51 protein-coding genes (2 of these 51 running past the window's edge) are annotated in these 57,671 nt (G+C 46.2%); 26 read left to right on the top strand and 25 right to left on the bottom strand.

The features are described from left to right. The 4 genes in view from GV030_RS11140 to GV030_RS11125 are tightly spaced (at most 44 nt apart) and all read right to left on the bottom strand, a layout consistent with a single transcriptional unit that may run on beyond the window. A protein-coding gene (locus GV030_RS11140) for a RagB/SusD family nutrient uptake outer membrane protein (protein ID WP_159582385.1) crosses the window boundary here: on the bottom strand, positions 1-842 show its 5' portion. Its footprint begins 1,216 nt before the window's first position; the window shows 842 of its 2,058 coding nt (coding positions 1-842); its start codon is at positions 840-842; the stop codon falls past the left edge of the window. A gap of 44 nt (positions 843-886) precedes the next feature. Further along, entirely contained in the window at positions 887-4,117 is a 3,231-nt protein-coding gene (locus GV030_RS11135; protein ID WP_159582384.1) for a TonB-dependent receptor, read from the bottom strand. Between the two features lie 16 nt (positions 4,118-4,133). Then, positions 4,134-5,579, bottom strand: a complete 1,446-nt coding sequence (locus GV030_RS11130) for a glycoside hydrolase family 76 protein (protein ID WP_159582383.1) — start codon at positions 5,577-5,579, stop codon at positions 4,134-4,136. A 17-nt stretch (positions 5,580-5,596) separates the two neighbouring features. After that, the gene (locus GV030_RS11125) at positions 5,597-7,405 is read right to left on the bottom strand and encodes a carboxypeptidase-like regulatory domain-containing protein (RefSeq protein ID WP_159582382.1); all 1,809 of its coding nucleotides are present in this window, start codon (positions 7,403-7,405) and stop codon (positions 5,597-5,599) included. Between the two features lie 439 nt (positions 7,406-7,844). Here GV030_RS11125 and GV030_RS11120 point away from each other — a divergent pair, with 439 nt between their 5' ends. Continuing rightward, complete coding sequence (locus GV030_RS11120) at positions 7,845-10,325, top strand: kelch repeat-containing protein (protein ID WP_159582381.1); 2,481 nt, start codon at positions 7,845-7,847, stop codon at positions 10,323-10,325. Between the two features lie 62 nt (positions 10,326-10,387). Here the strand turns inward: GV030_RS11120 and GV030_RS11115 are convergent, their stop codons facing one another. The 11 genes from GV030_RS11115 to GV030_RS11065 all read right to left on the bottom strand — a co-directional run bounded on the left by GV030_RS11115 (position 10,388) and on the right by GV030_RS11065 (position 22,257). Continuing rightward, positions 10,388-11,170 carry an ABC transporter permease subunit gene (locus GV030_RS11115; RefSeq protein ID WP_159582380.1) on the bottom strand — a complete coding sequence of 261 codons (783 nt, stop codon included), beginning with the start codon at positions 11,168-11,170 and terminating at the stop codon, positions 10,388-10,390. Further along, the gene (locus GV030_RS11110) at positions 11,167-11,865 is read right to left on the bottom strand and encodes an ABC transporter ATP-binding protein (protein ID WP_159582379.1); all 699 of its coding nucleotides are present in this window, start codon (positions 11,863-11,865) and stop codon (positions 11,167-11,169) included. Before GV030_RS11110 ends, GV030_RS11115 begins: the two co-directional genes overlap by 4 nt. Then, a complete protein-coding gene (locus GV030_RS11105; RefSeq protein ID WP_159582378.1) occupies positions 11,862-13,097 on the bottom strand; it encodes a nitrous oxide reductase family maturation protein NosD in 1,236 nt (411 codons plus the stop codon). Before GV030_RS11105 ends, GV030_RS11110 begins: the two co-directional genes overlap by 4 nt. A 10-nt stretch (positions 13,098-13,107) precedes the next feature. Then, a complete protein-coding gene (locus GV030_RS11100) occupies positions 13,108-14,514 on the bottom strand; it encodes a nitrous oxide reductase accessory protein NosL (RefSeq protein ID WP_159582377.1) in 1,407 nt (468 codons plus the stop codon). Between the two features lie 6 nt (positions 14,515-14,520). Then, positions 14,521-15,588 (bottom strand): nitrous oxide reductase accessory protein NosL, encoded by a 1,068-nt coding sequence (locus GV030_RS11095; protein WP_159582376.1) that lies wholly within the window; start codon positions 15,586-15,588, stop codon positions 14,521-14,523. A gap of 88 nt (positions 15,589-15,676) precedes the next feature. Continuing rightward, positions 15,677-17,635 carry a Sec-dependent nitrous-oxide reductase gene (nosZ, locus tag GV030_RS11090; RefSeq protein WP_159582375.1) on the bottom strand — a complete coding sequence of 653 codons (1,959 nt, stop codon included), beginning with the start codon at positions 17,633-17,635 and terminating at the stop codon, positions 15,677-15,679. A gap of 14 nt (positions 17,636-17,649) precedes the next feature. Then, the gene (locus tag GV030_RS11085; RefSeq protein WP_159582374.1) at positions 17,650-18,225 is read right to left on the bottom strand and encodes a fasciclin domain-containing protein; all 576 of its coding nucleotides are present in this window, start codon (positions 18,223-18,225) and stop codon (positions 17,650-17,652) included. A gap of 18 nt (positions 18,226-18,243) precedes the next feature. After that, on the bottom strand, positions 18,244-18,714 hold the full coding sequence (locus GV030_RS11080) for a c-type cytochrome (protein ID WP_159582373.1): 471 nt from the start codon (positions 18,712-18,714) through the stop codon (positions 18,244-18,246). Positions 18,715-18,726: 12 nt separating this feature from the next. Then, on the bottom strand, positions 18,727-19,455 hold the full coding sequence (gene ric / locus GV030_RS11075; RefSeq protein WP_159582372.1) for an iron-sulfur cluster repair di-iron protein: 729 nt from the start codon (positions 19,453-19,455) through the stop codon (positions 18,727-18,729). Positions 19,456-19,499: 44 nt separating this feature from the next. After that, positions 19,500-19,925, bottom strand: coding sequence for an Rrf2 family transcriptional regulator (locus GV030_RS11070; protein WP_159582371.1), 426 nt, complete (start codon positions 19,923-19,925; stop codon positions 19,500-19,502). Positions 19,926-20,166: 241 nt separating this feature from the next. Then, a complete protein-coding gene (locus tag GV030_RS11065) occupies positions 20,167-22,257 on the bottom strand; it encodes a helix-turn-helix domain-containing protein (protein ID WP_159582370.1) in 2,091 nt (696 codons plus the stop codon). A gap of 215 nt (positions 22,258-22,472) precedes the next feature. Between GV030_RS11065 and GV030_RS11060 the strand changes: the two genes are divergently transcribed. The 8 genes from GV030_RS11060 (at position 22,473) to GV030_RS11025 (ending at position 29,001) form a co-directional block, all read left to right on the top strand. Beyond that, a complete protein-coding gene (locus GV030_RS11060) occupies positions 22,473-23,066 on the top strand; it encodes an ankyrin repeat domain-containing protein (RefSeq protein WP_159582369.1) in 594 nt (197 codons plus the stop codon). A 5-nt stretch (positions 23,067-23,071) separates the two neighbouring features. Then, positions 23,072-24,118: an acyltransferase family protein gene (locus tag GV030_RS11055; RefSeq protein WP_159582368.1), complete on the top strand. Its 1,047-nt coding sequence runs from the start codon at positions 23,072-23,074 to the stop codon at positions 24,116-24,118. Between the two features lie 55 nt (positions 24,119-24,173). Further along, positions 24,174-25,208 (top strand): serine hydrolase, encoded by a 1,035-nt coding sequence (locus GV030_RS11050; RefSeq protein ID WP_159582367.1) that lies wholly within the window; start codon positions 24,174-24,176, stop codon positions 25,206-25,208. Between the two features lie 136 nt (positions 25,209-25,344). After that, the gene (locus tag GV030_RS11045; protein ID WP_159582366.1) at positions 25,345-26,160 is read left to right on the top strand and encodes a DUF6503 family protein; all 816 of its coding nucleotides are present in this window, start codon (positions 25,345-25,347) and stop codon (positions 26,158-26,160) included. A 168-nt stretch (positions 26,161-26,328) separates the two neighbouring features. Next, entirely contained in the window at positions 26,329-26,706 is a 378-nt protein-coding gene (locus GV030_RS11040; RefSeq protein WP_159582365.1) for a RidA family protein, read from the top strand. Further along, the gene (locus GV030_RS11035; RefSeq protein ID WP_159582364.1) at positions 26,706-27,176 is read left to right on the top strand and encodes a hypothetical protein; all 471 of its coding nucleotides are present in this window, start codon (positions 26,706-26,708) and stop codon (positions 27,174-27,176) included. The genes GV030_RS11040 and GV030_RS11035 overlap by 1 nt, the downstream gene beginning before the upstream one ends. Before the next feature lie 70 nt (positions 27,177-27,246). Beyond that, positions 27,247-28,773 carry a glutamate--tRNA ligase gene (gene gltX, locus GV030_RS11030; RefSeq protein WP_159582363.1) on the top strand — a complete coding sequence of 509 codons (1,527 nt, stop codon included), beginning with the start codon at positions 27,247-27,249 and terminating at the stop codon, positions 28,771-28,773. Positions 28,774-28,794: 21 nt separating this feature from the next. Continuing rightward, a complete protein-coding gene (locus tag GV030_RS11025) occupies positions 28,795-29,001 on the top strand; it encodes a hypothetical protein (protein ID WP_159582362.1) in 207 nt (68 codons plus the stop codon). On the opposite strand, the gene GV030_RS11020 is transcribed toward GV030_RS11025, so the two are convergent. Beyond that, positions 28,998-29,570 (bottom strand): isoprenylcysteine carboxylmethyltransferase family protein, encoded by a 573-nt coding sequence (locus GV030_RS11020; protein ID WP_159582361.1) that lies wholly within the window; start codon positions 29,568-29,570, stop codon positions 28,998-29,000. The two genes, GV030_RS11025 and GV030_RS11020, sit on opposite strands and share 4 nt — an antisense overlap. A 52-nt stretch (positions 29,571-29,622) precedes the next feature. Between GV030_RS11020 and GV030_RS11015 the strand changes: the two genes are divergently transcribed. Both GV030_RS11015 and rfbD read left to right on the top strand, forming a co-directional pair. Continuing rightward, a complete protein-coding gene (locus tag GV030_RS11015) occupies positions 29,623-30,843 on the top strand; it encodes an NAD(P)-dependent oxidoreductase (RefSeq protein WP_159582360.1) in 1,221 nt (406 codons plus the stop codon). Next, positions 30,840-31,688 (top strand): dTDP-4-dehydrorhamnose reductase, encoded by an 849-nt coding sequence (gene rfbD / locus GV030_RS11010; RefSeq protein WP_159582359.1) that lies wholly within the window; start codon positions 30,840-30,842, stop codon positions 31,686-31,688. The genes GV030_RS11015 and rfbD overlap by 4 nt, the downstream gene beginning before the upstream one ends. Positions 31,689-31,741: 53 nt before the next feature. Here the strand turns inward: rfbD and GV030_RS11005 are convergent, their stop codons facing one another. After that, positions 31,742-32,848, bottom strand: a complete 1,107-nt coding sequence (locus GV030_RS11005; RefSeq protein ID WP_159582358.1) for a DUF2911 domain-containing protein — start codon at positions 32,846-32,848, stop codon at positions 31,742-31,744. 169 nt (positions 32,849-33,017) lie between these two features. Then, positions 33,018-34,697, bottom strand: coding sequence for a transcription termination factor Rho (rho, locus tag GV030_RS11000; protein ID WP_159582357.1), 1,680 nt, complete (start codon positions 34,695-34,697; stop codon positions 33,018-33,020). A gap of 249 nt (positions 34,698-34,946) precedes the next feature. Here rho and serS point away from each other — a divergent pair, with 249 nt between their 5' ends. After that, positions 34,947-36,230: a serine--tRNA ligase gene (gene serS / locus GV030_RS10995; protein WP_159582356.1), complete on the top strand. Its 1,284-nt coding sequence runs from the start codon at positions 34,947-34,949 to the stop codon at positions 36,228-36,230. A 19-nt stretch (positions 36,231-36,249) separates the two neighbouring features. Here the strand turns inward: serS and GV030_RS10990 are convergent, their stop codons facing one another. Next, a complete protein-coding gene (locus GV030_RS10990) occupies positions 36,250-38,538 on the bottom strand; it encodes a response regulator (protein WP_159582355.1) in 2,289 nt (762 codons plus the stop codon). A 182-nt stretch (positions 38,539-38,720) separates the two neighbouring features. Here GV030_RS10990 and GV030_RS10985 point away from each other — a divergent pair, with 182 nt between their 5' ends. Continuing rightward, positions 38,721-39,164 carry a GNAT family N-acetyltransferase gene (locus tag GV030_RS10985; protein ID WP_159582354.1) on the top strand — a complete coding sequence of 148 codons (444 nt, stop codon included), beginning with the start codon at positions 38,721-38,723 and terminating at the stop codon, positions 39,162-39,164. Here GV030_RS10985 and GV030_RS10980 read toward each other — a convergent pair. Further along, a complete protein-coding gene (locus GV030_RS10980; protein WP_159582353.1) occupies positions 39,161-39,466 on the bottom strand; it encodes a DUF4286 family protein in 306 nt (101 codons plus the stop codon). The two genes, GV030_RS10985 and GV030_RS10980, sit on opposite strands and share 4 nt — an antisense overlap. Before the next feature lie 55 nt (positions 39,467-39,521). Here GV030_RS10980 and GV030_RS10975 point away from each other — a divergent pair, with 55 nt between their 5' ends. The 9 genes from GV030_RS10975 to GV030_RS10935 all read left to right on the top strand — a co-directional run bounded on the left by GV030_RS10975 (position 39,522) and on the right by GV030_RS10935 (position 46,892). Next, a complete protein-coding gene (locus GV030_RS10975; RefSeq protein WP_159582352.1) occupies positions 39,522-40,157 on the top strand; it encodes a carotenoid biosynthesis protein in 636 nt (211 codons plus the stop codon). A 72-nt stretch (positions 40,158-40,229) separates the two neighbouring features. After that, positions 40,230-41,132: a MerR family transcriptional regulator gene (locus GV030_RS10970; RefSeq protein ID WP_159582351.1), complete on the top strand. Its 903-nt coding sequence runs from the start codon at positions 40,230-40,232 to the stop codon at positions 41,130-41,132. 236 nt (positions 41,133-41,368) lie between these two features. Continuing rightward, positions 41,369-41,881: an RNA polymerase sigma factor gene (locus tag GV030_RS10965; protein ID WP_159582350.1), complete on the top strand. Its 513-nt coding sequence runs from the start codon at positions 41,369-41,371 to the stop codon at positions 41,879-41,881. Next, on the top strand, positions 41,881-43,350 hold the full coding sequence (locus tag GV030_RS10960; protein WP_159582349.1) for an NAD(P)/FAD-dependent oxidoreductase: 1,470 nt from the start codon (positions 41,881-41,883) through the stop codon (positions 43,348-43,350). The genes GV030_RS10965 and GV030_RS10960 overlap by 1 nt, the downstream gene beginning before the upstream one ends. 7 nt (positions 43,351-43,357) lie before the next feature. After that, the gene (locus tag GV030_RS10955; protein WP_159583774.1) at positions 43,358-44,197 is read left to right on the top strand and encodes a phytoene/squalene synthase family protein; all 840 of its coding nucleotides are present in this window, start codon (positions 43,358-43,360) and stop codon (positions 44,195-44,197) included. Further along, complete coding sequence (locus GV030_RS10950) at positions 44,194-44,892, top strand: lycopene cyclase domain-containing protein (protein WP_159582348.1); 699 nt, start codon at positions 44,194-44,196, stop codon at positions 44,890-44,892. The genes GV030_RS10955 and GV030_RS10950 overlap by 4 nt, the downstream gene beginning before the upstream one ends. A gap of 21 nt (positions 44,893-44,913) precedes the next feature. Beyond that, positions 44,914-45,759, top strand: a complete 846-nt coding sequence (locus tag GV030_RS10945) for a 4-hydroxy-3-methylbut-2-enyl diphosphate reductase (protein WP_159582347.1) — start codon at positions 44,914-44,916, stop codon at positions 45,757-45,759. 2 nt (positions 45,760-45,761) lie between these two features. Continuing rightward, on the top strand, positions 45,762-46,238 hold the full coding sequence (locus tag GV030_RS10940) for a sterol desaturase family protein (RefSeq protein ID WP_159582346.1): 477 nt from the start codon (positions 45,762-45,764) through the stop codon (positions 46,236-46,238). Positions 46,239-46,385: 147 nt separating this feature from the next. Beyond that, positions 46,386-46,892: an NUMOD4 domain-containing protein gene (locus GV030_RS10935; RefSeq protein WP_159582345.1), complete on the top strand. Its 507-nt coding sequence runs from the start codon at positions 46,386-46,388 to the stop codon at positions 46,890-46,892. Between the two features lie 265 nt (positions 46,893-47,157). On the opposite strand, the gene rpmA is transcribed toward GV030_RS10935, so the two are convergent. Then, the gene (gene rpmA, locus GV030_RS10930) at positions 47,158-47,424 is read right to left on the bottom strand and encodes a 50S ribosomal protein L27 (protein WP_159582344.1); all 267 of its coding nucleotides are present in this window, start codon (positions 47,422-47,424) and stop codon (positions 47,158-47,160) included. A gap of 6 nt (positions 47,425-47,430) precedes the next feature. Continuing rightward, on the bottom strand, positions 47,431-47,742 hold the full coding sequence (gene rplU, locus GV030_RS10925) for a 50S ribosomal protein L21 (RefSeq protein ID WP_159582343.1): 312 nt from the start codon (positions 47,740-47,742) through the stop codon (positions 47,431-47,433). A 473-nt stretch (positions 47,743-48,215) separates the two neighbouring features. On the opposite strand from rplU, the gene GV030_RS10920 reads away from it, so the two are divergent. Continuing rightward, the gene (locus GV030_RS10920; protein WP_159582342.1) at positions 48,216-49,205 is read left to right on the top strand and encodes a ribonucleoside-diphosphate reductase small subunit; all 990 of its coding nucleotides are present in this window, start codon (positions 48,216-48,218) and stop codon (positions 49,203-49,205) included. A gap of 38 nt (positions 49,206-49,243) precedes the next feature. Next, positions 49,244-51,637 carry a ribonucleoside-diphosphate reductase subunit alpha gene (locus GV030_RS10915; RefSeq protein WP_159582341.1) on the top strand — a complete coding sequence of 798 codons (2,394 nt, stop codon included), beginning with the start codon at positions 49,244-49,246 and terminating at the stop codon, positions 51,635-51,637. 69 nt (positions 51,638-51,706) lie between these two features. Here GV030_RS10915 and GV030_RS10910 read toward each other — a convergent pair whose 3' ends face one another. Both GV030_RS10910 and GV030_RS10905 read right to left on the bottom strand, forming a co-directional pair. Next, on the bottom strand, positions 51,707-52,120 hold the full coding sequence (locus GV030_RS10910) for a hypothetical protein (RefSeq protein ID WP_159582340.1): 414 nt from the start codon (positions 52,118-52,120) through the stop codon (positions 51,707-51,709). 72 nt (positions 52,121-52,192) lie between these two features. Continuing rightward, a complete protein-coding gene (locus tag GV030_RS10905; protein ID WP_159582339.1) occupies positions 52,193-53,683 on the bottom strand; it encodes a helix-turn-helix domain-containing protein in 1,491 nt (496 codons plus the stop codon). 105 nt (positions 53,684-53,788) lie between these two features. On the opposite strand from GV030_RS10905, the gene aceB reads away from it, so the two are divergent. Together aceB and aceA are read left to right on the top strand one after the other, a co-directional pair. Beyond that, the gene (gene aceB / locus GV030_RS10900; protein WP_159582338.1) at positions 53,789-55,402 is read left to right on the top strand and encodes a malate synthase A; all 1,614 of its coding nucleotides are present in this window, start codon (positions 53,789-53,791) and stop codon (positions 55,400-55,402) included. 7 nt (positions 55,403-55,409) lie between these two features. Next, entirely contained in the window at positions 55,410-56,681 is a 1,272-nt protein-coding gene (gene aceA, locus GV030_RS10895; RefSeq protein WP_159582337.1) for an isocitrate lyase, read from the top strand. 49 nt (positions 56,682-56,730) lie between these two features. Here the strand turns inward: aceA and GV030_RS10890 are convergent, their stop codons facing one another. Then, positions 56,731-57,671: the 3' portion of an aldo/keto reductase gene (locus GV030_RS10890; protein ID WP_159582336.1), read on the bottom strand. Its footprint extends 37 nt past the window's final position; only the last 941 of its 978 coding nucleotides appear in the window; its start codon lies off the right edge, out of view — the gene reads right to left on this strand; its stop codon occupies positions 56,731-56,733.

The raw sequence follows: 57,671 nt of genomic DNA, 5'->3' as shown, positions 1-57,671 counted from the left end.
TAGAGTGAATATGCCCCACTGTTGATCACCTCCTGTGCAGCCGCATAGGCTTCTCTAAAGTATCTGATGGATGCTGTCTGCCATGAGCCCTCGTCAAAGCCAATCACTCGCACGCCTGTTTTCAATCCAAAACCTGTCAGACGTCCGGGAACGGTCTCATTGTATTTGGCTACACTCCCCGCATACAACATAGCCTCAGACTTGAATGACAAAGCCACGTACTTGTTGGCATAGCCACGCTCCTGGCTGGTGGGCTGCAGCAGGTCAATGGCCTGGTCAAAGTCCGCCAACACCTGATCCCATGTCTCTTCTTCTGTGGCCCGTGGTATATCCGCTTCTGCAGCATCTGCAGGATATTCGATCAGCTTTGTTACCAGCGGAACACCCCCGAAGCGTCTAGCCATAGCAGCAAACACCATCGCTCTGGCAAAATATGCCTCTCCCAAATAGTGATTGTAAGTAACACTTGGAAATGAGCTCTGATACTCCGGCAAAGTTTCAATCAGGTAATTCGCATCTCTCAGCAATGTAAATGCCTGACCCCAGTAGGGTGTACGTTCACCGGTAAAGGCCGCACAAATCCCATCTCGATTCAATGCTTCGCCGGTGCCGGCTATTCCCAGGGCATTAAGCCATCCGTTGTACTCAAAGCCCCACTGGGGCATGTATTTGAAGTCCTCAAAAGGCATTCGGCTATACATGCGCGCCAGATAAACCTTCATTCCGGATTCGCTGGTCAAGAGCGTTTCATCACCCACCACGTTTGGCGGTGGTATGTCCAGGTCTGCACAAGCAGAGATGGTGAGTAAGCTTATCAGAAATAATATATATATCCTTTTCATATCATCATCAAATTTTCAGTTCGTTGTTTCACAGTAACCATTTCTTAAAATGAGGCTGAAATTCCCAACGTGTATGTTTTACTGAGCGGATACAATCGGCCCAGGTCGCTATCAGGATGTTCCGGATCAACAAATCTGACCCCTGTGATCGTGAATAGATTATAGGTGTTGGCAAATACACGCACATTCATAGAAGATGACTGCTTCGGCTTGAGCGTGTAGCCCGCCTCTATACTTTTGAGCCTCAGGTAAGCCGTACTGACACGGTTGAAATCGGAATTTCCAAAGGGATAGTTGCCGGTATACCCATAGTATCCGCTTACCCAATCGGTCTCAGGATCGTAGGGATCTGCTGACGGATCTACCGGATGCCAGCGGTCCAGGTATTGGGTCAAAGTACCACCTCCATTTGTTCCCCAGATACCGTACAGTGGTTCCTGATATTGCATAGACCCCATAGCAGTACCCTGAAAGAGGAAGCTCAGGTCAAAATTTTTGTAGGAGCCATCAAAGGATAAGCTGAAGTTCATCCACGGAGTTTGGTCAAAAGCAAAAGGATGTTCGTCCAAACTGTTGATTTCGCCATCGCCATTCCAGTCTTCATACTTATAATCTCCCGGCAATATGTCTCGATCCTTATAGATGGGGTATGACCAAATATCCTCCCAATCTTCATAACGCCCTGCCTCTTCGTAGCCAAATTGTACCCCCTGGTACCTGTCGGTTAGGTTGTCATTCCGCCATTGATCATAGGAGTTAGCATAAGGTCCATTTTGAACAGCCGTAAGCCATTTCCTTCGGGTAATGGTACTAATCGCTTTCACTTTATATGAAAACTGACCGATTCTATTGAAATGTGAGAGCTGAAGGTCGATACCAAACTGACGATCGCTGTTCACATTTTCCAGGGGAGCTCCGGTACCTACTGCGGTGGGTACATCCCCTGAACGACGCTCAAAAAGCCCCTCTCTGCGGCGGTCGAAGTAGTCGGCTGAGAAGCCAAACAAACCATTCCAACCCTCAAAATCCACCCCAACATTAAATGTTTTGGCTTTCCACCAGGAGATGTGACTATTGGCGACAATCAGGTCTACTCCATTGACAAATTCGCCACCAAACACATAGCCGGGCGCATACTGATTGTAATATCCATTCTCTGCATTGCCACTGGTAGATGGATAAATATATCCCGGGTACCACTCATAGTTCAGCGAACCATCATTGGCTGTCATACCATAACTGGCCCTGAATTTGAGCTGGTCAATAAAGGACAAAGCTGAAACGGAATTAAAAAACGGCTCTTCAGAAATACGCCAGCCGATTGATCCCGAAGGGAAGAAACCCCATTGGTTATCCTCCACAAACTTGGAGGAACCATCATAGCGAAACTGAAACTCAGCGATGTATCGATCTGCAAACGAGTAGTTCAGCCTTCCTAAAGCAGCTGCGTTGGCAATGACATATAAATTATCCGGGTCTCCGAGCATGCCGCTCACCATGTTATCGGTGGTGCCTCCCACCAGGTGATCCATGGCAAAAGCAAGATCATTTCGGGCGAAGAAGTTATCCCCCTTTTTTCTTTGACTCTCCCAGCCGAGTAGGGCTTTCACATCATGTTTGGAATCAAATGTTCGGTTATAGTTCAGTAAAAACTGCCCCAAAACCTGCTGCCTGTTAAACATTTCGCGCCTGATCTGATTTGGAGAGCTCAGGTTATAAAGCTTAGAAGCGTACGAGTCGGTCGCTTCATCATACATGAACTGATAGTATTCTCTGCGATAGGAATTGTTATCATCAAACCGATAGTCATAACTAATCATCGCCTTGGCAGATAGCCCCTTCAATGCGCTGGCGAGTGTTTCCATATCGTATTCCAGAGATGCCGAGGATTGAAAGTTTCTCTGATTGTATTGACGGTATCCGGAAATATCGGAAGTCATCATGGCCACGGTGTTTTGCTCCAGATCCAGCCCCTGATAATTCAGCAATGTGTTTTCCGGATCTGCATAAGCAGGAAACAAAACCCCTTGTCTCCAATAATTTCTGATGATATCTACCGAACTGGAATAAGGAGAATTGCGCTGATCCAGCACCCCTGCCAGGTTGATATTAAACTTCAACCCTTCCGTGAGCTCTGTGGTAATATTGGATCTAAGGTTGAATTTCTCATAGTTCAAATCCCCGGATTTGAAGAATCCCTCCTGAAACAAGTATCCACCACCAATGAAGTATTGGGTTTGGTCGGATCCTCCGGTAATGCTGATGTTGTGCTGCGTCTGAGGAGAGTAGTCCGATAGCAACAATGAGTTCCAATCTGCGGCTCTGCGCCTGCCCGTACGAAATGCTTCGAAATCATCTTCATCATAGATGATCGTGCCCCCACTGATATTATTCATCGATTTCTCGTTGTAGAGGGTCATGGTTTCGTATGGATCTGCGAGCATCGGCATACGCGATGGCTTCTGTAGGGTATATGATCCATTATAGGAAATTTTGGTTTTACCTGCGGATCCTTTTTTAGTGGAGACCAACACTACTCCACTAGCAGCACGAACACCATAAATGGCTGCTGAAGCATCTTTGAGTACAGAAATATCCTCTATGTCATTGGGATTCAACCGCTGAAAATCTGCCATGGTACGAGGCACTCCATCTATCACCACCAAGGGACTTCCCTCAAAACCACGTATATCAAAATTGTTATTGAACGTTCCCGGCTCTGCGCTTCTTTGCCATACCCGAACACCCGCCACCCGGCCGGTTAGCATATTTTGTGGATTTTCGTTTCTGGTTTGAAGCATTTCTTCACCTTTGATACTGGCCACAGATCCTGTGATTGTAACTTTCTCCTGGGTACCATACCCAACCACTATCACTTCATTCAGCTGCTGAATGTCCGGCTCCAAAGCCACGTCAATGACCGAGCTGGCTCCTACGGTAATTTCCTGCTGCTTATAACCGATAAATGAGAAGACCAAAACAGCACCTTCATCCGGCACCTTGACCCTGTACGTCCCATCGATATTGGTGGTAGTTCCCTGACCGGTACTCTTAATTTTGATGGTCACACCCGGCAAGCCTTCTCCATCCTCTGAAGTCACTTTTCCGGTGACTGTCAACTCCTGTTGCAAATCAGCCGCAACAGTATAATTCACATTCTCCTCAGTGCTTGCCTCCGCCACGAGAGCGGAAGCTAAAAACAGGCACTGAACAAGCATCCCACGTACGGAATACTTTAACAGTCTTACAGACAATTGCTTGTATTTATTTGGCATAGGTTAAGTCAGTTTATCATTTTTCAAGTTCGTATCTCGCCAATACGGCATACTCTGCTGCAAACGCGAAATTGAACATGCCTTCTGTCCTGTTGTTGTTATTGGTCTGGCTCCAGCCTACCAGCAAATTGGTAGGTAAAAACCCCTCGTACAAGAAGTTTTCATAACCGTAATCAAGGTTCTTCTGAAAGGAATCAATGTAGTCAGCTACGGGCTTGTGTTCCGGGTAAGCATCTACATATGCCCTCATGAGTACACCATTGAACCAGTTGTTGAATCCACTGATATCCCAGGTATAATACCCCTCTTTGGTTTGCTCCGGATTGGCAAAATATTCAAAGCTGGCGTCAGACAAATTACTCGCATCCTTGCGGTACTGGTCATCCCCTGTGACTCTGAACAGATCAGCTGCTCCTGAGAGCATGCTACCACTGTTATAAGTAATGGCAGGACCGGCCATATCTCTACACCTGATACCCTTGCGGTAAGTCTTTCCATTGACGGTTTCTGTTTCCGGTCCTCCAGGGGAGCAACCGCCCATCAGGTCATCATATACCCCATCAGATCGCAACAAGCGCTCTTCCTGCCATGCATAGATTTTTTTTGCAAAGTCCAGGTAGTAATCACTCTTAGTCACCTGTACCGTTCTTCTGGTCTCTTTATCCTGCGCATCAATGTAGCGATGCGTAATCTGATCCGATTTGCCTTGGTATATCTCATGCAGCCACACCAATGGACTAATCATGGGGCCGTTACTGCAAGAATGCTTGGTCACATACCCGGGGCCCCAGGTAATGCCGCCCAGTTCTTCCCCATTGTCATCTATGGTGCAATCCCATCCATCCAATACATATTCTGTCAAATACTCAGCCTCCTGGAGGTACGCATCGTTGCCGGTCAGTTTATAACTTTCCACCAACTCCCGAATAAACCACATCTGATCATCATACACATTCATGATACCAGCCACACTCGCAGCTCCTTTACCTGCCCCACGGTTCACCCCATATATGGTCCACTCTTTGGTCTGAGTATAAGAGACAAGCTCGAAAGTGCCCTGATAAAATTTCGCATTTTCATACAGGCTGGATAACACCTCGGTATACCTGTTGAAGTGTTCGTCATACAGTTTCGAATTACCCCCTCCCTTTTGGCGCTCAAGGCTGTGCAGAATTGCGTTCACTGCTTCAATGGCGCTGGTATACATCCATATACTTCCGATTTCATCTGAACGCAGGTCGGTATAAGGATTATAATACCTGGCCATTGCCATCCCTGCCCCCGAAAAGTGGGCAGAGATGGCACTGTCAGTGAGCTCCATGGCGCGTAGGAGGTTTCGCTCAGATAAGCTCAACTCCTCCTTTGAATCAGGACCTGGATTAGATCCCGAATCACCACATGCGACCATGGTGATGAGTAAAACAAAACAACAGATAGATATTATCTTATTAAATGTTAGCATCGTGCTCTTATTCAATTTTAGTTCAATTCAATGCTGTAGAAAACAAGCTTGTTCTCACCTGAGTCTGCAACTCCATTATAGACCCCAAACGCAAGTGTAACATCCTCACCATCGAACTGCGACAAATCGTAAACGAACGAAGCGTAGCCTTCAGGATTATCAGCACCTCCATCTCCATGTTTGAAAGTCCAACAACCGTCTGCGGCTGCACTGGCTTCCTGGGCTGTATTAGACGTGGGCGCTATGTGAGTGACGGTACCATTGTCCTGAATGGCGGTAAGCTTGAAATACGTGGGGTTATCACCAAAATTACGCGTATTCAGCGTCATTTGATTGCTGCCGGAAGCAATAGAAAATTTGGCATACATATAGGCCTCGGGTACTGTAGTACTCACCTCAGCTGTATTTCGGGTTTTGATGATGTACCCTTCAGAAGCAAATACTTCAGGATCTTTCTTGAGTGGTACAAAAGACCATTCGGCACCTATATGGTCAACATCTCTCCATGCGCGGTATGCGTCTACATAGTTATCTCTGTTTCCGCTCACAGGGCTAATACCTGTAAATGATGACTTGGTGTGAGGCATGGTTGAACGTACTGTTTCCTGAGTGAGCTTCCATCCTTCGATTACCTCTGTACCCGGTAGCCAGTTTGTTCCTTCTACTTTTTGATTAGAGAACCTGATGGCTCGAAGTACGAGTTGTTTCCAGTAGTCACCGGTAGCTTCACGATAGATACCAATAGCTATAATTACCTCTTTGCCCACATAATCACTCAAATCGAAATCAATATCTGCATAATCTCCAGAACCATAAGTCTTATTGCCGCCCACTTTTACTGCAGCCGGCTGAGCCGCGGAAAGATCAACTACCTGCACACCATAGTGAGCCGGAGCTGTTTCATCCGCATCGTGGGTGCGCAATCTGATGGAGAGTATTTTGTTATCCTCTGTCATCAGCTTGCTACCATAGACAAACGAATCGAAAACATCAAGATCTGCTGGATTGTCCTGATCCTCCTCGCCATTGCGGATCTGCAAGGTAGTACCCTCGTTTTGCTCCTGCCATGCTCCCTGAAAGTCCAGTGTGGACATGTAATCACATGCCCAGTCCCAATGTGGATAGGCATCTGCGTTGCGACCACCGCGGTATTCATTGTAGTACCACTTATCTGCATTTAGCAGATCCTCTGACGTAAAACCCCTCAGGAGTTCGTCTGCTCCCAGTTTGGCATCCACAGTAGCCACACCATCCACAAAGTCTGATGAAGTTATTTCCTTCACTACTGTCACATAGGTATCTTTCGAAAAGGTAATGGTATAGTCATCTTCCACCAGGTTCTCGATGGCATAGGTACCATCCTCTCCTGTAGTGACGGTCTCCGATCCGGTGCTTACACTTACACCTGCTATTGGGGCATCATTATTTTTAGAATCAGTAACTGTACCGCTAATCTTTGCAGAAGCATTTACCATAGTCACATCTGCTGTAGCCACGTTACTGTCGTCAAACTTATCTACTCCCACAGTGATGCTTACAGTAAGCCATCCTGTTTTGGAAAAAGTTATCGTGTGCGTTTTCAATGGAAGGTTCTCAGCAAGAAATGCTCCGTCAGCCCCGGTGGTTAAGGAAATATCCTCTTCATTCAGACTCGCAACCGTCACATTGACATCTGCAACGGCCTGCCCGCCCTCATCGACAACCACGCCAGTTATTGACCCCAATTCTGCGGCTTGAGGAGTTTCATCTTTATCGCAGGAGCTTAATGATAGAAACACCAGCCCGATCAGCATACATGTAGCAAAGCGTAAAATTTCATTTCTCATAATTTAAGTTGTTTTGGTTATCATTTTTGAAAAATTAATAGTGTTCTCAGCTACTGTTATTGAGGAATTCGCATCGAACAAACATGTCAAAAATGTATGCTGGTGGTTAACCAGGCGATTAATTAGGGGTTAAAACATGAAATATCTTATTAACCTACTCCACTTATTATTGACATTTTTGCAATCTGAAGGGCCACGGTGCCTCAAATAACCTGATCAATTACCATGAATGAGAGAATTACCTAGGAATGCGCAGAGAAGAGAAAAATGAAGTGAATTCTGTGCAAGCGCAATTACCTCAATATTTCTGCCCCATTTTTGAAGCTATTGCTACTTTTACAGCCAGATAAGACTCCTTGGTGAGCCTTTAGTAGTCTTCAATAAATTATCTTCCGAAGTGGTTTCCCTGGTTAGGGCCTTATATTTTAATTTTCCTTGAATGAATCATTTAGTCCTTTTACTTCTATCGGTAATTTCTATCCAAACCAATCCTACACAGGGATTGAGGTTCAAGGACAATACCCACCCGATCGATGAGCGGACTTCCTATAATGTCTTCAATGATCAATCCGTAGAATTTTCAGGTCATTTTTCCATAGAGTTTGATCTATCACTCTACTCTACTCATCAGATAGGCTATATCCTCCGCATCAAAGACGCCAAAAACAGTACGATTTACAACCTCTTCTTTGAAGAGCAGAATGATGACCTTGTTTTCAAGTTTAATGAAGAAGGGGTAAGCAGTCTTGTTACTGCAAGACTTGACAAAGACATTTTAAATAAGGCCAGATGGATTCATGTAGGGATATCATTTAATCTTCAACAAAACCAGCTGAAGCTATCCATACAGGATCAAATCCATACCATCGAGAAATTAGATCTGCCGGATACCTACCACCCTACAGTGATCTTTGGTAAAAGTGACTACATCATAGAAGTGCCTTCTTTCGCCATCAGAGACCTCTCCATAGGAGATGGCAACAAATACACATTTCAGTTAAGCGAAGGTCGTGGCAAAGCTGTGCATGATGAGGAGGGTAATGCCATCGGATGGGTAGAAAATCCGGATTGGCTGATCAACGATGCCTATTTCTGGCGTCTAAAGCATTCATTCAAATCCAGGGCAGTAGCCGGATCGTGTCATAACCCTACTAATAATGAAATTTATTACTTCAATAAAGACACCTTATTCCAATACAATACCAAAACGGACAGGGCCAATGTCATCGTCCTCAAAAATGAATGTCCAATCAACTTTACCACTGGCACCAGCTTCATTGATGCTGAAAACAATAAATTATATGTGTATGAGGTGTATACCAACACCAACGAGCCCTCAGTGGCAAGTCTCGATCTAACCAGCTTCGAATGGAAAACAGAAAGCTATGACAAACTTCAAAAGAGGTTATTTCATCATGGGCGTTTCTTCGACGCTAAGCGTGATCGATTTGTGCTTTTCGGAGGGTTTGGGGACAAACGTTATAGCAACTCTTTTTATAGCTACAGCACGACCACCAATGACTGGGAGGAAATTCTAACTGATCTGGAAGGAGATTTTATTTCCCCACGATACTTTGCCAGTATTAGCTATGTGGAGCAGGAACAGTCCATATACATCTTTGGAGGCATGGGCAATAAATCCGGGGACCAGATTGTGGGTAGGAAATACATGCATGACCTCTATGAGGTGAACCTGGAAACAAAGAAAACATCGAAACTCTGGGATATTCCCTGGGATAATATAGAAATGGTGCCTGTACGAAGTATGGTGATTATGGACTCCAGCTTCTACACCTTATGCTATCCGGAGCATTATACAGATTCATTTCTCAAGCTTTATCAGTACTCATTACAAGATGGGGTCTTCAATATTCTGGGAGATTCTATCCCGATCCACTCGGATAAAATGAATACCAATGCCAACATATATTATAGCAGCAGTGAGCAAACACTTTACGCACTGGTACAGGAATTTGAAGATGATGATATTGCTTCACAGCTGAAAATCTACTCCATCGCGTTTCCCGCCGTGACAGTGGACAAACTGATGACTCAGGTGAAATCAGATAGTTCCGTGGCCACGAAGCTGATCACCCTTTTGCTCAGTATGCTATTCATCGTGGTATTGGGCTACCTTCTATTGAAGAAAAGAGCAAAGTCCATAAAACAGAGAGGGTCTCGGGAGATGTCGGAGAAAGGAACCTCCCCCACTGATGAGCATAAACCCAATTCAATATTCCTGTTTGGTAATTTCACGGTTTTTGATAGAAGTGGTAAGGATATCAGCTACATGTTTAGCTCCCGACTAACAGAAATGTTTTGCCTCATACTCCAACATAGTGTGAAAGAGGGTATCAATTCAAAAAACCTGAGCAACATGCTCTGGCCAGACAAGGAGGGTGAGAAGTTGAAGAATTCACGAGGTGTGACCATCAACAATTTGAGAAAAGTGCTCTCGGAACTAGATGGTATAGAATTGATCTATGAAAATGGATACTACCGACTCACACATACTCCAGAACTACACTGTGACTATATCAATTTTGTGGAAATCCTCTCCTCCAATAAGTTAGCCGAACATCAGGAGTCTTTTGCCCAAATCGTTTCTCGCGGTAAGTTCTTAAACAACCTTAATGAACCAATATTTGATTCATTTAAGACATCTACCGAAAGAAAATTGGAACCAATCCTGATTGTGGAGATCGAAAAAAGCTATTCTTCCGGGTTATTCCTGATGAGCATCGCCTTATCCAAGGCTTTGTTTGAAATAGACCCACTAAGCGATGTGGCCCTGGAGTATCAAATAAAGTCCCTACAAAACATGGAAAGAAGAGATGAGGCCTTAATCAAGTATAACGAATTCCTCATCAGATACAGAAAAGTAATGAAGCAGGATTATCCTAAACAATTCAAAATCTGACATACAGCATCTAATCTACCGGATGATTTTGTAGGACCACCTGAAAACCACCAAACCACTTTTTAGAAATTCTTCCTCTGAGCTTTTCTGATCAGGAGAACCGTAGGAACGATGGTCCAAATCAAAAGCATACACCAGGAAGCAATCAACCCCAAACTGGTGCCAAAAAATCGCTGAAACAAAGCTCCCGTATAACCCAGCAAGGCTGAAATATCCAACTTCAACAAGATCATGATTCTGGACAAATCAATTGGATTCAGAAAGCTCGCAATCAAAGCAAAATTATCTAGAGGATACTCTGCAAACACCATCATGGACAAGAGCACCAGACCATCATAAATCACCGCAAAAAACAACCACATCAGTATGGCGTAGCCAAAGCCCTTAATCTTGTTAGAATTGAACAAAGCAATACAGATAGAAAGGGCCACGAAGATGAAGGTCAACAAAGTACCAGAAGTGATCAATAGGATAAAATTGGCTATTTCGCCAGAGCGAAAAAGACCGTAGGCCAGAAAAGGAAGACCCAACCCTAGGACAAGGCTTAGTGACAATGAAATGGATATACCCAAATACTGCCCCAGAAAGATCACCGAACGCTTCACAGGTTGGGCAAGTAAAAGCTCTGTAAACTCTCTGGAATTGTAAAAATACATCACCCCAAAAATGGTCCCAATCATGGGTGTGAGCACCACTATCACATTCATCAAGGTAATGATGCCTTTGGACAGGTCGTTGTTCAGAAACAGAAGCACAGACCCCAGCAGCAGGTAAAAAGCCAGGTATATAAAACTCCACCTACTCCGCGTCAAATCAGAAAAACTATATTTTAAAATCTTGATCATGGTTCCAGAATTCTCGCTATCGCGTGTTCTAAATCTACACTGTCAGTTTTGGACTTCAGGTCTGTGACGGTCCCTTTGAAGTAGATATTGCCCTCTAGTAAAAACACCACTTCGTCGGCAAGTTCTTCTACCAGGCTCATGATGTGAGAAGTGATCAAAATGAGCTTACCCTTTGACTTTTCCTTATTGATGAGTTCCTTCAACCGGATCAGTGAGACCGGATCAAGGCCTGCTGTGGGTTCATCCAGTATGATCACCGGGCTGTCAAACATAAAGGTCAATACGATATTGACCTTCTGCCTGGTACCTCCGGACAGATCTCCCAGTTTCTTCTCCATAAATTTCTCCATCCCAAAGAGTTCAATGAGTGGCTCCGGGCTGGCGGGTTCGTTGCGAATGTCAGCGATCATCTCCAGTATCTCTCTTACCTTCAGGTTATCCGGGAAACGAGCAATCTGCGGCAGATAACCAATATGCTTTCTGTATGCATGAGACCCGGCTATATCTTTTTGCTGATAAAAGATATGGCCACCGTCAGGAATCACCATGCCAAGCAAAATCTTTAAAAATGTGGTTTTTCCAGAGCCATTCGGACCCAGGATTGCAACTATCCCGCCTTTGCTGATCTCAAAGTTGAGGTTTTTCAGTACCTGAAGGTTACCGAAGGACTTCCTAATATTGGTCACTGTAATCATCTGAATATTCGCATTGAAGGTGTCTGATCTACCAGGTCGGCGGGTGTAAAAGCCGGAGAGACTTTTTCCGAAAAATTGATGATGTCCACAAAAAGACTTCTGAGCAGCACTATGGTCTCCGGAGTTCTATTCACCACATAAGAGAATAGCTTCACGGGACGGTACGGCACATCTCCACTCCCGTCTTTGTCCAGATCATAGCCGCTGTAGGCACTCCAAAAGTTACCATTGAAGGTATTGTCATTCATTTTGGAGTTGTACGACACATCAAAGGAGTTGCCAATAAAGTTGTTGGCAGTAAATGCATTGGCATAGCAGCCCCCGGACACTTTTACTGCCCAACCATTCTGCCTAAAGGTATTGCCCGAGTACGTTACTCTAGCTGATCCATCCACATATACCCCAATGGTATTTTCCTGAAAGGTGTTGTTCCGTACTTCCCCATCATAAATCTCCTTGAGCAACAGTCCGTACGAGGCGGTTCCCCAGTTATCCATGAACCTGTTTTGCTCCATTCTGATCCATTTGGAAAACATCACCGCTACACCTGCCCCATTGTGCTGAAAAGTGTTGCCCCTATACTCATCATGATTTGAGAACATAAAGTGCAAACCATACCGAACATTGAAGTGTGTTTTGTTATCAGTCACATAGCTCTCATCTACAAACTCCAGATAAATCCCATCCCGCATCCCTTTTACTTCGTTTGACTCGATTTGCATGTGATCACAATTCCAAAGATGAATTCCATTGCCGGACTGATCTTCCTGAGTGGCCGTTCCTGTCACTTTGTTTCCTCGTATGGTTCCTCCAGTTGATTTTTCTATCAGTATCCCAAAAAATGACTGGCTCACCTGATTATTTTCGATCCAAATACCCGAGGTATTATAAGCATAAATCGCAGCAAAGTCCTTGGTGTAACTCCTTCCTGAATTGGTGATGGTAAAACCATACACCACAATGCTATCAGCCAATAACCTGAGTACATAACTTTCATTGGCTCCATCAAGGATGGCTCCCGAATCCCCAATCAACGTAATGGGTTTATCGATGGTCAGGTTTTTGCAAACGTATGTCCCGCGCTGAACCCTCACCGTATCTTTTGCCCTGGCATGCCTTACTGCCTCCGCTACACTGGTAATGGCACAATCACCACAAACCGACGTAACAGACGCACGGCTCACCAGAGAAGTGAATAGGATAATTAGCATGATACAACGTTCTAGTCTCATGTTACTGTGATTAAAACATGTATCTGATTCCTGAATTGATGGTGAAGGATTCGGTCATTTGAATCCCCCGAACACTTCTATAAATCGGGGTTCCCAGTTCCATTCCCAATTTTACGTTTTTTAAAGAGGTGACCGACGCTGGAAAACCAACGTTAACTCCTGCGAAAACATTGACCTGTTCACTGCCGGAATTCTCCACATTGGAGGGTGGAGCCATCATCGGATTTAGATCTGAATCTATCCCGGATATCTTGTGCCGGAGAATAAGCTCCGTCCGGCCCACCAAACCCAACCAATTATCCGGAGTATAAACAAACCAGCTGTTCAGACCATACTGATTGCCCAGCCGGTAGGAGGATCTGTTTTCTCCGATTCTCAGCAAGGCCATAGGCTGAACACCCAAACCTACCTTTTCAAACGCCACTTTATAAGTAGCACCAAGATTCAAATCGGTGGTTCCTGAGCCAATTTGCATGGCATAGGGGAGCTTCATATTGTCGGACATTGGCGTGTTATCCGATTGATCATAAGACCCTGTTGGTAAGCTTATCCCAATATTGAGGTGAAACGATGAACCAGTCTTGGCAATCAGGCTGTAAAGGGCTGACAGTTTCAGGTCGCCCAACCCGAAACTCCTGGTTTGATAGCTCATTTCTGACATAGGCATTGCCTGATGGTTCATGGCATTCATGTCCATCTCACGCCAGATCAATGGTTGCATCATGGCGAGGGTCAGCCGATCGGTGGGGGCATACATCACACCTAGCATGTACATGCTCATCCTCATTTGCTGAGGGGCGGCGTGGTACTGAGTATAAACCTCCTCATTGCTGACTGATTTCGTTCCTGTCTGGTTTCCACTCATTTGCATAAACATGGAGCGCACACTGACCATCCAGCCACCTTGATGATGCACATGGTCGCCCATAACACCGATGGGACCGTATGCATCTCCCCGATCATGGTGGTCTGGGTGATTGATCACTCCAAATCGCGAACCTTCAAACTGCCGTAAGAGCTCGGTCCAGGTGAAAATATCCCCTCCCATCTGTGTCTGGATGTTTTGGACCTCCTGCAAATTCGAATAAGCAGACAGGTAAGCACCCATTGGGCTTGGTATGGCACTACTTTTTATATAAAAAGCATCCTTTGCCTCTATCCACCCATTGGATCTGGAGTAGTCCGTAACCAAAAGCTGGCTGAAAGACGCTTCATCATGCACTTTCAAATAATTCACCAGGCATTCGATCGCATCAAAGGTTTGTGTTCGATGATCAGCATCCACAGCGAGTGCAACAAAGCTTCGGTCCCGGATCAACATGCCGCAGTGTTTGCACAAATCCTGATCAATGTTCACGCTTTGAGCAAAGACCACAGTGCTCATCAGATATATCAGTAAAAAGAAGGAGCGAATCATGGCATTTCAATTTGATATTTCGAATTGGTTTTGGAGTTGGGTCCATTCCAGGGTCTGTCCACCAACTGAATGATGAGTTTTATCCCTGGATTGGGTGGTCGAGAAAGCACTCAGGTAGGCTCCCATCGGACTTGGAATCTTATCACTAATGAGGTAACTGGCTTTTATAGCATCGGTGAGCTTGCCAGGATTCTGGTAGTCAGCCACGAGGTGATATTGTATGGCCGGTCGGTCCCAATCCTTCAGATCATTCAGCATACACTCTATGGCATCATACTTATATACACGCCCTTTCTCAGTCACCATTTGTGCAGCGTGCTGTTTGTCCACAATGGTCATCCTGCAAAAATCACAAGCATCCTGTCCGTAATGAATAGGCTCAGGGCCCGGTTGGCAAGAACTGAGCAATTGCGAAACGAGAAAAATCAACACGACCAATGCCGAGTTTTTCAGAGCCGCCAAATAGCGCTTAGACTTTGACTTTTTCCCTACAAAGTAAGCCACAGCCGCTAGCGTCATGCCTATTCCCAGTAGGATACCCCCGAGCCTCGGATAAGAAAAAGCATCGAAATTGAGCAACTTCTTATGTCCAATGAGCGGTGGATTGTATTGCATGGGTGTTCCATCCGGATTGACCAGTTTTAAGATCGCATTGGGATCCAGGTCCGTACCGTATGCCACCAGCCACAGGTTGAAATCGTAGATACCAAGGGCTCCCAACGCACTCATAGTGAGAAACCAGATGAGAAACCATATCGGTCTTATTTTTCCAAGGAAGCCCAGCAGCCCTATCAATACCCCCAGAGAAGCCATGGCCATCACCACTTTGGGAAAAACCGAAAACTCCCACATCTCTTCAGGTTTAGGCAGTGTCTTCATGCCTATATAGTGATTAAGACCATCAATGTTCTGGATGTCAAACTCACTTTCACCCTGGAGTCCGTTGACATAAATATCTATGCCCAGCGGTTCAGGATACTGTGGTGCTCCCAGCCGGATGTTCCACATGGGAAAAACGAATAGCCCCAACAACATCACGCTTCCAATAATCATTAATATGCTTGCCTTCTTCATTTTGTTGCTTTTTTGCAAGTACTCATTGTGTGATCAAGACGAGTGGTTAAAATCAACTGAATCGTCCATTTTAACCACTCGCTTTTAATCAATCATCTAAAGACCAGCTTAACTCGAGATCGGAATTTGCCGGAGAAACACGCACGTAGCCTTGCATTTCCTGATGCAGTGCGGAGCAAAAGTCCGTACAATAGAACGGCCATACACCCACACGCTTAGGCTCCCAAAGCGAGGTTTTGGTTTGACCAGGCATGATCAGTATTTCAGATGTACCCTGACCGATCATAGAAAAACCATGTGGCACATCAAAGTCCTGCTCGTGGTTGGTGATGTGGAAGTAGACCTTGTCACCTACTTTGATGCCTTCTATATTGTCAGGTGTAAAGTGACTTCTGATGGTAGACATGTAAATGTGCACCTCGTTTCCGGTTCTTTCCACCCTGGCTTCAGCAGGGCTCTTTATAGCGTAAGGGTGATTGTTTTCATCCAATCGATAGATCTTTTTGGAGTTGTTCACCAAAAGCTCAGCATTACAACCTGCCGCATAGTGAGGCTCACCGTGAGTCGGAAAATCATACAGCAGCTCCATTTTTTCCCCGGTGATGTCATATATCTGCGCAGAGTGTTCCATTTCAGGACCCGTTGGAAGGTATCGATCTTTGGTGATTTTGTTCATCGCCACCAGGTACTTGCCATGTGGCTTTCGGGAGTTTCCTCCAGGAATCATCAGGTGCCCCACAGAGTAGTAGGTAGGCTTTCTGTCTATGACCTCCCAGGTTCCCAATTTCCATTTCACCACTTCTGAAGAAATAAAGAAGGTAGTATAGGCGTTGCCCCGACCATCAAACTCTGTGTGCAATGGCCCCAGGCCTCCGCTGCTTACGGTACCAGCCAGCACATCCTGGTAATTCAAAATCGGGATGCCATATGCTTCTCCATCAAACTTTTCAGCTTTGATAGCCGCGAGCATTTTATCAAAAGAGTGAACAGTAAGATCCGCTGAAAGCTTACCCGAGCCAATAATGTACTGGCCAGTAGGGTCCACATCACATCCATGTGGTGATTTTGGGGTTGGTAAAAAATAGATCGCTCCCGGTACTTCTGCGGGGTCTACGGTCAGTACCTCCTTATTCATGGTAGAAGTAGCCGTGTGTGTAGATTCATCATACACATTGTGGGCATACCTGGTAGACATTTTCTTTCCTCCTCCGTTGTTCACATATGCTTCTATCATTTTCCAGTTCACCGCCGCTATGAAGTCCTTGTCATTTTGCGAGGCGTTTACTTCCAACAGGGTGTTTGCTTCCTCTGTGTTGTAAGTAGAAAAGAAAAACCAACCGTGAGATTTGTCTCTTCCCGGGTGAGATAAATCGTAATTAAATCCCGGCATTAAGAGTTGAAATTTTATCTCCATGTGCCCATGCTCCGGCTCAACTGATATAAAGGTCAATGCCCCTTTGAAATTGCTCTTGTACTCACTGATCGGTATGTCCCTTTGAGGTACCGGAACAGAGAAACGTGTTCCGGCCACCACATACTCGGTATTTTCAGTGATAAAAGAGGAGCTATGGTTACCCGCACTGTTGGGTACTTCTATGATCTCCTCGGTCTCAAAAGTACTGAGACTGATCCTGGCAATTCGGGGTGTGTTGTTTCCATTGGCAAAAATCCACCTGCCGTCCAGCTCACCATTAGTCTGTGAAATATCCGGATGGTGCAAATCATCCCAGGGTACAAAACCAAACGAAGTGTTCAGCATGGGTTTGGTCTCTTCTGAATACCCATACCCGGAAGTGGGAAACTGTGAAAAGACAGGGATTTCCTTGAACATTCTGCCCGATGGCAATCCATACACGGTCAGGTTGCCGCTGTATCCACCAGACAAAAAGGCATACTGCTCGTCCCTTTCACCCGGGGCTATGTACACCTTCTCAGCTACGTTACTGCTGAGGGCACTTTTTCCATTGCTACCCGATTGGCCACATGAGGTGATCAATATGAAGGCACCAACTATAAAGACATTGGATAATACTGATATAGTTTTCATTTTAATCTGTTGTTTTAGTTAGACGCAATCACTTTATCAATGACATGTATGATCCCATTGGAGGTGGATATAGTGGCCAGAATATTGGCTCCCCCCACTGATACATTATCACCGTCAACTTTCACCTCCAGATAGTCTCCGGTGGCCATGTAAATTTTTCTCCCCTTACTTGCCTCCCTTTTGAGTGCTTCCAGGTCAAAAGACCCTGGTGCGGCGTGCCGTGTGAGGGTAGTGGCCAGATCGCTTTTGTTTTCAGGCTTCAGCAGGTTTTCTACCACCCCTTCCGGCAATAAGTTGAAAGCCTCATTGGTAGGTGCAAAAACTGTGAGGGGACCGGCATTTACCAAGACATGCTCTATTTGGGCAGCCTCCACAGCTGCCACCAGCGTGGTATGCGCATCAGAAGCTACGGCTACCTGTAGGATGTTCCTGTCTGAAACATTATCCGAGACAGAGGCTTGTCCTTTAGGATGACTCGTTGCTGCAGAAGTGGCCTGATCGTCTGTACGCTCAGTATTACCTGATGAACAGGAGAGCATCACTCCCATGGCCAGTACGGCCATCATTGACATAATTGATTTAGTTTTCATCATCATATGATTTAGTTGCTACAATGTCCTGAAGTACTCCAGGACGGATCTTGCTTCTTCTTCCGATAGGTTTTGATTGGCCATAGGAGACCCGTTATATTCCATCAATAACTTCTTCGCGATGGCGTCTTCCTGAACCATTTTTCCCGGATCCAGGATCATGTTCATCACCCAGGCGGGGTTTCTTCTGGACAAAATGTCCTTAGGTGATGGACCAATGAACTTCTTATCCACTTTGTGGCAGGCAGTACATTTAGATTCAAATATTTCCTGGCCCTTGGCTACCAGTTGCTGATCTACTTCTGTGGGCAGTGTGAATGCCTTCACAGGACCTACTCCGTGAAATTGCTTCCAGTTTTCGTATGGATCGGATGGCTCCACTTTCGATTGCTCTTTGATTTGCTCAATCCGGCTTTTACCTCCGCCACCACAGGCCGAAAGCAACACCAAAAACGAAGCGGCAATAAGGTATTGATTTAGAATTTTCATGATTATTGGGGTTTATGAATTACTGAATGAGAATTCCCTGAACAGTTTTCTGGCCTCCGGAAATAAGATGTTGTTTTCCAGGTGAATGTGCTTGTGTAAATCTTCTTCAAACTCCTTGAGCATGGCATATGCCACCTTGTAGGTTTGACATCCATCCGGAGGACATTCATAACCACCGGTCAATTCTGCAATCTGACGAAACCTGAAGCCCTCTTCTTCGTGCTCCTGCTCCATCATCTGAATGGGGTTTTCAATATCTCCAAAATGAGGCTTTGATAAGGGAAACTCTTTTGCCTTTGCCTGTACCATCGCCTTGATGTAAGGAAAGAGTATCTGCTCTTCCTTAGTCATGTGATCGAGCAATGCCTGGGAGCCCTTGGCAAACAAATCATTGACCGAATGCAGCTCTGGGTGTCGATCACCGTGCACTGTGCACAGTTTCTCCAAATAAGCCCTGAGCGCTGGCACAGTAGCCCAAACATAACTGTGATGCATGCTCACAATGGTGTCAATGAGCTTATCAAGGTCTAGTTCCTGATAGTTCATAGTATCTGGGGTCTGGAAGGTCGCTTCCAACTCCTCCAGCACCCTGTCCAAATCCACATTGTTTCTGGTGCAGGCCTCTTCCAGAGAGATACCCCCGCTACAGCAGAAATCTATGTGGTGCGAAGAGAATACCCGGGAGGTTCTGAAGTTAGATGCTACGATGACCCCCACTTTTGATTTTGCTAGATTTTTCATATTTGAGATTTAAAGACTCTTTTATCCTTTATTGAAATAAATTTTTATGTCCTCAAAAACCGATTTCCTTCAATTACTCCACCTTTCAGGTCCGATAGGTAGGTTGTTGTCAATACACCTTTCAAATGGTCTCTGATGGCGATAAACTTATCATGTGCCGGGCAAGGGTGCTCTCCTGAGCATTCCTTAAGGCCCAGTACACAGCTTTTCACGAGGTGCTCACCGTCTATGGCCGTTACCACTTCCATTAGGGTAATATCACGGTCAGCCACTTTGAAGCCTCCATTCGGCCCCCTCAATGACTCCAATAAGCCTGCTCTTACCAGCTGCTGCAATATTTTGGCTGTATAGGCCTCCGGAGAATCTATTGCTCCGGCTATGTCCTTCAGACCAGCCAACTTGCCCGCTTCCGTGACAGAACAGAGATAAATCATGACTTTTAGTGCATACTCACAAGCTTTCGAAAACATTTTTGTCACTGAGTTTTGGACAAATGTAGTTCCCGAGATAATTTCGGATAATGATATCCGAAATGGAAAAAGATGATCTTTGTCATACTAAATATCATGTCTCTCCTGAGACCCGGAGCCAAAAACAGAAAAAGCAGAAAATATTTGACCAGGTGGTAATGGCCCTATAATATGTGGATGTGTGGGCACACTGAGTGCCTTTGAGTGTATGGCCTCAAATCGCGACCTGATCTAATGCCTCTTATAAATTACTGCGCACCGGCACTGTAATGCCCTCCGCTTCAAGCATCTTTCTAATCTGCTTGTGCTTCGCCCAGAATTTGTCATTGATTTTCTTGAGCGTGCGCTCATAGTCGGGATGTCCGGCCATTTTTCGGATAACAGGATCTTTGTCCAGAAAGAGTACGATCCAGTATTGATAATTGTCCTTTTCGGAAAAAGCTTTGAGGTACTTGACGGCCTTATCTCTTTGGCCGGTCACCGCATAGTAGGAGGAATAAAGCAGGTCCTTGTAGAGTGACTGATCTTTTTCTGCATAGGCAAGGAAACTCTCATAATATTGCTTCGCCTCCTCCTTTCTCCCGAGCTGCTCCAGCACAAAGCCTATTCTGCTGTCCTCATTTTGATAGATATCAAGTTTCAGGGCTGCCTTCATGTTGAGCATCTTCTCATAATACACCCATGCCTGCTCATAATCCTCCATCGTGTAGCACACCTTGGCGATCTCCTGTATTACGTCTATCCTGGTGGTATCCTTTTGCAAAATGGTCATCAACGATTGTTTCGCACGATTCAGATCAAGATGCTGTGCCTGCCTGATATACACATACAAATACTGTGAATACAAATTATCAGGATTGAAGGCCAACGACTTCTGCACATAGGTTTCAGCTTCGTTGAAAAAACCTGTTTGCGCAAGTGCATTGCTCAAATGCAGATAGGTATAGCTCGCAGTGACCGAGTCTGCATCCGCTACTGCCGCCTGAATGCCTTGCAGGGCATGCGTGAGGTACTTTTCTGTATCGGGAAGAATCACCCCATAGATGTTTGACAAGAAATTATGCACCCAGGCAGTGTTTGGATAGTACTCCAAAACCTCCTCAAATGACTCAACGGCTTTCTTAAAATCCCGGATCTGCATATAATACAATGACCTGGCAATAAGACTTTCACCTGATTCTCCATCCAGCAGCATGGCTTTGTCGGCATACTCTTTCAGCTCCTGGGTATACTTGGGCTCCGCCAGAAAAATATCCAGATAGTAGTAGGAGATGGCTATGTAGGCATAGGCATTGGAGAACTGACCATCTTCCTGGATGGCCTTCTTGAATTCTTCAACACCCTCTGCAAGCCCCGCTCCCGATCTATCATTCAGCAGGGCCAGGCCTTTCAGGTAATGGTCATAAGCCACCAGGTTTTGGGTAGGTATTTTCTCAATGCGCTCCTGCTCTTCTGGTGTGATGATGGCATTGATCTCTTTGGCAACACTCTTGGCCACATCCGACTGCAACTCAAAGACATCTTTGAGTTCGCGCTTATACCTCCGTGACCACAGGTGCTTGTCGCCTGGTGCTTCTATCAGCTGAATGGTCAGCAGGATTTCATTGCCAATCTTCTGCCCACTGCCCTCTATGAAATAGCGCACGTTGAGCTCCTTGGACAGTTCGGGGATGGTTTTGTTGAGGGTGCGGTACTTCTCCACGGTGGTTCTGCTCGTCACCCTGATGTCTTCAATCTTTTGGAAATTATCCAAAATGGCCTCCATCAGGCCATTCATAAAGTAAATATTGGTACTGTCAGCACTGTCGTTTTTGAAGGGCAGTACGGCCAGGGATTTGCCCTGACTTTTTGGAGTGACTTCTTCCTCCTCAGGGAAACTGAACAAAACAATGGACAGTACCACCACCAGAGCCAAAACTACCAGTACCAGAACTCTGCCCCTTCCTCCCCCTGTATCAGGTACATCAGCTGCTACCTCCTCTGATGCCAGCCGGGCTCGGCTACCAGCCTCTCCCGGTGTATAACCGTACAGCTCTCTGAAGCATTTGGTGAAATACGAGGTACTGCTAAAACCCACTTTGTAAGAGATCTCAGAAACGGTGAGAGAGTCATCCGCCAACAAAAGCTTTGCCTGGTGCAGCCTTACATTTCTGATCAATACACTCACCGATCCTCCGGTTTCCTGCTTCACCTTTCTCAGCAGGTTGGAGCGGCTCATGTTGGTGATCTCGGCCAATTCGGTTACTCCGAAGTGCTCGTTTGCCAGATTCTCTTCAATTACCGCAACTATTTTCTGAAGAAATACACTTTTGGAGGTTTGAAAATCTGACATATCATACAGTGATTAGGTGCAATAATCGGCAATTTACAAACCACTCGCAACAGGTCTTATTCAGCCTTTTGCGTCATAGTTTATAGCCCATCATCATAATTTCTATTCAAAACGCATAGCTCACATTACTTGCCGCATGGTTGTTTAGTGGCCCTCTGGGCTTCTTCTCACCTTTGTATCATCGAAATAAATATTAAAACCCTAAACAAAACAAGATGAAATCTTTAACACAGAAAACAGTACAAAAATGGATGACTTTAAGTCTTATCATGATCTTTTTAGGCACAGCTGCCTGCAACCAGACACAGGAAAAAGCTTCCAAAGAGACGAGTGTAGAAGCGCCCAGCACCACCTTACAGGAAGCCACCTTCTTTGGTAATCTTGACGCCATCAAAGGCCACATTGCAGCCAAAACTGATCTCAACGAGAAAGACGCTTATGGGTCTACTCCCTTGCACATCGCCGCGACATTTGGCAAAACTGAAGCCGCTCTTTTACTGATATCAGGCGGGGCTGACCTGAACTCAACGAGTGCCGATGGCTCCACACCCTTGCACACTGCAGCCTTCTTTGGGCGAACAGACATTGTAAAAGCCCTGCTCGAAAACAAGGCCGATGTGACGATCAGAAACACTTACAATGCTACAGCCCTCGAGTCTGTGTCTGCTCCATTTGCTGACATGAAACCTGTCTATGACCAAATGAGCAAAGACCTTGGTCCTTTCGGATTGAAGCTAGACTTTAAGCAGCTGGAAAAGGCCCGTCCGGTCATTGCTGAAATGATTGAAACCTACAGCAACAATCAATAAAGACAATGCTCGACAACAGAAGATACGACATTGATTGGTTACGCGTGATCGCCATCGGCTTATTGGTGATATACCATATAGCCATTGGCTTTCAGCCCTGGGGAGTGTTCCTCGGGTTCATCCAAAACAGTGAAACCGCAGAGTGGATCTGGACACCCATGGCCATGCTGAATGTGTGGCGCATCCCACTGCTGTTCTTTGTTTCCGGCATGGGGGTGTATTTTGCTATCCAGAGGCGCGACTGGAAAGCACTCCTAATAGAGCGAACCAAACGAATACTTGTCCCTTACATTTTTGGAATACTCGCGATCGTGCCGCTCCACGTATGGATTTGGAAGAACTACTACCATCAGGACATGGAGTTCGCCCTTAGCCCGATGCACCTTTGGTTTCTTGGCAACATCTTCGTCTATGTACTGATCTTTACCCCATTGTTTTTCGATCTGAAAAAACACCCAAATGGCAAGTTTCAGCAGATCATGAGCAAGCTACTGAGCCATCCGGCTGGTTTGCTGCTATTGATGATCCCGTTTGTTGCGGAAGCAGAGCTGTTACACCCAGACAGTTTTGAATACTACGCCATGAACGCCCATGGATTCTGGATAGGCATGCTGGCATTCCTCACCGGTTTTTTGTGTGTCTACAGCGGGCAGGCTTTTTGGAGCACCGTCACCCGATGGAGGTGGTTGATGCTGGCCATTGCTGCCACTCTATACACGCTTCGCTTGCTGGAGGGTGAGTTTATTGCACCACTTTACCTAAAGTCCATTGAGTCCAACCTTTGGATATTCACGGTCTTTGGTTTTGGTCACCGATACCTCAACAAACCGAGTGGAGCATTGACTTACTTAAGTCAGTCGGCATACCCGATCTATATCCTGCACATGATCTTCCTCTACCTCGCCTCTTGGCTGCTGTTTCCGTTGGATATGCCCGCTCCGTTTAAGCTGGCGCTGGTGATATTACTTACCTTTATAGGGTGCTTTGCAGCCTACGAGTTGGTAGTGCGGAGAATCCGGTTTGTACGACCACTTTTTGGGTTGAAGGTATAATCATACCCACAGGTAGTTATTTTATAAAAAAGAACATCGCTGAAATAGTATAGCCATGAAACAAACAAAAAATATACTCAGAGTAGCCTTTATCCTGGCAAGCATAGGCTCTTTGTACTTCGTGCCCTGGATACTGGTGAAAGCCTGGATCTTACCTCTGCCCGACACAGTTCAGGAGCAGCTGGAGGAAGGCATCGGGTATGGATTTGATGGAATGATCGCGTACGTGGACCAGGGCGGGAAGCCACCGGAGTACTATGCTGCCGGCTGGCATGACCGCAAGAACAAGATTCCTGCCTACCCACAGGCCTTATTCAAGATAGCCAGTATCACCAAGCTATACGTGGCGGTGGCGGTGGCCAAACTGGTCAAAGCGGAGCGTTTGTCTTTGGACAAAACGCTCGCTGAATACTTTCCGGAACTTGTCGGAAGGATTGAATATGCTGATCGGATCACCTTGAGAATGATGGTGCAGCATCGGAGTGGCATTCCCAACTTTGTAGACCACCCTGATTTCTGGACAAAACCACCCAAAAACAAACAAGAAACCCTTGAATACGCTCTGGACCTGCCGGCAGATTTCGAACCGGGTGAAGATTATGGTTATTCCAATACCAACTATATGCTGATTTCTGACCTGATAGATCAGGTGGTGGGCTATCCTCATCAGCAATACATCAAAGAGGAGATTTTGATACCCCTGGGGCTGAAAAACACGTTTGGCTCCCTAAGTGAAGTGAATATAGATGACGTGATGAGCGGCTACTATGTCGGTGTGGAGGAAGATTTCAAGACTGAAAATACAGGCCTAATGCTGGCCACGGCTGAGGATGTGGGCATATTCATCAGGGCCTTAAATGAGGGCTCCGTGTTCAATGAGGGGGAGCAGGACATCTACTCCTCCATCTACGAGTATGAACATACCGGTCTGCTGGTGGGCTATCAGAGTATTGCCAAATACCACAAAGACATTGATACGGTGGTAATTCAATTTAACAATACCACCAATTTTGATGGATATAACTGGAATTTGGCGGAGATCTTCTATGGTCGCATCGTCAAAATAGTGCGGCGGGCAAATGGAGCGTAAGCTGGATGAAGATTTGGGCAATTAGTTTGGTCTTTGGGGAACTCAGCCCCTTTAGGTAGTGTTAGGAGTGCTTTCTTAACCAGTGGGGTCCACCGCAGTGTGGATCTACCAACTCAAAATCGTAAAGCAATCCAGCATGAAGTACAATCAAGTCATCGCAATATTCGTGGGTATCATTGTTTCGTCCTGCGGAGGCACTGATCAAACAGCCCGGCAGGAAAAGGCGTTGCCGCAATTTCAAAACAAGGGGCACGAACTGATCTACCAAATGACCCAAAAGGTGGGCGATTATGAAACGCTTTGGAACAAGAAAGATGTGGTTTACACCTATACCTACCGCACTTCCGACGGCAAGGCTGACATTTCAACGGAAAAATACCTGTTCGATGGAGAACTGTCTTATGGCTTGTATCAAACCCATGAGCGGACCTTCCCGGACCTGGAAGGGCCTATTGAACAGGGCTTCGATGGCCAGGAATACTGGCTCAAGCACAATGGACAGATCCAAAACGACACCAACCGCCTGAAAAGTGTCGCTTTCAATCGGCCTACTAATTTTTACTGGTTTGCCATGTTCCAGAAATTGATGGATCCGGGCCTGAACTATGAATACCTGGGGGAAGAAACCATCGATGACACGGTCTACGATGTAGTGAAAATCACCTTTCGTACCACTGACGACAAGCTAACCGATGTTTATCAGCTGTACATCAATCAGAAAACAGCTTTAGTGGATCAGTTTCTCTTTACCGTGGCAGATTTCGGTGCGATGGAAACGCCCTACCTGATGAAGCTGGAGTACGAGCAAATCGAGGACCTGCTGATCCCCACCCAAAGAAGGTATAAGAAATCCACCTGGGATGCCGAGGTAAGCGATGAGCCCTGGATCTCCGTCATTTGGTCAGACATTCAGTTCAATACCGGATTGAGCTCCAAAGATTTTTTGAAGTAGCTGGGAGGGGAGTCGTTCGCCCTCCCTTCAATGATGCAATCCCATTTTAAGCACTAGACCTCTCACCTCCTGGCCAGTCTTCCACTTTTCTATCCTCCCATTAATTCATCTCCGCCATTATCCGATTAAATTGCAGGGAACATTAATGAATTTCAAACCTGCAGTTACATGAAAACCATCATCAACTCCCCCAAAGCTCCTGCCCCCATCGGCCCATACAGTCAGGCGGTGCTATCCAATAGCGTGCTCTACGTATCTGGTCAAATCCCCATCGATCAGGCCACCGGTCAGCTGGTCAGCACCTCTATAGAGGATGAGACCCGGCAAGTAATGAAAAACCTCAGCTACATACTGGAAGCCGCCGGAGCCACATTTGCCAATGTGTTGAAGTGCAGCATCTTCATCAAAGACATGGGACAGTTTGCGCAGATCAATGCAGTGTATGGTGAGTACTTCCCCGAAAACCCGCCAGCCAGAGAAACGGTGGAGGTGAGCCGCCTGCCAAAGGATGTCAGCGTGGAGATCAGCTGCATCGCTCAGCTCTGATGTCCCTCTGGCCCTTTCTCCGGCAAACCCTGGTATCGAGCCACTCTAAAAACGAGGTATTAAGGAGGATTGCCCTCAAAACGCGCCTGATCGATTCGGAGGTGGTGGTCAATCGGCCGGTGTTCAATGGGGCTGTTTCTCCGGAGGGGTTCAGGATTTCGCTGGTCATCCGCTCCGCTCAGAATGCACTCCCCCTGACCATCGGTCGGGTGGAAAACACCTCCCGCGGGTCCTTAATATTTCTCCGGCTATGTCTTTTTCCAGGAGCTCGCCTTTACTTGTGGTTTTCCACCACCCTGTGCGTATTGATAGCGGCGGTATTTCTGACCCTTTCCTCCCTTACCCTCGCCGTAATCACCGCTCTGCTCATCGCCCTGGCCAACTATCTGGTGCTCACCCTCAGCTTTCATCAGAAAGCCCACGAAACCATCCACCAGATTCAGGGGATTCTGGCAGAAGAAGGGGAATAAAAGCAATTGTCCTTCACATTAGTATTGGGTATTTGATAGCTTTGCACACCAAAAAAAAATCCCCCAATAAATGGATTCAGTAAGAGTAAGATTTGCCCCCAGCCCGACAGGCGCTTTGCACATAGGTGGAGTCAGAACAGCCCTGTTCAACTACCTCTTTGCCAAAAAAAACAACGGCACTTTCATCTTAAGAATAGAAGACACTGACCAGAGCCGGTTTGTAGCCGGTGCTGAAGACTACATCCGCCAGTCGCTGGAGTGGTGCGGCATCTCTCCCGACGAAAGTCCCTGGACGGGGGGTGAGTACGGCCCCTACAGACAGTCGGAGCGCAAAGAAATCTATCAGTCCTACGCCCAGAAGCTGATCGATGAAGGCAACGCCTACTACGCCTTTGACACCCCTGAGGAACTGGATGCCATGCGTGACCGACTGAAAGCGGCCGGTGTGGCTACACCGCATTACAACGCGGCAGTGAGGCTGACCATGAAAAATTCACTCACCATGCCCGCTGAGGAAGTGGCCGCTAAAATCGCCAGCGGAGAACCTTACGTGATCCGTTTCAAAATAGACCCCAAGGAGGAAGTTCGGCTGAATGACATCATCAGGGGCTGGGTGCACGTGCATGGCTCCACGCTCGATGACAAAGTACTCATGAAGTCTGACGGCCTGCCTACCTATCACCTGGCCAACATAGTGGATGATCACCTGATGAAAATCACCCATGTGATCCGTGGTGAAGAATGGCTGCCCTCAGCACCGCTGCACGTACTGCTCTACAAATACCTGGGATTTGAAGCCACGATGCCTCAGTTTGCCCACCTGCCCCTCATTCTGAAGCCCGATGGTAACGGGAAATTGAGTAAGAGAGCGGCTGATCAGGCCGGTTTCCCCATATTCCCGCTCGACTGGCAAGATCCGGAAACGGGTGAAACCTCAAAAGGATTTAAAGAAGAGGGCTTCATTCCCGAAGCCCTGGTAAACTTTTTGGCATTTCTGGGCTGGAACCCCGGCACCGAGCAGGAGATTTTCAGCTTAGAGGAATTGTCGAATGTATTCAGTTTGGAAAAAGTTAACAAAGCGGGTACCAAATTTGACCTGGACAAAATCAAATGGTTTAACCAGCAGTACTTAAAGTCTACCAACCCACAGGCACTGGCAGAAATAGTACGCACCGACCTCAAAAACCACTATGCCATAGACAGTAGCCTGGAAACTGCCCTGGTGATCGTGGACCTGCTGAAAGAGCGGGTGACATTTCCACATGAGATGGCTCCCAATGCCTTATTTATTTTCAGAAACCCCAGTGAGTACGACCAGAGTGTGACCAGTAAAAAATGGAATGAGGAAGCCGAGCAAGCCGTATCACTCTACGCAGAAGCCCTCGCTACCAAAGAAAGCATCAATGCCGAAGAGGCCAAAGAGCTGTTTTTTTCACTGATGGAAACCCACGGGATCAAAGCAGGTAAAAACATGCAGGCACTCAGAATGGTCATTACCGGAGCGGGTTCCGGCCCCGATCTCATGGCCATCATTGCCCTCATGGGAGGAAAAGCAGTGGCCGAACGAATCAAATACTCCGTAGATCAGTTAAAGTAGTAGACACTTAACTGAGGGACCATGACAAAGAAAAAATCAGAAGACGATCACAAGCCTAAAGTGAACAAAGAGCTTGAAGGTTTTGACATCAGAATTGATCCTTTCGGGGAAATCAAATCGACCATAGACATTGATAAGATCAATCAGTTTCTGAATAAATCTGTGGATGACAAAAAGCTACGCGACCGGGACGATCTGGAGGAGCTGAAGAAAGGAAAAAAGGACTAAGGCTTTTTGGGGAAAATAGCAGGTACCTCCCGACGATAAGTCAGGTAATCATCCCCAAACTCTGCGATCAGTTTTTGCTCTTCAAAATAGATACCTGCAGGCAGGTAAGCCAGTATACATACTACAGACAGTACTACTATATCTGTGGGTGTGTACAAAGCCATCCCGATGACGATCAGAATGATTCCTGAATAAATGGGATGTCGCACATAGGCATGCGTACCCTTTCTGATCAGCCCTTTTTTCTCCTCTTTTTTCAATCCTAAAAAGGCCCAACCCGAAAGATGCCTGAACGACGTAATCACTAAAATAACCCCCCAGGAGGCCAAAATCATGGCGATATACCGCACATACCCCGGCGGACTGAAAAGCGTTGCAGAAGGGGTGATGGCTATGAGGTACAGCAGCCACAACAGCCCCACGGTACTGATGAGTGAGTAAAAAAAGCGATAGCCCCGGGCAATGGCCGGTGCCTTGCTGCGCACGGTTCTTTTCACCTGCTCCGAGGCTAACAAGCTATGGAGGGCAAAATATAAAGCCCAGCCCCCACCAATGATCAGATAATCCATTTTACCTCGTCAAAAAGTTTAAATTTGCGCCCATCAAGTTAACACCAAAAAAATGGGAAAAATCAAAATAGCACTGATCAAAGAGGGGAAGGTTCCAAAAGACAAGCGCGTGGCGCTCACTCCTTATCAGGCCAGACAGGTAATGGAAAGATTTCCTGAAGTGGACCTGGTGGCCCAGACCTCAGACATCCGATGTTTTACAGACCAGGACTACCTCAACGAAGGCATTCAGGTGGTGGATTCTGTGGATGATTGTGATATTTTGCTAGGTGTCAAAGAGGTGCCCATTCCCAACCTCATTGCCAATAAAACCTATTTCTTCTTTTCTCACACCATCAAAAAGCAGCCCTACAATCAGCCGCTGATCAGGGAGGTAATCTCCAAAAAAATCCGTTTGATCGACTATGAAACCCTCACAGACGAAACCGGCAAGCGGATCATTGCATTTGGCAGATGGGCCGGTATTGTGGGTGCCTACAATGGCATCTGGACGTTTGGCAAACGATACAACCTTTTCGATATCAGGCGTGCTTCGGAGTGTTTTGATCTGGAGGATCTCAAGACCGAGTATGAAAAAGTGAAATTGCCCGCCATCAAAATCGCCCTGACAGGTGGTGGCAGAGTGGCCAAAGGAGCCATGGAAGTACTGCACGGGATGAACATTCGCAAGGTCACCCCGGCGGCATTCATAGAGGAGCAGTTTGATTACCCGGTTTTCACCCAGCTCAATACCCGGGACTACCACGTCCGGAAAGATGGGGGAGAATTTAGCAGACACGAGTTTTATGAAAACCCGGAGCTATATGATGCGGACTTCCTAAAATACGCTAAAGTGACCGACCTATTGATCGCTGCGGCCTTCTGGGATCCCAACTCACCCGTGCTTTTCAAGCGGGAAGACATTCTGAAAAATGATTTTAAAATCAACATTGTGGCTGACATCACTTGCGACATTGAGGGCTCTATCCCTTCCACCAAGAAACCAAGTACCATTGAAGACCCGGTGTACGACTACAACCCAAGTGATAATGAAGTAGAAAGTGCTTTTACCGATGAGGGTAATATCACGGTAATGGCCGTAGACAACCTGCCCTGCGAGCTTCCCAGAGATGCATCGGAAAGCTTCGGGAATGAGTTGCTCAACAACGTACTCCCTGAGCTTCTGAGTGATGACAGCAGAGAAGTAATCAAACGTGCTACCATCACGGCGGGTGGAGATCTCACCCCGGTCTATGAGTACCTGAGAGACTATGTAAACGGCGAACTGAAATGAAAATTCTTGTCACAGGTTCCGGAGGTCAGTTAGGTTCAGAGATTCAGGATCTCGTGAGCGAATTCCCCGAACTCCAATTTGATTTTACAGATTACCCGGAGTTAGATATTACCAATGCGAGCCTCGTGAGCGACCTGTTCAAACAAAACAAATACGACTATTGCATTAACTGCGCGGCATATACCGCCGTGGACAAAGCCGAAACAGAGCGCGAGGCTTCTGACAAAATTAACCTCACCGGCAGCCTGAACCTGGCGAAGGCCTGTAAGCCATATGATGTCACGCTCATCCATATCTCCACAGATTTTGTCTTTAACGGAGGGGCTTCCGTACCACTGAAGGAGTCCCACCTGACCGACCCGGTCAATTACTACGGTGTATCCAAACTCAAAGGTGAGCGTGCTATACAAAATACGCTGAAGAAGCACTTTATCTTCAGGACTTCATGGCTCTACTCCACCCACGGTGAGAACTTTGTGAAAACCATGCTCAGGCTTTCTCAAACTAGGGATGAGCTGAATGTCATAGCTGATCAGATTGGCACACCCACCTATGCCAGAGACCTGGCCCGGGCCATTCTCCTGATCATCTCCGCAAAATCGACCTCCTACGGGCTCTACCACTACAGCAATGAAGGGGTAGCTTCCTGGTACGATTTTACCAAAGCCATTTTTGAGTACCGAAAGGTAAACACCCGGGTGAATCCGATCCCAACAGAGAAGTATCCCACTCCGGCCAAAAGGCCTCATTACAGTGTAATGGACAAAAGCAGGTTCAGGGAAACCTTTGAAATAGAAATCCCCTACTGGCGGGAGAGCCTCAAGGCGTGTTTGGATAGGGCATAAAAAAAACCTTGGGAAAATCCCAAGGCCTTTTCAACCTAATTCAAACTCTTAAATCACTCGGAGTAATCGACTCCCAACCTCTTGAGATTGGCAATGGAATTCAACTTCACGTTAGGTGGAGGATCCATTGAAAGTGATTTTTTAAATAATTTTATAGCCTCGTCATTCTTTCCCATCGCCACATAGCACTCACCCAGACTATCGTAGCCATTGGCCACTTTTGGATTTCTTTTAATATTTAGCTTAAAAAACTCCTCGGCTTTCTCGTACTGATTGGCGCCAGCCAGCTGATAACCCAGGGTGTTCAATTCATTCATTGTGGCAATCTCCTTAGCCTCATCAGCAGTTTTTACCCCTGCTTCGATATCTCCCTTCTGAAAAAGTAAGGCTGCTTTCATTCCGAGTGTTTGCCCGGTTCTGTTTGCGGCGATTGCCTGATCAGCCCATTTAACGGCCTCTTCATGGTTAATGTTGTTCTGAAGACAATAATTTGCTGCAGAAAGTGGCCCTTGCCAGCCAAATCCCTGCACTCCCCTCAGATCATCTCTGAATTTGGCCAAAATGGTCTCCTGACTCACCGCAAGCTTGATGGGAATCTGCTTCTTTTCCCACATCAGCGCCAACGTGCCGGAGGTGAGTCCTACCTCTGTAAACTGATAGGTCAAAACATTGGTGAATGGTGCTTCCTTCATCTGAACCTTCACTCTCAGCGCATCTTCTGTCTGCTCATACCAGAAACTTCCCCACGAGGATGTGTTTTTCGAAAAGATGATGGTCACTGTGCCGCTTTCTTCCGGGATCATGTGCAGCCCGTAGGTGCCAGCCCCAAGCTGCTCTCCCTCTATGAGCACTGGTGTGGAGAACGAAATAGTCGTATTTTCATTGGCTCCGGCCCGCCAGGGCATAGGCTTCTGGTTGCCGAAAGCATTGGGAGCAAGTCCCCAGGGCACCTGTGAACCCCATATCTGACCTGTACGGTCGTTGTTTCCCCTGATCACTGATGGTCGCGAATAGTTCACAGTGATGGTAGTAAGCGCGATGGTTTGGTTAAGCTCTGCCGCAGGGCTAGGCCTGGGTGTAGTCAGCTGAGCTGCAGCTCCTCCCACCAGCAGCAATGACAAACTCAAGAAAAGTAATTGTTGATTGATTAGCTTATTCATGATGTTGCAAAGGTTTGGTTGTTTATAGATACGAAACAAGCCAAGTACCCACGAACACTATTTGATAAGCGGCATTTTATGTAATCGGTCATTGAACACTTTAAAGGGCAAGAAAAAAGCCAAAGGAGGAAATCCTTTGGCTAGTTTTTTTTTAAATACGAAGGGCTGATTAGCCATTCATGGAAATCAGAAACTCGTCGTTGTTTCTGGTTCCTTTCATCTTGCTGAGTAGGAATTCCATTGCTTCGTTGCTATTCATGTCAGACATGAACTTACGAAGGATCCATACACGTTTAAGCTCTTCAGCATCCATGAGGAGATCCTCACGTCTGGTACCAGATGCCGGTACGTCGATGGCAGGGTATACCCGCTTGTTGGAAAGTTTTCTATCCAACTGGAGTTCCATGTTACCAGTACCTTTGAATTCCTCAAAGATCACTTCGTCCATTTTAGATCCGGTTTCGATCAGTGCTGTAGCGATGATGGTCAATGAACCACCGTTCTCCACGTTTCTTGCTGCTCCGAAAAATCTCTTAGGCTTGTGCAATGCGTTGGCATCCACACCACCAGAAAGAATTTTACCTGAAGATGGTACCACGGTGTTGTATGCCCGAGCCAGTCTGGTAATAGAATCCAACAGGATCACTACATCATGTCCGCATTCCACCATTCTTTTGGCTTTCTCCAGCACGATGCTCGATACTTTTACATGCTTATCTGCCTGCTCATCAAAAGTAGAAGCAATCACCTCTGCCTTTACCGAACGTGCCATGTCTGTTACTTCTTCAGGACGCTCATCGATCAGGAGAATCATCAGGTAAACTTCAGGATGATTTTCAGCGATCGCATTCGCTATTTGCTTCAACAGTACAGTTTTACCTGTTTTTGGCTGAGCCACGATCATCCCCCTTTGTCCTTTTCCTATCGGTGCGAAAAGGTCCAAAATACGGGTGGAGTAATTGTCTGCCTTGGTACACAGGTTAAGTTTTTCCTCTGGGAACAAAGGTGTCAGGTATTCGAAAGCAATTCTATCCCTGATTTCTTCAGTGGTTTTTCCATTGACACTGGATACTCTCAGCAGGGCAAAATACTTCTCACCATCTTTTGGTGGTCTGATCTGTCCTTTCACGGTATCTCCGGTTTTCAGACCAAATAATTTGATCTGAGATGGCGATACGTAGATATCATCCGGGCTGGCCAGATAATGATAGTCACTTGACCGTAGGAAGCCATAGCCATCCTGCATGATCTCAAGTACCCCTTCATTTTCGATCACACCGTCAAATTCCTTGATGTCTTCGTTGAACTGTGCCTTTCTGCCTTTGTGCTCGTTGCGAGGCTCTTTTCTTTCTTTAGACTCACGGTCCTCAGACTTGGGTCGGTCCTCAGATCGCTCGTTTTCTCTTCGCTTATTGGGCTTATTGTGCCCTTCTGATTTTCCTTCTCTTGGCTTTTGCTCTTTGGCTTCTCCCCCTTTGGCCGCTGGAGCTTCTGCTGATGACTCAGTTTCTATCTCTATGTCCAATGATTTCAGTAGATCTTCCGGGCTTTTTGCCTCGGCCTTCTCTGTGGGCTTGTTTTCCTTTACATTCTCGCGCTTTTTGTTAGCGGGTCTTGGAGGCCGGCTTTCAGATTTGCTTTCGGGTTTGCTCTCAGGTTTGCTTTCCGGCTTTTTTTCTTCTTTCTTGATCTTTTGGATTTCACTATCAGGCAAAGTGGCCTGTTTGTCAAGAATTTCGTAAATAAGGTCTTTTTTAGCAGTTTTTTTGGCGTTTTTCACGCCTAGATTTTCGGCTATCTCTCTTAGTTCAGAAAGGAGCCTTACACTCAAATCGTCTAAAGTGTACATAAATAAGTTGTGGGTTTAATAACTGGATCCGCTGCATAGAAACGCGCGGAATTTTTTTGAAATAAATATCGAAATGGATAAAAATTAAGTGGAGACCACTTGAATTGCACCACAAGTATATGCTAACGGTGAATATTTCACAAATATACGCATATAATTCTGGTGATGGGGCTGTTAATAAATAATGGATGCTTTTCCTTTTATTGGCACAATGCCTTTTAAATTTGCCACTTCAAAAATCAAGCACCGATGTTACAAGTAACTGCAGTAAAGGAAAATTTTGAGAATTTCGTCAATGGACTGAAAAAACGGGGCATTCAGAATGCCGAGGAGCAGCTCAATGAGCTCATTCAGCTGGATGACGAGCGCAAGAAAACCCAGCAATCCCTTGATGACATTCTGGCCAATTCTAATCTTCTGGCCAAGAAAATCGGACAGCTTTATAAGGAAGGCAAAAAAGAAGAGGCTGATGCTGCCAAGGCAGAAACCGGCCAACTCAAAGAAGAAAGCAAGCAGCTGAGTGAGGTACTCAGTGCCATCGAAAACCAACTACTGGACAAACTTTACAGCATTCCCAACATACCCAATCCACTGGTGCCTGCCGGCAAAAGTGAAGCTGACAATGAAGTGGTGAAGTTGGATGACAAGAACCTCCCTGCCCTGTATGATGGTGCCAAACCGCACTGGGACCTCATTACGGAGTATGACATTATAGACTTTGATCTTGGCAATAAAGTAACTGGCGCGGGCTTCCCTTTTTACAAGAGAGAGGGCGCACGCATGGTGCGCTCATTGGTCAACTATTTTCTGGACGAAGCACAGCAAGCCGGCTACATGGAGGTGCAGCCTCCTATTCTGATCAACGAAGAGTCCGGGTATGGCACCGGCCAGCTGCCTGATAAAGAGGGCCAGATGTATGGCATCACTGGTACCAACCTGTATTTGATCCCAACAGCCGAGGTACCTATTACCAACATCTACCGGGATGTGATTCTGGATGCGGGCAGTCTGCCTGTGAAAAATGTAGGTTATACGCCCTGCTTCCGAAGAGAGGCTGGTTCATGGGGTGCTCACGTAAGAGGCCTGAATCGTTTACATCAATTTGACAAAGTGGAGATTGTGCAGATCGCTCACCCGGATCAATCTTATGAAATACTGGACGGCATGGTCGCACATGTGGAGCATCTGGTAAAAAGCCTGGGACTGCCTTACAGGATTCTCAGACTGTGCGGAGGAGACCTTGGCTTCACGTCAGCCATCACCTATGACTTTGAAGTGTATTCAGCCGCCCAGGAGAAATGGCTGGAGGTAAGTTCTGTTTCCAACTTTGAAACTTACCAGGCCAACAGGCTCAAGCTTAGATTTAAGGACAAGGATGGCAAGAAAGTGCTTGCTCACACACTGAACGGGTCAGCCCTTGCGGTACCCAGAATTCTGGCGGCATTACTGGAAAACAATCAGACGGAAGAGGGCATCCGCATTCCTGAAGTACTCCGACAGTACACAGGGTTTGATATAATCAAAAGGCCTTAAGTTCACTGAGAGGTGGTCTTTACTTCTCCACCATATACTTGATCAGCTTCTGATAGAGGTGGTCGGGATGAAATGGTTTCACTACGAAATCATCCAGACCAGCCTCCAGAATGTTCTTCTCCACATCGCTGAGCGCTGCGGCAGTGAGCGCAATAATGGGAAGTACGGCCCCCCTTGCCCTGAGTTGGCGAGTGGCTTCATAGCCATCCATCTCTGGCATCTGCAAATCCATCAAGATGAGATCATACTTATCCTCCTCAAACTGATTGAGCGCCTCCAGACCATTTTCAGCGATATCAATGGCACAGTGCCACTTTTCCAGAAACCGTTTGGCCACCATCACATTCACAGAATTATCCTCCACGAGCAACACCCGCTTATCCTTGAGCGGATCCACGAGGGCACTCGGGCGCACCACCTGTTTTCTGAAGCCCTTCGCTATTTTGAAGTACTGCGTGAAATAGAAGGTGGAGCCCTTGCCCAGCTCACTGATGAGCTGAATCTTAACATTTTGCAGCTCCAGTATTTTCTTGGTAATGGCCAGCCCCAGACCTGTGCCACCATATTTACGGGTGATTGAAGTGTTGGCCTGATTGAACTTTTCAAAAATCTTTCCCTTGTCATGATTGGAAATACCAATCCCGGTATCCTCCACAGCAAACCTGATAAAAATACCTTCCGGTTGTCTTTGCTCCTGGGTCATACTCAAAGTCACTTTCCCATCTGTGGTAAACTTGATGGCGTTGTTGAGAAGGTTGGAAAGCACCTGGGTCAAACGCCCCCCATCCCCCAGAAACATGGTGGGAAGTTCCGGATCATATTTGAAAACCACTTTACTCTTTTTCTCCTCCGCTATGGTGGCAAAACCATCCACCAGGTTGTTTCCCAAACTTTTCAGGTCAAGGAGCGATTCTTCCAGCACCAGATTGCCGGATTCCAACTTGCTGTAGTCAAGAACGTCATTTATCAATCGCAGGAGATTCTCCGATGAAAACTTGAGGATGTCCAGCGTATTCTTTTGATCATTTCTCGGGTGGCTGTCCAGTAAGTGATGCGTGAGGCCGATGACCGCATTCATAGGGGTGCGGATCTCATGAGACATGGTAGACAAAAAATCTGACTTCACCTGAAGTGAGGCCTCGGCGTTTTCCTTGGCCCTTCGCCATGACAAAGCCACCTGCTGTGACGTGGTGACGGATTGTAAAAAGAAAAAAACCATATAGCCGGCTGGCAATACGAACAACGGTAGATCCACAATTTCAAACTGGTGCAGATTTTTCAGGGTTAAAACCAATAAAATCATACTGGTACTAATGAACGCATAAACTGCACCGATGCGTTTATTGAGCAGTGCAGTGAGGTAGATATAAAAGCCGAGCGCAATACCACCAAAAATGAAGATCAGAAAGTACTGATTGATGCGGGTAAACAGGGCTGGCGGCAGAAGAATGGCCACGGCCAGAAAGAAAAGGCAAACACCTATAATGATCTTATCACCCAGCCGGGGTGCATCCAAAGGATAGGTATGGTAGGTGTACTTTGTGAATAGTATGCACACCAGATACAAAGTGGCATACTCCAGCTTAATGGTAACAATCCAGGGAATATCAGGAAACAGCCAGTGCATGATGTAATTGCCACTGCCAAAAATGTAATAGCTGAAAGCCATACAAAAAAGAGAGAAATACAATATGCTCTTGTGGTTTCGACCGAAAAGAAACAGACCTAGAAAAAACAACCCACCCATGATCAACGCACCGGTAAGGAGCGCATCTATGGTAAAAAGGTAATTTCGATAGGATAGTAAAGCCGATTTTTTTCCGAACACAATACTATCGATAGGCCCACCCCTGGAATGCCGGAAATTTGAAATCTGAAGGGTGAATACGTTGGTATCTTTGAGAATACCACGCTCTATGGGCTCCACCAGCTGGATCCAGTGCGGCGATGAGTTGTCTTCACTATCACCTACCACGCCATTGCTGGTGATCAGCTCATCGTTGATATAAAAGTGGTAGGCACTGTAGACCGCCGGGGTATAGATGGCGTACTTTCGGTCAGGATTGATCAGAACCTTTAGCTGGTATGTGGCATACCCCTCTGGAGAATATCCCGTTTCCTCCATGTGGTTCCACAGGCCTGGAAATCTCGCCAATCCGGCTTTGGAGAAATCGGTACTGTCTGGCGAGACCAACTCATTCCAGTAAAAAAACCAGTCTCCGTCCAGTTCAACTTCTGAAAAATCATCCCCAAGTTGCCGGAGATCAAGTATGCCGTTATCTACCGACTGTGCCCTTAACCCAAGCATACAGCACAGTAAAACCAGCCCCGAAAAATATCTAAATTGAATCAATTGGCGGTGTTTAGATTATTTCTGAAGGTAATTCGATTGACGAATTTTGACAAATGTATGATTTATCCACAAATAACCTATTCCCGATGATCAAATCCGAAAAGCCCGTTCTGCTCAGACTTTTATAATTTAGAGCCATGATCATACGAAAAGGCACCAAAGAAGACCTTCCCAGAGCACTGGAGCTAATCCGGGAGCTCGCCATTTATGAAAAAGCGCCAGATGAAGTGACCAACACTCTGGAGATGATGGAAAACGATGGCTTTGGCGAACATCCGGTTTTTGGATTCATCGTCGCAGAGGAAGCCGGAACCATCCATGGGATGTCCATGTACTACTGGCGATACTCCACCTGGAAAGGAAAGCGCATCTATCTGGAGGACCTCATTGTCACAGAGGCCAAAAGGGGTTCCGGAATCGGGAAATTGCTTTTCGAAGAGACCATTGCCATCGGCAAGGCCGCTGGAGCCACCGGCATGATGTGGCAGGTACTCGACTGGAACGAACCTGCCATTAACTTCTACAAAAAATATCAGGCCAACATAGAAGACGGCTGGCTGAACTGTAATCTGAATTTTTAAACCTCCTCTAAAAAGGTACGGAAGGCCACAAATTTATTGCTGTATCGGTCGATGACTTTCTTTTGAAGCCCCGGAGCAAAATTATCCAGGTAGTTGTTCAGGCTGGTGATTCCGGGAGCAAAGTATTGCACGGCGTAAGTGGTGCCGGTCGCCTCCGGGTCGTCATTCAGTAATTTCAGAAAACGATGCTCTGTAAAGCAGCCCGTCTGCAACACCTCAGGAATGTGAGTCTGCTTCATCCAGGAAAGCCAATCAGACTCTACTTCTGTTTCTATATTTACTGTAACATTATAAACGATCATATATTTTCATTTACTTGACCAAACCTTCTCCAAAGTAAAAGGGTTTTCTACGCCAATGCCAGCGCTATCCAAAAAGTTTCTGCCCCACTTTCTTATCATACTACTTCACATAGTAGGTGTGGCGGGTACGCTCCTACCCCTCACCAGCGAGCTGGTCGTTGCCCTTACCCCTGTGAACCTCATCGTTTCTACAGGGATATTGCTGGCTTGCCATCCGGGTGCGCTCAGATCCGTTCTTCCGCCCCTACTTTTCTGTGTTCTGGTGGGTTTTGGGGTGGAAGTGCTCGGAGTACATACCGGATTTCCCTTTGGCAGGTATGCTTATGGGCCAGTGCTAGGGTGGAAACTACTGGAGGTACCCCTCGTCATTGGGGTCAATTGGTTCCTCCTTATTTATGCTTTTTTTTCTATAGGAAACTTCTTCAAAAAACCTGCCTTCAGAATCCTTTTTACCGCATTAGCCATGCTTTTGATGGATCTACTCATCGAGCCCGTGGCCATTCATCTGGGCTATTGGTCCTGGGCCGGTGGGGACATTCCCATACAAAACTACCTGTCGTGGTTTGTGATCTCTCTGGTGATGGCCCTGGTGATGCACAGGCATCAGCCGAAACTAATGAATCCGGTATCCGTCACATTAATCCTGTCACAAATTCTGTATTTTTCCGCCATCTTTTTTACCAAAATTTAAACACTTTGGAAAAGACCGGGGTTATCAGACCATACCCATATCTATATTGATCAGGGAAAAATTATTACTTGAATGAGTACATTTTCTATCAGGGATTTAGAGCATTTATCTGGAATCAAAGCCCATACCATCAGGATTTGGGAGCAGAGATACGAGCTCATCAAGCCCAAAAGGACGGACACCAACATCCGCTTCTATGATGACCAGGACCTGAAACTTATTCTGAATGTAGCCCTGCTCAAAGAAAATGGCGTCAAGATCTCCAAGATTGCCGAGATGACCCATGGTGATATGCAGCGTGAAGTATTGAAGCTCACAGAACTCAACCTCCGCTACCCGGAGCAAATTCACGCACTGACCATCTCCATGGTGGACATTGATGAAGAGCGGTTTGAAAAAATCATCTCTACTAATATCCTGAAGTTGGGATTTGAGAAAACGATGATGAACATCATTTATCCCTTCCTGAATAAAATAGGTATCCTCTGGCAAACCGGAGCCATCAACCCCGCCCAGGAGCACTTTATTTCTAACCTTGTGAGGCAAAAGCTCATCGTGGCCATCGACGGTCAGTACACCGTGCCGGCGGATAAGTCCAAAAAATATGTGCTCTACCTGCCAGAAGGAGAGCTTCACGAGCTCAGCCTGCTGTTTGCGGATTACCTCATCAAATCACGCAATAATAAAAGCATCTACCTCGGGCAGTCACTCCCCATTATGGATCTGGAAGCTGTTTGCGACATTCACAAACCGGACTACCTGCTATCCGTACTCACCACGGTTCCGGGCCCCAGTGACGTGCAGGGTTACGTAGATCACCTATCCGAAAAATTTTCTAACTGTCAGATTTTACTTACCGGCTATCAGGTGATTGGCCAGGATGTACAAGCACCGGAAAACGTCACTTTTTTCTCCCGGTTTGATCAGATGATCGATTTTGTGGAATCACATACTCTCACATTGTCGAATCTTTAAAAAAGATTCACATTTTTAAGAAAATCTTAAACAATATCTAAGCGGTAAATTCGTTCACATTACCTCATCAAAAGCACCCCTCACTGTCGTGAAGGGTTTTTTTATGCGTTTTTTGGAAACCATTTAATGTCTATACACGTAATAATGTTTATGCATTTATAGAAAAAACTTAAACAAAAGGATCAAATTCTGTTTAACTTTTTGTATCTTTGAATTAAACAAAACGAAAGACGACTATGACAGCTCTTGAATTCAGTTATAAAGTAGATCAACTAACCAGCTCACTAAAGCCATTTGCTCTGAAGCTTACCAGAGATATGGAGGATGCCAATGATCTCCTTCAGGAAACGATTCTAAAGGCTTTCACTAACAGGGATAAATTTGCCGAAGGGACTAACCTGAAGGCCTGGATGTATACCATCATGAAGAACACCTTCATCACCAACTACCAAAGAATGATGCGGAGAAACACCTTCATAGACACCACACAGAATCTGCATTATATTAATTCTACGAGCAGCACCATTCAGAACAACGCCTATACGGATTTTGCCATGCGTGACATCAATGGCGCTATAGACAAGCTGCAGGATTCTTACAAAGTACCGTTCATGATGCACTTCAGGGGATTTAAATACCACGAAATAGCAGATAAGTTGAATATTCCCATTGGAACTGTCAAAAACAGAATCCATATTGCCAGAAAAGAGTTGAAAACCAAACTGAAGGTTTACGGCAATAAGAACTAATGGGTAAAAAGATAGGTGTTATTGGCTCAGGTTTTGCGGGCTTATCGGCCGCTTGTCATCTGGCCAAAGCCGGAAATGAGGTAATTGTTCTGGAGAAAAACAGTACTCCGGGAGGCAGAGCCAGGCAATTGAAAATGTCTGGCTTTACTTTTGATATGGGGCCGTCCTGGTATTGGATGCCCGATGTATTTGAGCGCTTCTTTGAGCACTTCCAGAAAACACCATCCGATTATTATGAACTGCAGCGACTGAATCCATCTTACAGGGTAAGATTTGAAGAGGAGTCTATAGACCTCCCGGCCTCTATGGCTGAAATGGAAGCCTTGTTTGAAGAAATAGAACCCGGAAGCAGTCTGGCACTAAGGAAATTCCTGAAACAGGCCGCCTTTAAATACGAAGTGGGCATCAATGACCTGGTGTATAAACCCAGCCGATCACTCATGGAATTTGCAGACAGACGCCTGCTCACCGGATTGCTGAAGATGGATGTACTCACCTCCATGAGTAAGCACATCCGCAAATTTTTCAAAAACGAAAAGCTGATTCAGCTCATGGAGTTTCCAGTGCTTTTCCTGGGCAGTACTCCTGAAAACACCCCTGCTCTTTACAGCCTTATGAACTACGCCGACATTCAGCTGGGCACCTGGTACCCCAAGGGAGGAATGTTTAAAGTAGTGGAGGGCATGGTGACGCTGGCAGAAAGCCTGGGCGTAAAATTTCATTATGACGAAGCAGTGACAAGCGTGAACATTGCAGATAAAAACATCACCCACCTGGTCACCTCAAAGGGATCACATGGTGTAGACATAGTAGTAGGGGGTGCCGATTATCATCACCTGGATCAGCACATTCTCCCGGAGGGCTATCGCAATTACTCCCCCAAGTATTGGGACACCCGCACCATGGCCCCTTCTTCCCTGCTGTTTTATATTGGGGTGGATCAGCCGCTTCCCAATATGAAGCACCACGTGTTGTTTTTTGATGAAGACTTCAAACAACATGCCCACGAAATCTACAATGATCCTAAGTGGCCCTCAAAACCCCTCCTCTACACATCCGTCACTTCCAAAACAGATGATACCGTGGCTCCGGCAGGCCATGAAAACCTGGTCATTCTCATTCCGGTGGCTCCAGACCTTGAGGACACTGAAGCCATCAGAGAAAAATATTTTCAGCTGGCCATGGATCGTTTGGAAGCATTTACCGGAACCAACATCCGGGACCATATCGTGGTGAAAAAAAGCTATGCGCACAATGATTTTGTAGCCGATTACCACTCATTCAAAGGGAATGCTTATGGACTCGCCAATACCCTGCTGCAAACCGCCATTCTGAAGCCGGCCATGAAAAGTAAAAAGCTGACCAACCTTTATTTCACAGGCCAGCTCACCGTTCCAGGGCCAGGTGTACCTCCCTCCATCATCTCCGGCGAAGTAGTAGCCCGGGAAATAGCTAAAGATTTTAAGTAATTTTAGCATAATGGATCTATACACCCACACGGCCCTCCAATGCAGCAAGGTTATCACCAGAAACTACAGCACTTCGTTTACTCTGGGCATACAAACACTACATAAGAAATTTCACATGCCCATTTATGCCATTTATGGGTTTGTCAGGTATGCCGATGAGATTGTGGATACCTTCCATGATTTTGACAAAGCGCAACTCCTGGCCCGGTTCAAGATGGACACGTACCAAGCCATTGACGAAAAAATAAGTCTGAATCCTGTCTTGCACTCATTTCAGCTCGTCGTTAATCAATATCACATCGGGCATGACCTCATCGAAGCCTTTCTGCATAGTATGGAGATGGACCTGCAAGGTGAATCCTACAACCAGGCCGGATATGAAGAATACATATACGGCTCTGCAGAAGTGGTAGGCCTCATGTGCCTGCGGGTATTTTGCGATGGTGACGGTGCAGAGTATGACCGCCTGCAACCTTCCGCCAAACACCTGGGCGCGGCATTTCAGAAAGTGAATTTTCTCAGAGACATCAAGAGCGATTTCAAAGAACGGGGAAGGATCTATTTTCCCGGAGTAGACTTTTCCAATTTCAGCCAGGAGGATAAGAAGAAAATCGAAACCGATATAGAACAGGACTTCAAAGCCGCCCTGATCGGCATCAGACAATTGCCACCACCAGCCCGTGCCGGTGTGTATCTTGCCTATATCTACTATTTGCAGCTATTTAAGAAAATCAGAAAACTATCAGCTTCCAGAATACTCTCTGAGCGGATCCGGGTACCTGATTTCCAGAAAATGGTCCTGCTGAGCAAAACACTCCTTATGCACCGCCTCAAACTTCTGAGATGAAATCGCTCTACCTGCTGCTGCACATTTTCACCCTCGCGTTTCCGCTCATTCGCTCGTTCGAGCCACGTATTCAGTATGCCAAAAAATGGCCGACCCTATTTCCAGCCATATTCATCACAGCCGCATTCTTCATCACGTGGGATATCATCTTCACCCAAAAAGGGGTCTGGGGCTTCAATGAAAATTATTTAATCGGAATATTTCTGTGGGACCTCCCCCTGGAAGAATGGCTCTTTTTCATAAGCGTGCCCTTCGCCAGTGTGTTTATCTATGAGTGTGTCAGGTACTTTCTACCCGGGATCAAAACCGGCAGAAGCTTCCGGATCCTTACAGTTTCGATGGCCTTTTTGTTATTGGTGATGGCCGTGATAAACGATCAGAAGGCCTACACCTTTTGGAATTTCATCTTTGCAGGTTCATTTCTCATCCTGGTCGCGCTCATGAACCCACACTGGTTAGGCAAATTCTGGGTGGCCTACAGCATACATCTCATCCCTTTTCTTTTCATCAACGGAATATTGACCGGGAGCTTTCTTGAGCAACCAATTGTTTGGTATAATAACAGGGAAAACCTGTACTTCAGAATCTTCACCATTCCTATCGAGGATTTTGTTTATGCTTTACTTTTATTACTTATGAATATCACGTTCTATGAAGTCTTAAATAAATATTACATACGCATCAAACATAAATAATCAACACACAGTTGTAGTCGCATGTTAAGCCTAAAGGTACAAATAGATCAAAATTCGGGATTCTGCTTCGGAGTGGTTTATGCCATAGAGATGGCCGAAGACATGCTGGAAGCAGAGGGTCACCTGTATTGCCTTGGGGACATTGTGCACAATGATGAAGAAGTGAAACGACTGGAAGCCAAAGGCCTGAAAATCATTAGCCATGATGACCTTCTGAGTCTGCGTGACGCCAATGTGCTGATCAGAGCCCATGGGGAGCCGCCCAGCACCTACCAACTGGCCATTGAGAATAACCTGACCCTGATCGACGCCTCCTGCCCCGTAGTACTGAAGCTTCAAAACAGGATCAAGAACTCCTTTGACAAAAAAGACAAGATCTACATCTACGGAAAGCATGGCCATGCGGAGGTGATCGGACTCCTTGGGCAAACCAACAACGAGGCGGTGGTTTTTCAGAGTCTCGATGAACTGGATCTGGACACATTACCAAAATCGATCACACTCTATAGCCAGACCACCAAAAGCACAGACGCATTCTACGAAATCAAAGCAAAACTAGAGGCGGCAGGGATAACACTCAACACCCACGACACCATCTGCAGGCAGGTGTCCAACCGGGACAAAGAACTTCGGGCCTTTGCTCAGCAATATGATCACATCATATTTGTATCCGGCACCAAATCCTCCAATGGAAAAGTGCTGTACAATATCTGCAAGGAAAACAACCCACGGACCTATTTCATCAGCAACAAAACTGAACTACAAAAAGAATGGTTTACAGAGCACAGCAGCATTGGTATTTGTGGAGCCACCTCCACGCCCATGTGGCTGATGGAAGATGTTCGTGATGAGCTAAATACTTATTAGAAATGAATTATTTCATCCATACTGCCCTGGTTGTCGGTACTTTTCTCCTGATGGAAGCTGTGGCCTGGGCCACTCACAAGTATGTGATGCATGGGCCACTCTGGAGCTGGCACCGATCACATCACAAAAAACATCCCCATGCATTGGAAAGGAATGATCTTTTTGCATTGGTCTTTAGTGCCCCTTCCATACTCCTTATTGTGGCAGGCTTTGAGCTCCCTGAGTGGGCATTTTTAAAGTATGTGGGGTTTGGCATCATGGGTTATGGCCTGTTCTATTTTGTTTTTCATGATATCATTGTACACCGCCGCATCGATATCCCATACAAAGCCAAAAACAAGTATATGAAGCGAATCATGAAGGCTCACTACGTGCATCACGAAACCCACACCAAAGAGGACGCTGAGGCCTTTGGGTTCCTGTACGCGCCAAAAAAATATGAAGCAAAAGAGGATCAAACCATTAGAAGAAAAAAATAGCAGTTTCCTCAGCAAATATTGACCATTCACCGAAAAGACACCCACTTCTCATTACAGTTATCAGAAAAGAATTATTTTTACCATTCATTAAGCGAAAAATCTCACTAAGAACCAGCTTGTTTTTAAACACATTTACTAACAAGCACCATGGCAAACCAAACAGACGAAATCTGGAATCCTATTGATGGTTTCAGTAATTATGAGATTTCTAATAAGGGAAAGATTAGAAGCAAGACACGCAAAACCTGGCACAAGGGGAGCAAAACCAACATGACCATCAAAGGCAAATTGATGAAACAACGTTGGAACAAAATGTGCAAATGTTACTTCCTGGATTTGATCGATGACGAAAAGAGAAGACGTACAGTCTATCCGCACAAAGAAGTAGCCAAGGCATTTTTGGAAAACAACGATCCGGAAACACTCAACATGATCATCCATGAGGACAACAACCCTCGTAACAACAAGGCTGATAACCTGAAATGGGTGAGTGCTTCAGATCATATGAAATGGCAGTTTGAAGTGGGCAACAAAGACAACTTCAAAGTATGGAAAACCAGAAAGAAAAGATACAAAAACGGATTCAAGCCCGACACTGTATTGCCTGGCAGACCTAAGAAGGCCAAAGAGGAAAAAGAACTCGTTGCCGGTTAAAAAAGCACATGGTCCTTTATGCAGATAAAGGACCATTTTTTTTGCATAAGGGCCCGCAAGAAAATGAAGGGTAAGTAGCCATCACTTGGATTGAGGTATATAAGGTATCAGGTCACTACTTCATCATCCACCTTTAATGCAGTCTCCCCACAGGAATTCCGCTTGATCCGAGCTCAGGCTGACAAAGCCATCAACCCACCCAGGGCACAAAAAAACCCGTTACGAGAGTATCGAAACGGGTTCTTAGATTTCTTTGAAGTAGTTATTACTCAGCTGCTGCAGCCGGGTCTACATGAACGTAAGATCTGTCCTGTCTTCCTTTACGGAATCTCACAGTACCATCGATCAGCGCAAACAAAGTATGGTCTCTACCGATGCCCACGTTTTCACCTGGGTGATGCTTAGTGCCTCTCTGGCGCACAAGGATATTCCCTGCGATTGCTTTCTGGCCACCGTATATTTTTACACCAAGTCGTTTACTTTCTGACTCTCTTCCGTTTTTCGAACTACCTACACCTTTCTTGTGTGCCATGATTCTTTAACCTTTAATATCTTCTATTAATACTTTAGAGAAATTCTGACGATGACCATTTTTCTTCTGGTATCCCTTTCTTCTCTTTTTCTTGAATACGATTACTTTATCGCCTTTCACGTGTCCCAGGATAGTACCGGATACTTTGGCACCTTTTACTGTAGGGGCTCCTACTTTTACTTTACCGTCATTGTCTACCAACAGCACTTGATCAAAGTCAACCTTAGTTCCTTCTTCTCCTTCAAGTAACGGTGCGTACACAAAGTTGTCTTTCTCAACTTTGAATTGTTTTCCGGCTATGTCTACTATTGCGTACATGTTTTTTGTTTGCTTTTTCAAAAAGGAATGCAAAGATATGGGTTTGTATATTAATAATCAAACTATCCTTTAGCATAAATATAGGTTAAAAAAAAATTCACTTTTTTTTCACTTTTCTAAATGCCCCTTTGCAGCGTTTTTTAATGAAGTTTTGATTGGCCAAAGATAACTTAAACATCTTTTTAACAGCCAGTTATCAAATATTTTATCTTTTTTTCACCCCTCTTTTCCCATCCCCGGGGCGCTTGATTTTTCCACGGACTTTTTACACATTTGTAAACGCAGCTAGAAAAAAATAAACCACTTTTCGCTTCGGGCTGTATCCCAAACCTTAGCAAAACACTCAAAAAGGGCGATTTCGATAAATCGACCCCCAAATGTTTTGTCGGTGTGGATAACTAGTTTTGATTGTGGATAACATTGTGCGTATTCAACTTGTCTAGTGGATAAACATTGAATAACTTAAGTGACCTATGAGCCAAGCAGTAGAACCATTACTTAAAGAAAACCCTAATCGCTTCGTCTTATTCCCCATACAGCACAATGATATATGGCAATTTTATAAACGAGCCGAAGCAAGTTTCTGGACTGCAGAGGAAATCGACCTGAGCCAGGATCCTAAAGATTGGGCTTCTCTCAATGATGGTGAAAGGCATTTCATTAAACATGTACTGGCATTCTTTGCAGCCAGCGATGGCATCGTCAACGAAAACCTTGCCGAGCACATGGTGTCTGACGTGCAGTACACAGAAGCCAAGTTCTTCTACGGCTTTCAGATAGCCATCGAAAACATCCACTCAGAAACCTATTCCTTATTAATAGATACCTACGTAAAAGACCCTAAAGAAAAAGACTCACTTTTCCACGCCATAGATACGATGGACTGTGTGAAGAAAAAAGCAGACTGGGCCCTACGCTGGATCGATAAAGGAAACTTTCAGGAAAGACTGATCGCATTTGCCGCCGTGGAGGGCATCTTCTTCTCCGGTAGTTTCTGTTCCATCTTCTGGTTAAAGAAGCGAGGCCTCATGCCCGGACTCACTTTTTCAAATGAGCTGATCTCAAGAGACGAAGGTCTTCATTGCGATTTTGCTTGTCTGCTGTATAATAATCACATCAAACACAAGTTACCTAAGGAGACAGTCACAGCCATTATAGAAGATGCTGTGATCATAGAAAAGGAATTTGTAACCGACGCACTTCCCGTGAAACTGATCGGGATGAATGCTGACCTCATGTGTCAGTATATAGAGTTTGTCGCAGACAGACTTTTGATGGAGCTCGGTTGCTCCAAAGTGTACAACTCCACCAATCCATTTGATTTTATGGATATGATCTCCCTTCAGGGTAAAACCAATTTCTTTGAGAAAAGAGTAGGTGAATACCAGAAAGCCGGAGTAATGGACAGTGGCACTGGCAACAACGACGATAAAGCCAAATTCAGTTTAGACGAAGACTTTTAATGAACCGTAATTTTCCATCCCAAATCGCCTTATAAGAAATGTTAGTAATCAAGAGAGACGGAAGACGTGAATCCGTAAAATTTGACAAAATAACCGCCAGAATTGAAAAACTCTGTGATGGTTTAAACTCGGACTTTGTAAAACCAGTGGAGATCGCCAAGAAGGTGATTGATGGTCTGTATGATGGAGTGACCACCATTGAGTTGGACAACTTGGCTGCCGAGATCGCTGCCACGATGACCACCCGTCATCCGGATTTTGCGAAGCTTGCCGCTCGCATATCTATATCTAACCTTCATAAGGTGACTGAAGAGTCTTTTTCGAACACCATGAAAAGACTGTATACTTATGTTAATCCTAAAACTGATGAAAATGCAGCTTTGGTGTCTACCGAAGTATATGGCATCATCAGGGCCAATGCCAAGCGATTGGATGAAGCAGTGGATTATACCAGGGATTACAACTATGATTTCTTTGGGTACAAAACCCTCGAAAGATCATACCTGATCAAATTGGATGGAAAAATTGTAGAAAGACCTCAGCACATGCTGATGCGGGTTTCTGTGGGTATTCACATGGATGATATCGACGCAGCGATAGAAACCTACAACCTCATGTCTGAAAAGTGGTTTACACACGCCACACCTACGCTCTTCAATGCGGGGACTCCCAAGCCACAGCTTTCCTCATGCTTCCTGCTCACCATGCAGGATGACAGCATCGATGGTATCTACGATACCCTTAAGCAGTGCGCTAAAATCTCACAATCAGCTGGTGGTATAGGTCTCAGTATTCACAACGTAAGGGCTACAGGCGCTTACATCAAAGGCACCAACGGTACCTCTAATGGTATAGTGCCTATGCTCAGAAACTTCGACATGACTGCCAGGTATGTGGATCAGGGAGGCGGGAAGCGCAAAGGAAGCTTTGCCATCTACCTGGAGCCCTGGCATGCAGACATCTTTGACTTCCTGGAACTGAAGAAAAACCACGGAAAAGAAGAATTGCGCGCAAGAGACCTTTTCTATGCACTTTGGATTCCTGATCTTTTCATGAAACGTGTGGAAGAAAATGGCGAATGGTCACTCTTTAGCCCGGATGAAGCACCCAACCTGTATGAATCATACGGAGATGAATTTGAAAAACTTTACGAAAAATACGAGAAGGAAGGCAGAGCCAGAAGAACCATCAAAGCGCAGGAGCTTTGGTTCGAAATCCTGGAATCTCAGATAGAAACTGGCACACCTTACATCCTTTACAAAGACGCAGCCAATAAAAAATCAAACCAAAAGAATCTTGGCACCATTCGGTCGAGCAACCTTTGTACTGAAATCATGGAGTACACCTCCAAAGATGAAGTAGCGGTGTGCAACCTGGCTTCCATTGCTTTGAACAAGTTCGTCAATGAGAAAGGTGAGTTTGATCACCAAAAACTCTATGAAATCACCAAAGTAGCTACGCGCAACCTGAACAAGGTGATCGATGTAAACTACTACCCGGTACCGGAGGCCAAAACCTCCAACATGAGACACAGACCTATAGGGATCGGTGTGCAGGGATTAGCTGATGCGTTCATGTTGATGAAGCTTCCATTTGACTCCCCTGAGTCCAGAAAACTCAACAAAGAGATCTTCGAGACCATCTACTATGCTGCTATGGAGACTTCCATGGAGCTGGCTCAGAAAGAAGGTCCGTACGAAACCTTCAAAGGATCACCAGTATCCAAGGGCATCTTCCAGTTTGACATGTGGGGCATTACTCCCGACTCAGGCAGATGGGACTGGTATGACCTGAAGCAAAAAGTAAGAAAGCACGGCGTGAGAAACTCACTGCTTTTGGCACCTATGCCTACAGCTTCTACTTCACAAATCCTTGGAAACAATGAGTGCTTCGAGCCTTACACCTCCAACATCTACACCAGAAGAACCTTGTCTGGTGAGTTTATCGTGGTGAACAAACACCTGATGACTGACCTGATCAACCTGGGCTTGTGGGATGATAGAATGAAAAACCGCATCATGACGGCCAATGGATCTGTACAGGGCATTCCTGAGATTCCTGAAGACATCAGAGAGCGTTACAAAACCGTTTGGGAGATTTCTCAGAAGTCCATCATCGATATGTCAGCAGATAGAGGTGCTTTCATCTGTCAGAGCCAGAGCCTGAACATCCACTTGCTGGATGCCAACTTCGGTAAGATGACCTCTATGCACTTCTATGCCTGGAAGAAAGGTTTGAAAACGGGTATGTATTATCTGAGAACCAAGGCTGCCACAGATGCCATCAAGTTTACGCTGGAAAAAGAAGGCGCAGCTCAGCCCGAAGGAAAATCAAAGCCTGCGGCAGACCCTGACGCTGATAAAACTCAAAATCAGGCAGCCATGCAGTGCTCCCTCGATGATCCGGAAGGATGCGAGATGTGCGGAAGTTAAAAATTTGCTATTTTGATAATCGAAGCCTCACTGAAAAGTGAGGCTTTTTTTATGTCCCATGGCCAGCAATCAAGGCTTCTTTTGATAGAAGTAAGAGGAATCAGTGTTCATCGTCAGCTGCTCTCCATTCATCTCCACCAAATCAATGACAATATGGTCACACCCGGCCGTTTCCTCATGTACCAATACTCTGAGCGTATCCACATCCTCATTCCCATAATCCAGATAATATTCATTGCTCTCAGTCACCAGAATCAATGTCACCTGAAAAAGCGAGACCAGACTGTCAGAAAAATTCCTGATCTCATAAGGAAACTCCGCTCCGTCACTTGCGGTCAGCTCCCAACTCAAAAACTCAAGGTATGATGAATCCTCCTGGCTAAAATCCAACTGCACCAGAACATCCGGAGGACGAGAAGCACACTTCCTGAAATCACAAGAACCCAGTAAAAACATCAAAATAATCCAAACTGTAGGCCTCATAAAGCTTTGTATGTCAGTAACTAACACAAAGATAAATGCTATTTCAACTGAATTATATCGCCTGCCTCAAAGTTATTTCTCTATCCCCAGTAGCGTAGAAATGTCCTCCTGAATCAAGTGCTCTTCCGTTTTGGCAGCATGTACATAAGGCTCCACCGCACGCTCCTTACAGTCCATGATGGGACAGCGCTCACACGTTGTATTGACTTCACGCCTCACGATGTTGGGATCCCTCAAAAACTTAATTCTTCGCTCGAGGGCGCCATCCACCAGAAAACCAATGGTCACACTTACAGCCTCCTCAGGGTTAGACACATTGGGGAACGCGATGGACAGGCACAGGTATTCATTGGTGGTGCCATGGTAAAATGATCGCTGAATACCCGCCAGGTATTTGATGTCCGGATCAGATTCTCGTGCTTTATATAGATCCCGAATAACATCCAATGAAATCCATCGTCGACAATAATGTTCGTTCAGCTCATTGCCATGCGGGTTATGAAGGCGCGTGAGGTGCAGCTCTTTGGTCAAAGTAAAATAATCCGGTCCTTTCCCCACAAATCGCAGGAAGAACAAATTCTCATAGCCAAACACCGCAGGAAGGATATTGGTGAGGCGCTGCATAATCATCTCGGGGGTCACATCGTACTTATCCAAAAAACCCAGTAGCACCTTCGGATCCCATACTTTCATATCGCCCACCGCCCTGATGTCCCTTACGACCTCCTCCTGTGGCATCATGAGTGCCGCTGAAAAATAGGAAGCCCTGTAATTGTTAAGAATCTCCTCAAACGTATGGTCACCATAAGGTGGTGTGCTCATTGGCCTGTTCTTTACCTTAGTCCACTGAAAGGCAATTTCACGACCCAGAAGAAAATTCATCTGACCGGAGTTGAGCCCCCGGTTGATATGTAGCAGGCGTTGTTTTTCATCATATAGAGAGCGCACGTTACGCAAGGAAGGGTATTTCTGGAGTTCATCCATCCCCGTGCGAACACCTATTTCCAGTAAAATACCCGTTAGCAGCTTTTCATTGAAAGGAATCTCCTTGAGCTCCGGAAATTCCAAATGAAGCTCCTCTACGGCCTCTTCCAAATCGGCAAAGTAATTCTGATGCAGCTCCTGATAGGATCGGAGGGCTGCATAATAGAAACTTTCTTGCTTCAGCTCAAAATTGCGTGACACCTGAAGCACAGTATTGACGAAAGCATTGATTTTCTCCGGATCATAAGAAATGATCTCAACCAGCTTCTGAGGATTCAAGCCAAACTGCTCCAGCGGGAAGGCCTTAAAAAAATCAGACTGGATCAGGTTCACTATGGGTTCGAGTTTCCTCGGCACCTTCAGTGATACCAACTCATCATAGCTCACCCCGAGGGCTTTAGCCAGAATCATGATTTTATCTCCTTTGGGGTATTTCTTTCCATTTTCAATCTCACTCAGGTAAGACAGTGACAGGCCGGTCTTCTCACGCAGTTCCTGATAGGATATCCCTTTTTCATTTCGGATTTCCTTGAGTTTGAGACCGAAAATGAGCTTGAATTCAAATATCTCTTTGGGCATTCGCCAAAAATAATTCAAAAAAGCGAAATAAAAGTATTAGCGAAATTTCGCTGTTTAATATATTTCGCTATATTTGATCATGTTTAATCAGATAATCACCTTATTATGATCACAGAAGCACACATCCCGGAAACCCAAACACCCCTGGGAATCCAGATAAAAGGAGCCACACCGGCCCCTTACATGGAGATCCTCACTCCTGAGGCACTCGAGTTTTTACAGGCACTCCACGTGCGTTTCAATGAGCGACGCAAGAAGCTCCTTCGCGATAGGGTCATTCGTCAGGAAGCTTTTGATGCAGGGGTCATGCCCAATTTCCTACCTGAAACACAGGACATCAGAGAATCAGACTGGACAGTGGCACCCATCCCTGAAGACATCTGGGACCGACGTGTGGAGATCACCGGGCCGGTAGATCGTAAAATGGTCATCAATGCCCTGAACTCTGGTGCCAAGGTATTCATGGCAGACTTTGAGGATAGCAATGCGCCCTATTGGTCCACCAACATGGAAGGTCAGATCAATCTCCGGGACGCCATCCGCAGAGAGATTGAATTCGTAAACCCCAACGGGAAAACTTACCAGCTCAACAAAGAAACGGCCACCTTATTCGTGCGCCCCAGAGGCTGGCACCTTGAGGAAAAGCACCTCCAGATAGATGAGCAACCCGCTAGCGGAGCGCTGGTAGACTTTGGACTCTACTTTTTTCACAATGTACGTGAACTGATCAAAAGGGGATCTGGCCCATACTTCTATCTGCCTAAGCTGGAGAGCCACCTGGAAGCACGCCTTTGGAATGAAGTATTTGTGTTCGCACAAAACTATCTCGGCATTCCTCAGGGCACCATCAAAGCCACGGTATTGATAGAAACGCTCCCTGCAGCCTTTGAACTTCATGAAATCCTGCACGAATTGCAGCATCATTCTGCCGGATTGAATTGTGGTCGTTGGGATTACATTTTTTCCTACATCAAAAAATTCAGAAACAATCGTCATAAAATTTTGCCGAACAGAGATCAGGTCAATATGACGGTGCCTTTTATGAAAGCCTATTCTGACCTGGTGATCCAGACCTGCCACAAGCGCGGGGCCCATGCCATGGGCGGAATGGCCGCACAGATTCCGATCAAAGACGATCCGGAAGCCAATACTGCCGCCCTGGAAAAAGTACGCCTGGACAAACTCAGGGAAGTCATGAACGGACATGATGGCACCTGGGTGGCCCATCCAGGGCTGGTGTCAGTGGCTAAAGAGGTCTTTGACCGGCACATGCCCTGGCCCAATCAGTTTCACAACCTGCGTCGCGATGTGGATGTGACTGCTAAGGACCTGGTGCAAACCCCCACCGGTACCATCACCGAGGAGGGAATACGCACCAACATCAACGTGGGAATTCTCTACGTGGAAAGCTGGCTCAGGGGAGTCGGTGCAGCAGCGCTATACCACCTGATGGAGGATGCCGCCACGGCGGAGATTTCACGCTCCCAGCTCTGGCAGTGGATTCACCGCCACTGCTATACCGTGAGTGGAGTAGCCATCACTGTGGATCTGTATGAAAAACTCAAGCGAGAAGAATTGGTGAAGATAAAAGCCATGCTGGGAGAAGAAACTTATCACTCCGGCCGATTTGAAGAAGCCATAGAGATCTTCGATCGCCTCGTGAAGAATGACACCCTTGAAGAATTTTTAACTATTAACGCCTATACCTATTTAAACTAAGATGATCATGAAAACCGAAAGAATCCAAAAAATCCAAAAAGACTGGGACGAGAACCCCAGGTGGAAAAACATCCATCGCCCATATACCGCGGAAGAAGTGGTCAACTTGCAGGGATCTGTCCCAATAGAGCATTCCATCGCCAGAATTACGGCCGAAAAACTATGGAAAAAGCTGAATGACAAACCCTTTGTGGCGGGGCTGGGTGCCCTCACCGGCAACCAGGCGGTACAGGAAATTGCCGCTGGCCTGGAAGCCATCTACCTCAGTGGGTGGCAGGTGGCTGCGGACGCTAACCTCGCCGGAGCCATGTACCCCGATCAGTCACTCTACCCGGCTGACTCTGTTCCCAGTGTGGTTAAGCGCATCAACAATGCCCTACTCCGAAGAGATCAGATCGAAAACCTGAATGGAGACAGCAGCATTGACTGGCTGGCGCCCATCGTTGCTGATGCAGAAGCCGGATTCGGAGGAAACCTGAACGCCTTTGAGCTGATGAAAGCCATGATAGAAGCCGGAGCTGCGGGTGTCCACTTCGAAGACCAACTGAGCTCAGCCAAGAAGTGTGGTCACCTGGGCGGAAAGGTACTGGTACCCACGCAGGAGGCCATTGACAAGCTGGTAGCAGCTCGCCTGGCCGCAGATGTGATGAACACACCAACGCTGTTGATTGCCAGGACGGATGCAGATGCCGCCACGCTTATCACTTCTGATATTGACAAGCGTGACCACCGGTTCCTGACAGGAGGTCGCACCAATGAGGGTTTCTTTGAAGTGACCAATGGAGTAGAAGCCGGAATCGCCAGGGGACTGGCTTACGCGCCCTACTCAGACCTCCTATGGATGGAAACATCCAACCCGGATTTGGGTCTGGCCAGAGAATTTGCGCAGGCCATCAAAGCGGAGTTTCCTGATCAGATGCTGGCTTACAATTGCTCACCATCGTTCAACTGGGCAGCACACCTGACTAAATCCGAGATGTTTACCTTCAGGGAAAACCTTGCAGAAATGGGATACAAGTTTCAGTTTATCACGCTGGCAGGATTCCACGCACTCAACACTTCCATGTTTGAGCTCTCCAAAGCTTACAAGGAGCGTGGTATGGCCGGGTATTCCGAGCTTCAGGAGCGGGAGTTTGCGCTGCTGGACTCAGGTTTCAAAGCTGTGAAACATCAGGCCTTTGTGGGTACGGGTTATTTTGACGCCATTCAGAATACCGTACAGCAAGGAAGGGCTTCCACCGTAGCCATGGAGGGAAGCACTGAAGTGGAGCAATTTTAAAATAATGTGTTCCTGAGTTTGTAAAAACCGGCCCTCTGGGTCGGTTTTTCTAGTTCCAGGCCAGGCTGGCTCGCTCAGCCCAATAATGCTCTGGTTTCACCTTCAGGCCATCCAATACCCTGATGTCTTGCTGAGAGAGTTTGATTTCAGAACCTTTAACATTGGAAATGAGATGTGCCGGAACAGCCGCACCACTCAGCACCACTGACACAAATGGCTTGCTCAGGACGTAAGCCAGTGCAATGGCATCCTCGGTAACCTGATAGCTCTGGGCCATATCTGTGAGGGTCTTTAAATAAGCCCCGGTACTCCTGCTTGTCAACCTGCCATTGGCCAGTCCCTCTTTGACAATTACTCCCAATCCCCGATCAAAGGCCTTTTGCAAGGCCTCGCCAGCAGACTGCTCCAAACAATTATAGGTGGCCTGCACTGAGCCAAAAAGTGGCTTTCCTCCCACCTGCACCGCAAGGGCCTTCTCCAACACCACACTTTGCTGGACGCCGCTCAGAGAAAGTCCGATCACATAACCCATCTCCCGAATTTCCTCCAGACGCTGCAGTACTGCCCTGTTCTCCAATACACCACTCTCCAGGGTGGCTGAGTGAATCTGATAAATTTTCAGTGCGGTGCCCAAACGCTGCTCGCTCTCCGGCCATTGCAGATTCAAACGCTCCAGAGTATGCTCCTTCACTTCATGCTTATCCGCCTGCACGGACCAGTCCGCGGTGTAGTAGTATCCCCATTTTGACCCGACCACCACCTCTTCCCGAGGGTGGGCCATAAGCCATGTGCTCAGGAAAGTTTCCGCCTTTCCATAAGATTGAGCAGCATCAAAATAATTAATCCCCTGGGCTCTGGCCAGGGAAAGCATCGCATGTGTTTGAGCTTCCATTTTAGATGGATCATACTCACTCCCCAGGTCTTCGCGGTGACCCAGGTTGATATAGCCGGGCCTGCCCAGTGCCGCAAGGCCGAGCCCCATACATGATA

This window comes from Marinoscillum sp. 108 (assembly GCF_902506655.1).
GTDB classification, from domain to species: Bacteria; Bacteroidota; Bacteroidia; order Cytophagales; family Cyclobacteriaceae; genus Marinoscillum; species Marinoscillum luteum.
Note: the sequence above shows the minus strand (reverse complement) of the source record. Positions and strands in the feature narration are given on the sequence as shown.

Excerpts from the sequence above, each read along its gene's own strand:
- GV030_RS10910 (WP_159582340.1), bottom strand. The coding sequence starts at position 52,120 with ATGAGGCCTACAGTTTGGATTATTTTGATGTTTTTACTGGGTTCTTGT.
- GV030_RS11040 (WP_159582365.1), top strand. The coding sequence starts at position 26,329 with ATGAAAACCATCATCAACTCCCCCAAAGCTCCTGCCCCCATCGGCCCA.
- GV030_RS10920 (WP_159582342.1), top strand. The coding sequence starts at position 48,216 with ATGAGCCAAGCAGTAGAACCATTACTTAAAGAAAACCCTAATCGCTTC.
- GV030_RS10965 (WP_159582350.1), top strand. The coding sequence starts at position 41,369 with ATGACAGCTCTTGAATTCAGTTATAAAGTAGATCAACTAACCAGCTCA.
- GV030_RS10940 (WP_159582346.1), top strand. The coding sequence starts at position 45,762 with ATGAATTATTTCATCCATACTGCCCTGGTTGTCGGTACTTTTCTCCTG.
- GV030_RS11035 (WP_159582364.1), top strand. The coding sequence starts at position 26,706 with ATGTCCCTCTGGCCCTTTCTCCGGCAAACCCTGGTATCGAGCCACTCT.
- GV030_RS11060 (WP_159582369.1), top strand. The coding sequence starts at position 22,473 with ATGAAATCTTTAACACAGAAAACAGTACAAAAATGGATGACTTTAAGT.
- GV030_RS11110 (WP_159582379.1), bottom strand. The coding sequence starts at position 11,865 with ATGATTACAGTGACCAATATTAGGAAGTCCTTCGGTAACCTTCAGGTA.
- GV030_RS10950 (WP_159582348.1), top strand. The coding sequence starts at position 44,194 with ATGAAATCGCTCTACCTGCTGCTGCACATTTTCACCCTCGCGTTTCCG.
- rplU (WP_159582343.1), bottom strand. The coding sequence starts at position 47,742 with ATGTACGCAATAGTAGACATAGCCGGAAAACAATTCAAAGTTGAGAAA.
- GV030_RS11020 (WP_159582361.1), bottom strand. The coding sequence starts at position 29,570 with ATGGATTATCTGATCATTGGTGGGGGCTGGGCTTTATATTTTGCCCTC.
- GV030_RS11080 (WP_159582373.1), bottom strand. The coding sequence starts at position 18,714 with ATGAAAATTCTAAATCAATACCTTATTGCCGCTTCGTTTTTGGTGTTG.
- ric (WP_159582372.1), bottom strand. The coding sequence starts at position 19,455 with ATGAAAAATCTAGCAAAATCAAAAGTGGGGGTCATCGTAGCATCTAAC.
- GV030_RS11065 (WP_159582370.1), bottom strand. The coding sequence starts at position 22,257 with ATGTCAGATTTTCAAACCTCCAAAAGTGTATTTCTTCAGAAAATAGTT.
- GV030_RS11120 (WP_159582381.1), top strand. The coding sequence starts at position 7,845 with ATGAATCATTTAGTCCTTTTACTTCTATCGGTAATTTCTATCCAAACC.
- GV030_RS11100 (WP_159582377.1), bottom strand. The coding sequence starts at position 14,514 with ATGATTCGCTCCTTCTTTTTACTGATATATCTGATGAGCACTGTGGTC.
- aceA (WP_159582337.1), top strand. The coding sequence starts at position 55,410 with ATGAAAACCGAAAGAATCCAAAAAATCCAAAAAGACTGGGACGAGAAC.
- GV030_RS11005 (WP_159582358.1), bottom strand. The coding sequence starts at position 32,848 with ATGAATAAGCTAATCAATCAACAATTACTTTTCTTGAGTTTGTCATTG.
- aceB (WP_159582338.1), top strand. The coding sequence starts at position 53,789 with ATGATCACAGAAGCACACATCCCGGAAACCCAAACACCCCTGGGAATC.
- GV030_RS11105 (WP_159582378.1), bottom strand. The coding sequence starts at position 13,097 with ATGAGACTAGAACGTTGTATCATGCTAATTATCCTATTCACTTCTCTG.
- GV030_RS11095 (WP_159582376.1), bottom strand. The coding sequence starts at position 15,588 with ATGAAGAAGGCAAGCATATTAATGATTATTGGAAGCGTGATGTTGTTG.
- GV030_RS11070 (WP_159582371.1), bottom strand. The coding sequence starts at position 19,925 with ATGTTTTCGAAAGCTTGTGAGTATGCACTAAAAGTCATGATTTATCTC.
- rho (WP_159582357.1), bottom strand. The coding sequence starts at position 34,697 with ATGTACACTTTAGACGATTTGAGTGTAAGGCTCCTTTCTGAACTAAGA.
- GV030_RS10970 (WP_159582351.1), top strand. The coding sequence starts at position 40,230 with ATGAGTACATTTTCTATCAGGGATTTAGAGCATTTATCTGGAATCAAA.
- GV030_RS10990 (WP_159582355.1), bottom strand. The coding sequence starts at position 38,538 with ATGCTTGGGTTAAGGGCACAGTCGGTAGATAACGGCATACTTGATCTC.
- GV030_RS10945 (WP_159582347.1), top strand. The coding sequence starts at position 44,914 with ATGTTAAGCCTAAAGGTACAAATAGATCAAAATTCGGGATTCTGCTTC.
- GV030_RS11130 (WP_159582383.1), bottom strand. The coding sequence starts at position 5,579 with ATGCTAACATTTAATAAGATAATATCTATCTGTTGTTTTGTTTTACTC.
- GV030_RS11050 (WP_159582367.1), top strand. The coding sequence starts at position 24,174 with ATGAAACAAACAAAAAATATACTCAGAGTAGCCTTTATCCTGGCAAGC.
- GV030_RS11085 (WP_159582374.1), bottom strand. The coding sequence starts at position 18,225 with ATGAAAACTAAATCAATTATGTCAATGATGGCCGTACTGGCCATGGGA.
- GV030_RS10980 (WP_159582353.1), bottom strand. The coding sequence starts at position 39,466 with ATGATCGTTTATAATGTTACAGTAAATATAGAAACAGAAGTAGAGTCT.
- GV030_RS11015 (WP_159582360.1), top strand. The coding sequence starts at position 29,623 with ATGGGAAAAATCAAAATAGCACTGATCAAAGAGGGGAAGGTTCCAAAA.
- GV030_RS11045 (WP_159582366.1), top strand. The coding sequence starts at position 25,345 with ATGAAGTACAATCAAGTCATCGCAATATTCGTGGGTATCATTGTTTCG.
- GV030_RS10975 (WP_159582352.1), top strand. The coding sequence starts at position 39,522 with ATGCCAGCGCTATCCAAAAAGTTTCTGCCCCACTTTCTTATCATACTA.
- GV030_RS10960 (WP_159582349.1), top strand. The coding sequence starts at position 41,881 with ATGGGTAAAAAGATAGGTGTTATTGGCTCAGGTTTTGCGGGCTTATCG.
- GV030_RS11025 (WP_159582362.1), top strand. The coding sequence starts at position 28,795 with ATGACAAAGAAAAAATCAGAAGACGATCACAAGCCTAAAGTGAACAAA.
- GV030_RS11115 (WP_159582380.1), bottom strand. The coding sequence starts at position 11,170 with ATGATCAAGATTTTAAAATATAGTTTTTCTGATTTGACGCGGAGTAGG.
- GV030_RS10905 (WP_159582339.1), bottom strand. The coding sequence starts at position 53,683 with ATGCCCAAAGAGATATTTGAATTCAAGCTCATTTTCGGTCTCAAACTC.
- GV030_RS11055 (WP_159582368.1), top strand. The coding sequence starts at position 23,072 with ATGCTCGACAACAGAAGATACGACATTGATTGGTTACGCGTGATCGCC.
- nosZ (WP_159582375.1), bottom strand. The coding sequence starts at position 17,635 with ATGAAAACTATATCAGTATTATCCAATGTCTTTATAGTTGGTGCCTTC.
- GV030_RS11125 (WP_159582382.1), bottom strand. The coding sequence starts at position 7,405 with ATGAGAAATGAAATTTTACGCTTTGCTACATGTATGCTGATCGGGCTG.
- serS (WP_159582356.1), top strand. The coding sequence starts at position 34,947 with ATGTTACAAGTAACTGCAGTAAAGGAAAATTTTGAGAATTTCGTCAAT.
- gltX (WP_159582363.1), top strand. The coding sequence starts at position 27,247 with ATGGATTCAGTAAGAGTAAGATTTGCCCCCAGCCCGACAGGCGCTTTG.
- GV030_RS10915 (WP_159582341.1), top strand. The coding sequence starts at position 49,244 with ATGTTAGTAATCAAGAGAGACGGAAGACGTGAATCCGTAAAATTTGAC.
- GV030_RS11135 (WP_159582384.1), bottom strand. The coding sequence starts at position 4,117 with ATGCCAAATAAATACAAGCAATTGTCTGTAAGACTGTTAAAGTATTCC.
- GV030_RS10935 (WP_159582345.1), top strand. The coding sequence starts at position 46,386 with ATGGCAAACCAAACAGACGAAATCTGGAATCCTATTGATGGTTTCAGT.
- GV030_RS10985 (WP_159582354.1), top strand. The coding sequence starts at position 38,721 with ATGATCATACGAAAAGGCACCAAAGAAGACCTTCCCAGAGCACTGGAG.
- rfbD (WP_159582359.1), top strand. The coding sequence starts at position 30,840 with ATGAAAATTCTTGTCACAGGTTCCGGAGGTCAGTTAGGTTCAGAGATT.
- rpmA (WP_159582344.1), bottom strand. The coding sequence starts at position 47,424 with ATGGCACACAAGAAAGGTGTAGGTAGTTCGAAAAACGGAAGAGAGTCA.